At 69.5% G+C, this 54699-nt stretch carries 56 protein-coding genes and 1 tRNA gene (2 of these 57 running past the window's edge); 27 read left to right on the top strand and 30 right to left on the bottom strand.

Annotated features, from left to right (window positions below; genetic code table 11):
* Nucleotides 1-127, bottom strand: partial view of a formyltetrahydrofolate deformylase gene (purU, locus tag ABRP18_RS14685; protein ID WP_046747746.1) — the beginning only. It extends 725 nt beyond the left edge of the window; 127 of the gene's 852 nt are visible here — the first part of the coding sequence; it begins with the start codon at nucleotides 125-127; its stop codon lies off the left edge, out of view.
* Between the two features lie 116 nt (nucleotides 128-243).
* On the opposite strand from purU, the gene ABRP18_RS14680 reads away from it, so the two are divergent.
* Together ABRP18_RS14680 and ABRP18_RS14675 are read left to right on the top strand one after the other, a co-directional pair.
* Nucleotides 244-1458 (top strand): cation:proton antiporter, encoded by a 1215-nt coding sequence (locus ABRP18_RS14680; protein WP_113680414.1) that lies wholly within the window; start codon nucleotides 244-246, stop codon nucleotides 1456-1458.
* On the top strand, nucleotides 1455-1925 hold the full coding sequence (locus ABRP18_RS14675; RefSeq protein WP_046747748.1) for a hypothetical protein: 471 nt from the start codon (nucleotides 1455-1457) through the stop codon (nucleotides 1923-1925). The genes ABRP18_RS14680 and ABRP18_RS14675 overlap by 4 nt, the downstream gene beginning before the upstream one ends.
* 1 nt (nucleotide 1926) lies before the next feature.
* On the opposite strand, the gene ABRP18_RS14670 is transcribed toward ABRP18_RS14675, so the two are convergent.
* The 4 genes from ABRP18_RS14670 to ABRP18_RS14655 are packed head-to-tail and all read right to left on the bottom strand — an operon-like array spanning nucleotide 1927 to nucleotide 5341.
* The gene (locus tag ABRP18_RS14670) at nucleotides 1927-2643 is read right to left on the bottom strand and encodes a GMP synthase (RefSeq protein WP_127012625.1); all 717 of its coding nucleotides are present in this window, start codon (nucleotides 2641-2643) and stop codon (nucleotides 1927-1929) included.
* A gap of 40 nt (nucleotides 2644-2683) precedes the next feature.
* The gene (locus tag ABRP18_RS14665; RefSeq protein ID WP_349884902.1) at nucleotides 2684-3424 is read right to left on the bottom strand and encodes a substrate-binding domain-containing protein; all 741 of its coding nucleotides are present in this window, start codon (nucleotides 3422-3424) and stop codon (nucleotides 2684-2686) included.
* A gap of 10 nt (nucleotides 3425-3434) precedes the next feature.
* Entirely contained in the window at nucleotides 3435-3746 is a 312-nt protein-coding gene (locus ABRP18_RS14660) for a hypothetical protein (protein WP_349884901.1), read from the bottom strand.
* Nucleotides 3746-5341 carry a PspC domain-containing protein gene (locus ABRP18_RS14655; RefSeq protein WP_349884900.1) on the bottom strand — a complete coding sequence of 532 codons (1596 nt, stop codon included), beginning with the start codon at nucleotides 5339-5341 and terminating at the stop codon, nucleotides 3746-3748. The genes ABRP18_RS14660 and ABRP18_RS14655 overlap by 1 nt, the downstream gene beginning before the upstream one ends.
* A 114-nt stretch (nucleotides 5342-5455) precedes the next feature.
* Here ABRP18_RS14655 and ABRP18_RS14650 point away from each other — a divergent pair, with 114 nt between their 5' ends.
* Complete coding sequence (locus ABRP18_RS14650) at nucleotides 5456-6700, top strand: PspC domain-containing protein (protein WP_349884899.1); 1245 nt, start codon at nucleotides 5456-5458, stop codon at nucleotides 6698-6700.
* Nucleotides 6693-7352 (top strand): response regulator transcription factor, encoded by a 660-nt coding sequence (locus tag ABRP18_RS14645; protein ID WP_061015694.1) that lies wholly within the window; start codon nucleotides 6693-6695, stop codon nucleotides 7350-7352. The genes ABRP18_RS14650 and ABRP18_RS14645 overlap by 8 nt, the downstream gene beginning before the upstream one ends.
* A 23-nt stretch (nucleotides 7353-7375) precedes the next feature.
* Here ABRP18_RS14645 and ABRP18_RS14640 read toward each other — a convergent pair whose 3' ends face one another.
* The 4 genes from ABRP18_RS14640 to ABRP18_RS14625 form a co-directional block, all read right to left on the bottom strand.
* A complete protein-coding gene (locus tag ABRP18_RS14640; protein WP_017829277.1) occupies nucleotides 7376-7783 on the bottom strand; it encodes a DapH/DapD/GlmU-related protein in 408 nt (135 codons plus the stop codon).
* A gap of 80 nt (nucleotides 7784-7863) precedes the next feature.
* Nucleotides 7864-8637, bottom strand: coding sequence for a DNA-formamidopyrimidine glycosylase family protein (locus tag ABRP18_RS14635; protein ID WP_058632373.1), 774 nt, complete (start codon nucleotides 8635-8637; stop codon nucleotides 7864-7866).
* Complete coding sequence (locus ABRP18_RS14630) at nucleotides 8637-9470, bottom strand: EI24 domain-containing protein (RefSeq protein ID WP_349884898.1); 834 nt, start codon at nucleotides 9468-9470, stop codon at nucleotides 8637-8639. Before ABRP18_RS14630 ends, ABRP18_RS14635 begins: the two co-directional genes overlap by 1 nt.
* A gap of 23 nt (nucleotides 9471-9493) precedes the next feature.
* A complete protein-coding gene (locus ABRP18_RS14625) occupies nucleotides 9494-14074 on the bottom strand; it encodes an ATP-dependent helicase (protein ID WP_349884897.1) in 4581 nt (1526 codons plus the stop codon).
* Nucleotides 14075-14144: 70 nt separating this feature from the next.
* Between ABRP18_RS14625 and ABRP18_RS14620 the strand changes: the two genes are divergently transcribed.
* From ABRP18_RS14620 to ABRP18_RS14605, 4 genes are all read left to right on the top strand, one after another.
* Nucleotides 14145-14552: a DUF6157 family protein gene (locus ABRP18_RS14620; RefSeq protein ID WP_061015686.1), complete on the top strand. Its 408-nt coding sequence runs from the start codon at nucleotides 14145-14147 to the stop codon at nucleotides 14550-14552.
* Nucleotides 14553-14699: 147 nt separating this feature from the next.
* The gene (locus ABRP18_RS14615; RefSeq protein WP_156172627.1) at nucleotides 14700-15461 is read left to right on the top strand and encodes a DUF998 domain-containing protein; all 762 of its coding nucleotides are present in this window, start codon (nucleotides 14700-14702) and stop codon (nucleotides 15459-15461) included.
* Nucleotides 15462-15494: 33 nt separating this feature from the next.
* Nucleotides 15495-16766, top strand: coding sequence for a sensor histidine kinase (locus tag ABRP18_RS14610; RefSeq protein WP_193761357.1), 1272 nt, complete (start codon nucleotides 15495-15497; stop codon nucleotides 16764-16766).
* Nucleotides 16763-17428, top strand: a complete 666-nt coding sequence (locus ABRP18_RS14605) for a response regulator transcription factor (RefSeq protein ID WP_127012618.1) — start codon at nucleotides 16763-16765, stop codon at nucleotides 17426-17428. The genes ABRP18_RS14610 and ABRP18_RS14605 overlap by 4 nt, the downstream gene beginning before the upstream one ends.
* 47 nt (nucleotides 17429-17475) lie before the next feature.
* Here ABRP18_RS14605 and ABRP18_RS14600 read toward each other — a convergent pair whose 3' ends face one another.
* Nucleotides 17476-19095: an ABC-F family ATP-binding cassette domain-containing protein gene (locus ABRP18_RS14600; protein ID WP_193761358.1), complete on the bottom strand. Its 1620-nt coding sequence runs from the start codon at nucleotides 19093-19095 to the stop codon at nucleotides 17476-17478.
* A 288-nt stretch (nucleotides 19096-19383) separates the two neighbouring features.
* Here ABRP18_RS14600 and ABRP18_RS14595 point away from each other — a divergent pair, with 288 nt between their 5' ends.
* Nucleotides 19384-19668: a hypothetical protein gene (locus tag ABRP18_RS14595; RefSeq protein ID WP_193762036.1), complete on the top strand. Its 285-nt coding sequence runs from the start codon at nucleotides 19384-19386 to the stop codon at nucleotides 19666-19668.
* Here the strand turns inward: ABRP18_RS14595 and ABRP18_RS14590 are convergent, their stop codons facing one another.
* The gene (locus ABRP18_RS14590; protein WP_058633244.1) at nucleotides 19669-20325 is read right to left on the bottom strand and encodes an alpha/beta hydrolase; all 657 of its coding nucleotides are present in this window, start codon (nucleotides 20323-20325) and stop codon (nucleotides 19669-19671) included.
* Between the two features lie 120 nt (nucleotides 20326-20445).
* On the opposite strand from ABRP18_RS14590, the gene ABRP18_RS14585 reads away from it, so the two are divergent.
* Nucleotides 20446-21051, top strand: coding sequence for an NUDIX hydrolase family protein (locus ABRP18_RS14585; protein ID WP_046747764.1), 606 nt, complete (start codon nucleotides 20446-20448; stop codon nucleotides 21049-21051).
* A gap of 12 nt (nucleotides 21052-21063) precedes the next feature.
* Here the strand turns inward: ABRP18_RS14585 and ABRP18_RS14580 are convergent, their stop codons facing one another.
* On the bottom strand, nucleotides 21064-22137 hold the full coding sequence (locus tag ABRP18_RS14580) for a low specificity L-threonine aldolase (RefSeq protein WP_113680604.1): 1074 nt from the start codon (nucleotides 22135-22137) through the stop codon (nucleotides 21064-21066).
* A 55-nt stretch (nucleotides 22138-22192) separates the two neighbouring features.
* On the opposite strand from ABRP18_RS14580, the gene ABRP18_RS14575 reads away from it, so the two are divergent.
* Nucleotides 22193-23584, top strand: coding sequence for an MFS transporter (locus tag ABRP18_RS14575; protein WP_349884896.1), 1392 nt, complete (start codon nucleotides 22193-22195; stop codon nucleotides 23582-23584).
* Nucleotides 23585-23662: 78 nt separating this feature from the next.
* Here ABRP18_RS14575 and ABRP18_RS14570 read toward each other — a convergent pair whose 3' ends face one another.
* Both ABRP18_RS14570 and ABRP18_RS14565 read right to left on the bottom strand, forming a co-directional pair.
* Nucleotides 23663-24343, bottom strand: coding sequence for an SDR family oxidoreductase (locus tag ABRP18_RS14570; RefSeq protein WP_141368637.1), 681 nt, complete (start codon nucleotides 24341-24343; stop codon nucleotides 23663-23665).
* Between the two features lie 131 nt (nucleotides 24344-24474).
* On the bottom strand, nucleotides 24475-25914 hold the full coding sequence (locus ABRP18_RS14565) for a DUF6421 family protein (RefSeq protein WP_349884895.1): 1440 nt from the start codon (nucleotides 25912-25914) through the stop codon (nucleotides 24475-24477).
* A gap of 72 nt (nucleotides 25915-25986) precedes the next feature.
* On the opposite strand from ABRP18_RS14565, the gene ABRP18_RS14560 reads away from it, so the two are divergent.
* Nucleotides 25987-26445 (top strand): Lrp/AsnC family transcriptional regulator, encoded by a 459-nt coding sequence (locus tag ABRP18_RS14560; RefSeq protein WP_046747768.1) that lies wholly within the window; start codon nucleotides 25987-25989, stop codon nucleotides 26443-26445.
* Nucleotides 26446-26460: 15 nt separating this feature from the next.
* Here ABRP18_RS14560 and ABRP18_RS14555 read toward each other — a convergent pair whose 3' ends face one another.
* On the bottom strand, nucleotides 26461-26877 hold the full coding sequence (locus tag ABRP18_RS14555) for a helix-turn-helix transcriptional regulator (protein ID WP_349884894.1): 417 nt from the start codon (nucleotides 26875-26877) through the stop codon (nucleotides 26461-26463).
* A 12-nt stretch (nucleotides 26878-26889) separates the two neighbouring features.
* Nucleotides 26890-27486 (bottom strand): hypothetical protein, encoded by a 597-nt coding sequence (locus ABRP18_RS14550; protein ID WP_349884893.1) that lies wholly within the window; start codon nucleotides 27484-27486, stop codon nucleotides 26890-26892.
* A 45-nt stretch (nucleotides 27487-27531) separates the two neighbouring features.
* Here ABRP18_RS14550 and ABRP18_RS14545 point away from each other — a divergent pair, with 45 nt between their 5' ends.
* From ABRP18_RS14545 to ABRP18_RS14535, 3 genes are read left to right on the top strand one after another with little or no spacing between them, the layout of a single operon-like run.
* Nucleotides 27532-27894 carry a cupin domain-containing protein gene (locus tag ABRP18_RS14545; RefSeq protein ID WP_349884892.1) on the top strand — a complete coding sequence of 121 codons (363 nt, stop codon included), beginning with the start codon at nucleotides 27532-27534 and terminating at the stop codon, nucleotides 27892-27894.
* A gap of 13 nt (nucleotides 27895-27907) precedes the next feature.
* Nucleotides 27908-28198 carry a DUF4287 domain-containing protein gene (locus tag ABRP18_RS14540; protein WP_046747770.1) on the top strand — a complete coding sequence of 97 codons (291 nt, stop codon included), beginning with the start codon at nucleotides 27908-27910 and terminating at the stop codon, nucleotides 28196-28198.
* A gap of 51 nt (nucleotides 28199-28249) precedes the next feature.
* A complete protein-coding gene (locus ABRP18_RS14535) occupies nucleotides 28250-29224 on the top strand; it encodes a 1,4-dihydroxy-2-naphthoate polyprenyltransferase (RefSeq protein ID WP_349884891.1) in 975 nt (324 codons plus the stop codon).
* A 49-nt stretch (nucleotides 29225-29273) separates the two neighbouring features.
* On the opposite strand, the gene ABRP18_RS14530 is transcribed toward ABRP18_RS14535, so the two are convergent.
* Together ABRP18_RS14530 and ABRP18_RS14525 are read right to left on the bottom strand one after the other, a co-directional pair.
* Nucleotides 29274-29579, bottom strand: coding sequence for a DUF4229 domain-containing protein (locus ABRP18_RS14530; protein ID WP_349884890.1), 306 nt, complete (start codon nucleotides 29577-29579; stop codon nucleotides 29274-29276).
* A 9-nt stretch (nucleotides 29580-29588) separates the two neighbouring features.
* Nucleotides 29589-30506: a hypothetical protein gene (locus ABRP18_RS14525; RefSeq protein WP_349884889.1), complete on the bottom strand. Its 918-nt coding sequence runs from the start codon at nucleotides 30504-30506 to the stop codon at nucleotides 29589-29591.
* Nucleotides 30507-30923: 417 nt separating this feature from the next.
* Between ABRP18_RS14525 and ABRP18_RS14520 the strand changes: the two genes are divergently transcribed.
* From ABRP18_RS14520 to ABRP18_RS14500, 5 genes are all read left to right on the top strand, one after another.
* A complete protein-coding gene (locus tag ABRP18_RS14520; protein ID WP_349884888.1) occupies nucleotides 30924-31904 on the top strand; it encodes a glycosyltransferase family 2 protein in 981 nt (326 codons plus the stop codon).
* A complete protein-coding gene (locus ABRP18_RS14515; protein ID WP_349884887.1) occupies nucleotides 31901-33250 on the top strand; it encodes a polysialyltransferase family glycosyltransferase in 1350 nt (449 codons plus the stop codon). The genes ABRP18_RS14520 and ABRP18_RS14515 overlap by 4 nt, the downstream gene beginning before the upstream one ends.
* Nucleotides 33181-34452, top strand: coding sequence for a cytidylyltransferase domain-containing protein (locus tag ABRP18_RS14510; RefSeq protein WP_374168946.1), 1272 nt, complete (start codon nucleotides 33181-33183; stop codon nucleotides 34450-34452). Before ABRP18_RS14515 ends, ABRP18_RS14510 begins: the two co-directional genes overlap by 70 nt.
* 93 nt (nucleotides 34453-34545) lie before the next feature.
* Complete coding sequence (locus ABRP18_RS14505; protein WP_349884885.1) at nucleotides 34546-35418, top strand: N-acetylneuraminate synthase family protein; 873 nt, start codon at nucleotides 34546-34548, stop codon at nucleotides 35416-35418.
* Nucleotides 35415-36824, top strand: coding sequence for a DUF6716 putative glycosyltransferase (locus ABRP18_RS14500; protein ID WP_179515818.1), 1410 nt, complete (start codon nucleotides 35415-35417; stop codon nucleotides 36822-36824). The genes ABRP18_RS14505 and ABRP18_RS14500 overlap by 4 nt, the downstream gene beginning before the upstream one ends.
* A 21-nt stretch (nucleotides 36825-36845) precedes the next feature.
* Here ABRP18_RS14500 and ABRP18_RS14495 read toward each other — a convergent pair whose 3' ends face one another.
* Complete coding sequence (locus ABRP18_RS14495) at nucleotides 36846-37451, bottom strand: TetR/AcrR family transcriptional regulator (protein WP_113680600.1); 606 nt, start codon at nucleotides 37449-37451, stop codon at nucleotides 36846-36848.
* A 102-nt stretch (nucleotides 37452-37553) separates the two neighbouring features.
* Here ABRP18_RS14495 and ABRP18_RS14490 point away from each other — a divergent pair, with 102 nt between their 5' ends.
* Both ABRP18_RS14490 and ABRP18_RS14485 read left to right on the top strand, forming a co-directional pair.
* Nucleotides 37554-38264 carry an SDR family oxidoreductase gene (locus ABRP18_RS14490; RefSeq protein WP_113680601.1) on the top strand — a complete coding sequence of 237 codons (711 nt, stop codon included), beginning with the start codon at nucleotides 37554-37556 and terminating at the stop codon, nucleotides 38262-38264.
* A 33-nt stretch (nucleotides 38265-38297) separates the two neighbouring features.
* A complete protein-coding gene (locus tag ABRP18_RS14485) occupies nucleotides 38298-39293 on the top strand; it encodes an NADP-dependent oxidoreductase (RefSeq protein WP_113680602.1) in 996 nt (331 codons plus the stop codon).
* A 138-nt stretch (nucleotides 39294-39431) separates the two neighbouring features.
* Here the strand turns inward: ABRP18_RS14485 and ABRP18_RS14480 are convergent, their stop codons facing one another.
* Entirely contained in the window at nucleotides 39432-40211 is a 780-nt protein-coding gene (locus ABRP18_RS14480; RefSeq protein WP_113681121.1) for an ABC transporter permease, read from the bottom strand.
* Entirely contained in the window at nucleotides 40208-41263 is a 1056-nt protein-coding gene (locus tag ABRP18_RS14475) for an ATP-binding cassette domain-containing protein (RefSeq protein WP_349884884.1), read from the bottom strand. Before ABRP18_RS14475 ends, ABRP18_RS14480 begins: the two co-directional genes overlap by 4 nt.
* Nucleotides 41264-41325: 62 nt before the next feature.
* On the opposite strand from ABRP18_RS14475, the gene ABRP18_RS14470 reads away from it, so the two are divergent.
* Both ABRP18_RS14470 and ABRP18_RS14465 read left to right on the top strand, forming a co-directional pair.
* Nucleotides 41326-42312 carry a WYL domain-containing protein gene (locus ABRP18_RS14470; RefSeq protein WP_349884883.1) on the top strand — a complete coding sequence of 329 codons (987 nt, stop codon included), beginning with the start codon at nucleotides 41326-41328 and terminating at the stop codon, nucleotides 42310-42312.
* Nucleotides 42313-42399: 87 nt separating this feature from the next.
* Nucleotides 42400-42475: transfer RNA gene (locus tag ABRP18_RS14465), tRNA-Met, on the top strand.
* A 45-nt stretch (nucleotides 42476-42520) separates the two neighbouring features.
* On the opposite strand, the gene ABRP18_RS14460 is transcribed toward ABRP18_RS14465, so the two are convergent.
* The 8 genes from ABRP18_RS14460 to ABRP18_RS14425 form a co-directional block, all read right to left on the bottom strand.
* Nucleotides 42521-43411, bottom strand: coding sequence for a siderophore-interacting protein (locus tag ABRP18_RS14460; RefSeq protein WP_046747779.1), 891 nt, complete (start codon nucleotides 43409-43411; stop codon nucleotides 42521-42523).
* Nucleotides 43408-45261, bottom strand: coding sequence for an ABC transporter ATP-binding protein (locus ABRP18_RS14455; protein WP_349884882.1), 1854 nt, complete (start codon nucleotides 45259-45261; stop codon nucleotides 43408-43410). Before ABRP18_RS14455 ends, ABRP18_RS14460 begins: the two co-directional genes overlap by 4 nt.
* On the bottom strand, nucleotides 45254-46915 hold the full coding sequence (locus ABRP18_RS14450) for an ABC transporter ATP-binding protein (RefSeq protein ID WP_349884881.1): 1662 nt from the start codon (nucleotides 46913-46915) through the stop codon (nucleotides 45254-45256). The genes ABRP18_RS14455 and ABRP18_RS14450 overlap by 8 nt, the downstream gene beginning before the upstream one ends.
* Nucleotides 46912-47700, bottom strand: coding sequence for an ABC transporter ATP-binding protein (locus ABRP18_RS14445; protein WP_052748696.1), 789 nt, complete (start codon nucleotides 47698-47700; stop codon nucleotides 46912-46914). The genes ABRP18_RS14450 and ABRP18_RS14445 overlap by 4 nt, the downstream gene beginning before the upstream one ends.
* An 11-nt stretch (nucleotides 47701-47711) precedes the next feature.
* Complete coding sequence (locus ABRP18_RS14440; protein ID WP_349884880.1) at nucleotides 47712-48815, bottom strand: iron chelate uptake ABC transporter family permease subunit; 1104 nt, start codon at nucleotides 48813-48815, stop codon at nucleotides 47712-47714.
* Entirely contained in the window at nucleotides 48812-49885 is a 1074-nt protein-coding gene (locus ABRP18_RS14435) for an iron chelate uptake ABC transporter family permease subunit (protein WP_349884879.1), read from the bottom strand. Before ABRP18_RS14435 ends, ABRP18_RS14440 begins: the two co-directional genes overlap by 4 nt.
* Before the next feature lie 8 nt (nucleotides 49886-49893).
* On the bottom strand, nucleotides 49894-50958 hold the full coding sequence (locus ABRP18_RS14430; protein ID WP_349884878.1) for an iron-siderophore ABC transporter substrate-binding protein: 1065 nt from the start codon (nucleotides 50956-50958) through the stop codon (nucleotides 49894-49896).
* Nucleotides 50959-51145: 187 nt separating this feature from the next.
* On the bottom strand, nucleotides 51146-51988 hold the full coding sequence (locus tag ABRP18_RS14425) for an AraC family transcriptional regulator (RefSeq protein WP_349884877.1): 843 nt from the start codon (nucleotides 51986-51988) through the stop codon (nucleotides 51146-51148).
* A 133-nt stretch (nucleotides 51989-52121) separates the two neighbouring features.
* On the opposite strand from ABRP18_RS14425, the gene arfB reads away from it, so the two are divergent.
* Nucleotides 52122-52562 (top strand): alternative ribosome rescue aminoacyl-tRNA hydrolase ArfB, encoded by a 441-nt coding sequence (gene arfB / locus ABRP18_RS14420; protein ID WP_141368663.1) that lies wholly within the window; start codon nucleotides 52122-52124, stop codon nucleotides 52560-52562.
* Nucleotides 52563-52632: 70 nt separating this feature from the next.
* On the top strand, nucleotides 52633-53211 hold the full coding sequence (locus tag ABRP18_RS14415) for a hypothetical protein (protein WP_349884876.1): 579 nt from the start codon (nucleotides 52633-52635) through the stop codon (nucleotides 53209-53211).
* Between the two features lie 7 nt (nucleotides 53212-53218).
* Here ABRP18_RS14415 and ABRP18_RS14410 read toward each other — a convergent pair whose 3' ends face one another.
* Nucleotides 53219-53833, bottom strand: coding sequence for a TetR/AcrR family transcriptional regulator (locus tag ABRP18_RS14410; RefSeq protein WP_046747787.1), 615 nt, complete (start codon nucleotides 53831-53833; stop codon nucleotides 53219-53221).
* Nucleotides 53834-53904: 71 nt separating this feature from the next.
* On the opposite strand from ABRP18_RS14410, the gene tet(42) reads away from it, so the two are divergent.
* Nucleotides 53905-54699 carry the 5' portion of a tetracycline efflux MFS transporter Tet(42) gene (tet(42), locus tag ABRP18_RS14405; RefSeq protein WP_349884875.1) on the top strand. It continues 492 nt past the right edge of the window, so only the first 795 of its 1287 coding nucleotides appear in the window; its start codon is at nucleotides 53905-53907; the stop codon falls past the right edge of the window.

Below are 54699 nucleotides of genomic sequence, written 5' to 3'. Positions count from 1 at the left end.
CGGTCGAGTGCTGATCGAGCGAGATGATGTTCGCGCCGTGATGAGCGAGCACGCCGGCGACGGCGGCGACGATGCCGGGCTGGTCGTCGCAGGCGATGAGCAGGCGGGCGGTATCGGGCTGAGACATGGGGGCTCCTCGAGGGTGTGCATCGATTCTGCCGTGGATGCGCCGAGCGGGCGAATCGCGAAAGATCACCCGCTGCACTGCCTGCGCACTGCACCGCTCTCACCTACCCTGAGAGCATGAATGCGAGTGACCTCGGCCTCGTGCTGATCCCGCTGCTCGCCGTGGCGGCGCCGCTTCTCGCACGCGGCGTGCGACCGGTGGTCCGGGTGCCCATCGTGGTGTTCGAGCTCGTGCTCGGCATCCTCGTCGGTCCCGCTGTCTTCGGCTGGGTCGAACCGGGACCGCTGCTGGAGAAGCTCAGCGATTTCGGCCTCGCGCTGCTGTTCTTCGTCGCCGGAACCGAGATCGACTTCAAGATGGTGGCGGGCAAGCCGCTCGCGCGCGCCTCTCTGGGCTGGCTGCTCAGCGTGCTCCTGGGCATAGGCCTGGGCTTCTTCTTCGCGCCGGGAGAGGGGATGGTGGTGGTCGGCATCGCGCTCAGTTCCACGGCGCTGGGCACCCTGATGCCGATCCTGCGCGATGCCCGCGAGCTCGACACCCCCTTCGGCCGTGCCATCAGCGCGATCGGCGCGGTGGGCGAGTTCCTCCCGTTGATCGCGATCTCGATCTTCCTCAGCACGCGGACCACGCCGATCGCCACGGCCGTGCTGCTGACCTTCGTGGTGCTCGCCGGGCTCGCGGTGCTGCTGGCGCACCGCGTCCCGCACGGGCGGCTGCACGGCATCGTGCGGGCGACACTGCACACCTCGGATCAGTTCGGCGTGCGCTTCGTGATCCTGCTCATCGCCGCTCTCGTCGGGCTGAGCGTCATGCTCGATCTCGACATGCTGCTCGGGGCTTTCGTGGCCGGGGCGGTCTGGCGCATCATCATGGCGCGTGCACCGAAGAAGGACGCGGAAGAGGTCGAGAGCAAGATCGAGGCGATCGCCTTCGGTTTCCTCGTGCCGATCTTCTTCCTCTACACCGGGGTCACGTTCGATCTGCAGGCATTGCTGTCTTCGCCGACGGCGCTGGGGCTGGTGCCCGTCTTCCTGATCGCTCTGCTCGTGATCCGCGGATCCGCGGCGCAGCTCTCGGCGCCGGCGGGGATGAGCGTGCGCGACCGCGCGGCCCTCGGACTGCTCGCCGCGACGGGCCTGCCGATCATCGTGGCTGTCACCGCCATCGGTGTGGATCAGAAGATGCTCGACACCGGCACGGCTGCGGCGCTCGTCGGAGCCGGAATGCTGTCCGTGCTGCTGTATCCCCTGATCGGGATGACGCTCCGTGGCGACCGCGCGGAGGTCGTGGGCCCGCGACTGGCCGACAAGACACGACAGGGAGAGCTGTGACCACCGCATCCGCGCTGCTGACACAGGCCGTGCACGACCTGAAGGGCGCTCCGAAGGAAGGGCTCGGCGAACAGCGCGATTCGCGCTGGCGCGGGCGTCGCATCGTCAGGGTCGGTGAGGCGTGGCACCTGGGTGTGCTGCTGCTGACCGAGACACATGCGCTGGCGACGGCCGAGGTCCTGCGCGCGGCGGACCCGGGGCGTCGCGGCTACACGGCCGAGTCGGCCAGGGAGCGGGCGGAGCGCAGGGCCGAGGCGCTGCGCGGCGGCTTCGACGAGGGCGATGTCGTGCATGTGGGATGGAGTGTCGTCGACGTCGACGCCGTGGACGCCGGAGGTTCATCCGGTCCGCTCGCTCAGGTCGACGGCGTGCCCTCCGTGCGCTGGAGCACCGCGGGAGGATTCATGCCGTTGGAGGCATACCTGCGCGAGCGCGTACCGCTGCTCCGCGACTCGGCGTCGAGCTGATTCAGGCGAAGGTCTCGGCGAAGCGTCGCAGCAGGGCCGCACCCTCGGTGACCGAGGCTGCGAGAACCTGCTGCTGCACGGCGTCGAACTCGTCGGGGTCGAAGTAGCCGGTGGTGCGGTAGAACGTCATCCGGTCGGCGAAATCGCGAGGCGTGGGCTCTGGGTGGAACTGAGCGGCGTAGAGATGCGTGCCCACGCGGTACGCCTGCACGGGGCAGGCCTCGTTCGTGGCCAGCAGCACGGCGCCGGGCGGGGTCGCCGCCGCGCTCTCCTTATGGGCCGTGAAGACCGTCAGAGCGGAGCCGCTGGGTCCGAACACTGGATCGGCCGCGCCCGCCTGCGTGGTCTCGATGACCGTGGCGCTCGCGGGCTCCGGAGTGTCGGTCACCACCTCGCCGCCGAGCATGCGGGTGACGACACCGATGCTGAAGCAGGTGAAGAACACCGCGACCTCGGCGGCCATCGCCGCGTCGGCCAGCGTGCGGAGGTCGGCCTCGACGCGAAGCTGCTCGGCGGACTTCACCGCATCGGAGACGTTGAACGGCGAGCCGCCGACGACGATGCCGCGATATCCCCGCAGGCGTTCCATCGGCAACGCCCCGTGCAGCAGATCGAGCCGGTCGACCACGTCGACGCCCAGCGCCCGACGGAAGGAGGCATGCTCGGCATCCGCCGCCCCGGTCTCGGGTCGCACGCAGACGTAGAGAAGCGAGGCCATCAGGAGATTCTAACGAGCGCGCGTGGCCCAGCAGACGCGGTCACCGCGAGGAGTTCGCCGTGCGACCGCGGACGATGCCCACGAACGTCTCGACGTCGGCCGTGGTGCGCTCTCGCGGCCACACCAGCGCGACGGTCGAGGTCGGTCCGTGCGCGAGGACGCGGTGATCGGCGTCCTTGCGATGGTGCAGACGCGCGAGAGACATCGGGACGACGACGATGCCGACGCCGGATGCCGCCGTCGCGATCGCCTCGTCGGTGGGAAGGGGATCGAAGGTCGCCGGGACAGTCCCCGGGAACACGGGAGAACCCAGGACATCGTCGGTCAGCGCGATCACGACCTCGCCTTCGAGGTCGGCCGCGGTGAGCTGCTCCGCGGCCATCAGATGCGAATCGACCGCTGCGACGACGACCGGGACCTCGTCGTACAGGGGGATGATGTGCAGCGACTCGTCGGTGAGGGGCAGACGAAGGAGCGCCGCATCGACGCGGTCGAGTGCATGGCGCTGGGCGGCCGGGTCGATCGTCACGAGCTCGAGCGGCACACGCGGCATCCGCTGCTTCCAGGCGTCGATCCACTTGCCGGGGGTCGCGCCGGGCACAGCGCCGAGGCGGAAGGTGCGCGGCGCTTCCGGTTCGGGCTGCGGGGCATCGAAGACGACCTTGGAGGTGGGCTTCTTCGGCTTCTGCGGGGGATACCGCTCCGCGGGTGCTGCCTTGTTTCGGCGTACCGGTGTTCCGCGGCCTGTGCCCTTCGCGGGGCGTCTTCCCTGGTTCGCCATGCGGTCAAGGCTACTCGGCGGGAGTGCCCGGCACCTCCGCGGGTGCAGCAGGGCTCGTGGTGGAGAGCTTCCGCTGCGCGCGACGGACGAGTCCGGCGGCTCCGCCGACCAGCAGCAGCACGCCGACGGTCAGGAGCGCGACCGTGACGGCGGCCGTCGGGGTGAGGGCCAGCAGGGCGTCGGCGGCTGCATCGCGGCGGTCGGCGTCTGCCAGCATCCAGAGGGCTGTCGCCGAGATCGCGGCGAACAGGAGCCCCCAGATGATGGCCGCCCAGCGGGTGCGGGGCACGGCGGTGGTCTCGGTGATCGACGGAACGCTCATCACTGGTCTTCCTTCGCGGGCTCGGCGACGGTGATGGAGATGTCACCGCTGTTCTGATCGAGGGTGATCGGTTGGATGGTCGTCGGGGAGGCGGTGTCGGCCGAGATGCTCTGCACGATCACCGCCTCCTCTCCTGCGCGCTCGTCTCCGTCACGCGTGCCGAGCCATGTGCCGGAGTCGACGATCGTTCCCGAGTCGCCCTCCACGCGGGTCCAGGTCACGGATGCCGTGTCCACCGTCGCTCGGAGCTGCAGCTCGACGCCGGGATCGACATAGATGTACGTCCCCCCGGAGGACTTCTCGATCACGATCGGTCGCGGCGCGCCGTCGTGCTGATAGAGGGTGACGGAGAGGTCGCCGAACGGCTGACGGATGTGCTGCTCGCGGCTGTTGGTGATCGAGGCCCATCCGAAGGTCAGATCCTGCAGCGTGGAGAACGCCCCGGCCACGAGTCCGCCGACGAGGGTGATGACCGTCACGAAGGCCAGGAAACCGCTGCGCCGACGGAACGCCCCGGCGACGATCATCCCGAGCGCGAGCATCAGGGCTGCGGCGAGGAGGCCGAGAGCTCCGCCGAGCTGGGCTGCGCCGGTCGCCAGTCCCACGGCAGCACCGGTGATGATCGCGAGCCCCACCATCGTCGCCACGAACGCGAATCCGGCGCGCGGGTTCGACTCCCGGCGGATGCGACGGCGTTCGGCGGCTTCGGCGGCGAACACGGCGGCCTCGGCCTGGCGCTCACGGCGCAGCTGGTCGCGGGCGGCGCGCTCGACGTCCTGCTGCTGGCGCCGCCACGCCTGATCCTGTTCCTTCCACGCGGCATGCTGGGCGCGCCAGGCTTCGAGGGCTGCGGGATCCTGCGAACCGGGCGGCAGAGGGGCCGGCGGTGCCGGCGGTGCCGGGATCGCGCCGAGTGCGGGATCCGGTGACATCGGCTCTGCTGCGATGCCGGCGTCGGATTCCGCGGCGGCGGAGATAGTGGCGTCCGCCCCCTCGGCGGTACCCGAACCGGCGAGGGGGGCGGACGCGGCCGGGGCCGTCTGATCTGCGGAAGCCGTCGGCAGATCAGACGCGGAAGCGCCCGGGGTGCGGCTGGCAGCACGCACGATCAGGAAGAGCAGGCCGGCGACGAGCACGAGCCCGACGATCCAGCTGAGGAGGGAGAGGGCCGACCAGTCGCCGTAACCGAGCCCGAACAGGCGGCCAGCGAGCGGAGCGGTCGGGAACAGCCCGATGACGGCCATCGCCAGGATGCCCCACTGCACGGGCTGGTAGTCGCGACGCAGCAGGTCGCGCAGGTGCACCCGTCCATCGATGTCGGGCAGCAGCGCCCACGCGGCGGCGTACAGGAAGATCACCGGCAGTCCGAAGAGCGCGGCCACCACCAGCACCCCTCGCACGATGAGCGGGTCGATCCGCAGGCGTGCGGCGATACCGGCGGCGACGCCACCCAGCCAGCCCTCGGAGCGGGCGACGCCGAGACCGGCGACCCAGAGCAGGAAGCGGTCGGCGCCGCGCGGGGTGCCCGTGCCGGGACCGCCGACGGCCGGAGCGTCTGGATCGGCAGGGGGCGGAGGCGCAGTCGGAATCGTCATGCTTCGATCCTGGCGGTGGCGCGGGGCGCTGTGCCATGGGGGGAACCCCTGAGCGACCCCTGATTCTCGCCGGGGGAGCCCCCGGAGCATCGGCGCGGATGATTGGATGGCGACATGTCCTCTTCGGCGCACGCTCCCGCGCGACCTCCGCGCGTCGCCGCTCCACCGCGCCCGTCGTTGACCCGCGATCGCGACTGCCTGGTCGCCGGCGTCAGTGCCGGACTCGCACGCCACCTGGGCGCACGGCCGTGGATGGTGCGCGCTCTGTTCATCGCCCTCGCGCTGTGCGGCGGTGCAGGGGTGCTGCTCTACGCCTGGTGCTGGATGTTCACGCCGTGGGCGGAGAGTGAGGACGCACCGACCAGACGGATGCCCGTGGCGTGGCTGCTGCTGGCTCCCGCGGCCGTGGGGGTCCTCGTCGTGCTGGTGTGGCGTGGCGGCAGCGACTGGCTGACCGGGTCGATCCCTCCCGATGTCGCGGCGGTCGTCGTCGGCGGAACGGTGGTCTTCGCGACCGGCGCCGGGCTCTGGGCGACGCTGATCGACAGCACCGACACCGCACGGGGGCCACGGCACACGCTGAGCATCCGGATCCTCTCGATCGTCCTGCTGACCCTGCTGTTCACGATCCTGCTGTCCTGGCCGGTGGCCCGGTCGGGCGTGGCGCTGGTGCTGCTCCCGCTGGTCGGGCTGGCGGCCGTGGTGTCCTCGTCGTTGATACCCCGATGGCGCGAGCTGTCCGGTGAGCGGGTGCGCCGCATCCGCGAGGAGCAGCGCAGCCAGATGGCCGCCCACCTGCACGACTCGGTGCTGCAGACACTGGCGCTGATCCAGAACAGGGCGGGAGCTTCCAGCGAAGCTGCGCGCCTCGCCAGGGCGCAGGAGCGCGAGCTGCGTGCCTGGTTGTACGACGGCGATGCTCCGGCCGACAGTGATCTTCCGACCGACCTGCGCGACTATGCCGGAGCGTTGGAGCTCGACTACCCGGTGCGCATCGACGTGGTCTCCGCCGGCCTGTCGACAGAGCGGGCGAGCGGAGAGCTCGCCGCCGCCGCCAGGGAGGCGATCCTGAACGCGGCCCGCCACGCAGGAGGCGAGATCTCGGTGTACATCGAGGGAAGCGTGTCAGGCGTCGATGTGTTCATCCGCGATCGGGGCCCGGGATTCCAGCTCGATGAGGTGCCCAGCGATCGGTTGGGCGTGCGCGAGTCGATCATCGGACGGATGCGCCGTGCGGGTGGCAGCGGAGGGGTTCGCAGCGACGAGAGCGGCACAGAGGTGCATCTGCGCATCATGACACCGTCCAACCAGGAGCGGCCGGTACCGCGTGCGACGGCTCGGGAGGAGCACCATGGCTGAGATCATCCGTGTCGTGATCGTCGACGATCACTCGATCTTCCGCTCCGGCCTGCGCGCAGACCTCGATGCGAGCGTCGATGTGGTGGGCGAAGCGGCAGACGTGCCGTCGGCGATCTCGGTGATCGGCGAGACGCGACCGGATGTCGTGCTCCTCGACGTGCATCTCCCGGGCGGCGACGGCGAGGACGCGGCCGGAGGTGAGGCGGTGATCCGCGGGTCGTCTCCGACCGATGCCCGCTTCCTCGCGTTGAGCGTGTCCGACGCCGCGGCCGACGTGGTGCGGGTGATCCGCGCCGGCGCGCGGGGTTACATCACGAAGGGCTCATCCGGCGTCGAGGTCAGCAGCGCGGTGCGGGCCGTGGCCGAGGGTGATGCGGTCTTCTCGCCGAGGCTTGCCGGCTTCGTGCTCGACGCCTTCGGGGCGGTCGCCGGTGAGACCGCGACAGCGACCGACGAACTCGACCGGCTCTCGGCACGCGAGCAGGAGGTCATGCGCCTGATCGCTCGGGGCTACGCGTACAAAGAGGTCGCGTCGGAGCTGTTCATCTCGATCAAGACGGTCGAGACGCATGTGTCGTCGGTGCTGCGCAAGCTTCAGCTCTCCTCACGACACGAACTCACGGCATGGGCCTCCGAGCGGCGGCTGTTGTGAGAGCACCGCTCGGGTGAGGTCGCTCAGGCCGCGAGCCACAGACCTTTCTGATCCGTCGCGATGGTGAGTCCGGCCGCGACCGTCTCGTCGTCGCCGATCCTGGCACCGCGGACGATGCGCGCTCCGGCACCGATGTCGGTGCGGACGCCCACGTAGGCGTGATCGCCGATCGCCGCGCCATGGCCGACGTGCGCGTGCGCGTCCACGAACGCGCCTTCGCCGATCACGGCGTCTTCGTCGATCCAGGCACCGCGGGCGATGGTCGCGCCGGCACCGACGCGCGCCCCCGGTTCGATATAGGCACCCGCCTCGATGTGTGCCTTCGGGTGCACCTTCGCGCCATGCGCGACGAGACCCCGGCCGTTCGCGTGCTTGCGATACCGCAGCGTCGCGCCCTGGTCGTTCTCGATGTCGACGTAGTTCTTGCCCACGATTCCTCCCGTGCTCCGGAGTTCTCCGGATATATCAACAACCACGACAGGGGCGGATTCATTCCCGCGGATGGATGTGGTCAGTGCTGACAGGAGGGGCACCAGAAGGTGATGCGTTCGCGGGTCGGATCGGCGCCCTGCTCGCCCCGCCGGATCAAGGTGCCGCAGCGTCGGCACGGACGTCCGGCGCGGCCGTACACCCAGGTGCCCTGGCCGGGCCGATCGACGCCGGTGAAGGTGCGGTGACGGCGGTCCCGGTTGGCGCGGATCGTGCGCACACCGAGGTCGAGGAGAGCGGCGACATCGACCTCCGGCGTCGGTCTGGTCGGCAGGATTCCTCGGAGGAACAGGAGTTCTGCGGCGTACTCGTTGCCGAATCCCGCGACGTTGCGCTGATCGAGGAGGGCGACGTGGATGCTGCGGGCGTCGGCCTCGAGACGTCGGACTGCCTCTGCCGCATCCCAGTCGTCGGCGAGCGGATCAGGTCCGAGGTAACCGACGAGCTGATCCTCGTCACGGGTGGGGACGACCTCGATCTCGGCGATGTCGACGCCCACGGCTTCGCCCCGCGGCGTACCGACGATCGCACGCACCTTGAACGCCGGGTGCCGCCACTTCTCGCCGGGGCGATAGGTGAACCACGCGCCGTCCATACGCAGATGCGAATGCAGGGTGCTGTCGCCGATGCGCATGAGCAGATGCTTGCCGCGGGGGATCACGGCATGCACCGGCTGGCCGGTCAGGTCGAGCGTGGCGAATCGGGGCACGCGCAGGTCGAATCGGGTGACCTCCGCGCCGGCCAGAGCTTCGTCGAGTCGTCGTGCCGTGCGGAAGACGGTGTCGCCCTCGGGCATCAGGGGGCGCCGATGGGAGTGGGCGGCGGCGGGGTGCGCGGCGACGCGGTGGGCGGCGCGACGGGCGGTGTGGTGGGCAGCGTGGTGGGGGACGTGGCGAATCCGGCTCGCGCGAGCATGTCTCGCGCGAGCATCGTGCTTCCGGCCACGGCGGCCGGCATGATCGCGACGGCCCCGCCAGGGATCAGGAAGCAGAGTTGTGTCGCCACTCCGAAGCCGAGAACCCGCGCCCGGCTGCCCGAGAACAGGGCAGCGCGCTGGGCGGGGCTGAGATCGCGGGCATCGAAGGCTCGACCCGTGAGCTCTCGGGCCAGCAGTCGACCGGTCAGGACGACTCCGGCGATGGGGCCGAAGAACCCACCGACGGCAGGGATCAGACCGATGAGGAGCACGACGATCGCGATCAGGATGCCGAGCAGAACCAGGCGGAGTCCCTCGCCGAGAGTGGTCCAGAAGCTGCCACCGTCGGCTGGGGGAGCGTCGCCGAGGTCGGCCTCGACCGCATGCCAGATGCGCTGGTAGAACGGATCGCCGATGGTCAGGGTGAGGGCGCTGAAGACCACGCTGGCCAGGGCGAGCGCGGCCGCGACGATCACGAAGCTCACCGCAGACCGCAGCAGGCCGCGCCACGGTTCCAGCCACCCCTCGGCGAACGGCGTCAGCCACGTGGAGACCGACGGCAGACCGATGATCAGCGGTACGAGCGCGGCAGCGAGCAGGAGCAATGCGATGATCGCGGGGACCAGTCCGAGCAGCATGAGTCCCGGCCGGGTGCGCCACAGCCCGAAGCCGCGCAGCAGTGTGCGGATACTGGTGGCGAACTCGCGGATCATGGCTTCCAGCGTAGGCGTAGTGCTCAGACGACCTTGCGGAGCGTGTATCCGCGAGGGGTCGCCACGAAGCCGGACTCCTGCAGTGCGAGGGCGAGTTCAGTGCCGTAGACGCCCTCGCCGTTGATCTTCTCGACGGTGAGCGTGTCGAGGCGACGGGCGCGCGCGGTGGCCGCGAGGTCGGAGGCCGCGGCGCGCAGCACCTCGGCGTCGTCGCTGAACGACAGCACGGTGCGTCCGCCGCGTTCGAGGGACAGCACCAGTGCACCGTCGACGAGCACGACCAGACCGCCCGCTTTGCGCCCTGGACGATGCGAGACCCCGTCGAGCTTGGGCCAGCCGAGGGCGGCGCCGTACGGGTTCGCCGGATCGGTCGACGCGAGGGTCACGGCCTTGCGCGGCGGCGGATCCGCGAGGCCCGCATAGGTGCGCAACCGGTCGACGGTGCCGGACGCGGCGAACTGCGCAGCTCCGAGCTTCTCGATCACGTAGCCCCGGCGGCAATGCCCCGCCTCTTCGAAGCCCGCGAGCACCCGATAGGCCTGGGCGAAGCCGCCGGGAACACCCTCAGCCTGCACGGCGCCGCGCGTGACGACGCCGTAGCGGTCGAGCAGGAGCCCTGCGGTGACGGTCGCCCGGCGGGCAGGATCGGTCTCGAGCGCCGGCAGCAGCGACCAGCGGCCGCCGATCGAGGGCGGGCGGGGTGCCGCGGTCCCGGTGAAGGACACCCCGCGGTAGGTGCGGGCGCGGGGCGCACGGCGTTTGACCTTGTGCGCCTGCGAGCCGCCGGTGAGGAGCGAGCGGATGGGGGCGAAGGTGTCGTTGGTGACGTAGCCCGCCCAGGTCAGAGACCACAGCGCTTCGAGCACCGACTGCTCGTTCTCGGCCGCCGCCATGTCTTTCAGCTGTCCGGCGAAGTAGGCACCCCCGACGTCGAGCGCGATGAGGATGCGCGACTCCAGGGAGTCGGACGCGATCTCGGTGTCGCGCTCCGGGAGGGTGAAGGGCGCGATGTCGGCCGGATGCAGCGACACCCAGCCGTCCCGTCCCGGGAGGGTGCCGTGTCCGGACCAGATGACCTCCCCCGATGCCGTCAGTTCGTCGAGCATCGCCGGGGAGTAGTCGCGCACGCGGGAGGGCAGGATCAGCGACTCCCACGCACTCGCGGGGATCGGTACACCGGCGAACTGCTCGATCACGTTCAGCACGCCGTCGACGCCTTCGAGCGGACGACCGATGTGCTGCCAATCCGGGAGGAACCGTGCGTACGCCTCGGGAGAGACCGGCTCGACCGAACCGCGGATGGCCGCCAGCGAGCGCATCCGGAGCCGACGCAGCACCTCGGAGTCGCACCACTCGACCGCGTCGCCGCTGCCTGCCGCCTCGGGCAGGAAGTACCCGCTCGTGAGCCGTCCTGCCGTCTCGAGCCGCTGCAGCGTATGCCGCGCGACGGCGGCACCGAGCCCGAATCGGGAGGCGACGGCATCTGTCGTGAACGGCCCGTGCGTGCGGGCATGGCGAGCCACGAGGTCGCCGAGCGGATCTGCGACCGGTTCGAGGAACGCCACCGGGATTCCCGTGGGCAGCGCTGCGCCGAGCGCATCGCGCAGCCGACCGGCATCCTCGATCGCTGCCACCCTGGTCGCTCCGGCGATCGTGACGGGGATCGCCCGTCGCGCGGTGACGAGGTCGTCCAGCAGAGCGGCTGCCGAGGCACCTGCTGTCGATTCGGGGTCGATGCGCGCAGTGACCTCTTCGGCGTCGAGCGGGCCGAGCATCCGGAGCAGGTCCGCGACGCCCTCGAGGCCTCGTGCGCGGCGGTCGGGATCGAGACGCTGGGCCTCGCGTTCGAACTGCGCGATCACGTCGGGGTCGAGCAGTTCCCGCAGTTCGACCGTGCCCAGCAGCTCCCCGAGCAGAGCGGGGTCGACCGAGAGCGCGGCCGCCCTCCGTTCGGCGAGCGGAGAGTCTCCTTCGTACATGAACGCGCCCACGTAGCCGAACAGCAGGTCGCGGGCGTATGGCGACGGCTGGCCCGGCTCGGTCTCGACCAGGCGGATGCGTCGGTCGGCGATCGATGTCGCGAGCTTGCGCAGCGACGGCAGATCGTAGACATCCTGCAGCACCTCGCGCAGGGTCTCCAGGATCACCGGGAACGTCGGATGGCGCCTGGCGACCTCGAGCAGTTGGGCCGACCGCTGCCGCTGCTGCCACAGCGGTGTGCGCTTGTTCGGGTTCATGCGGGGCATGAGCAGCGCCCTGGCCGCGCATTCGCGGAAGCGGGAGGCGAACAGCGCGGAGCCGCCGACCTCCTGGGTGACCAGGAGTTCCAGCTCCTCGGGGTCGAACACGAACAATTCGGCCCCGGGCGGTTCCGCCTCGGCATCGGGAATGCGCACGATGATGCCGTCGTCGCTCGCGACCGCCGATCCTTCCACGCCGAGACGTTCGCGCACCCGGGCGTTGATCGCCAGAGCCCAGGGCGCGTGCACCTTCATCCCGTAGGGCGAGTGCAGGATCACCCGCCAATCGCCGACCTCGTCGCGGCCGCGCTCGACGGTGAGGGTGCGGTCGGTGGGGAGCGTGCCCGTCGCCTCGCGCTGTTCGGTCAGATGGGCCATGAGGTTCGCCCGTGCCTGCTCGTCGAGCCCCGCATCGATGAGCCGCTGTGCCGCCTTCTCGGGCGTCGCCGCCGAGACCTCGCGCGAGAAAGCCCCCAGCGCCTCGCCCAGTTCGAACGGCCGACCGATGCCGTCGCCGTGCCAGAACGGCACCTTGCCCGGCTGCCCGTAAGCGGGGATCACGTTCACGCGGTCGTGCGTGATCTCGGCGATCCGCCAGCTCGTCGTGCCGAGCGTGAACACATCGCCCACCCGCGACTCGTAGACCATCTCCTCGTCGAGCTCGCCGACCCTGGCGCCGGTCGTCTCGCCCGCGACGAACACGCCGAACAGGCCGCGGTCGGGGATCGTGCCGCCGCTGGTCACCGCGATGCGTTGTGCCCCCGGCCTTCCCGTCAGCGTGCCGGCGTCACGATCCCACACGAGGCGTGGCCGCAGTTCGGCGAACTCGTCCGAGGGGAAGCGGCCCGCCAGCAGATCGAGCGTCGCCTCGTACGCCGAACGCGGAAGCGCCTGGAACGGCGCCGATCGGCGAACGGTCTCGAACCACTCCTCGACGCCGATGGCTCCCAGCGCGCTCGCCGCGACGGTCTGCTGGGCGAGGATGTCGAGCGGGTTGCGCGGCACCTGGATCGCCTCGATCTTGCCCGCCAGCATGCGCTCGGTCACGATCGCGGTGTGCAGCACGTCGCCGCGGTGCTTCGGGAAGAGGGCCGCCCGGCTGATCTCGCCCACCTGGTGCCCGGCGCGGCCGACCCGCTGCAGACCCGAGGCCGCAGACGGCGGAGCCTCGACCTGGATCACGAGGTCGACGGCACCCATGTCGATGCCGAGCTCGAGACTGCTCGTCGCCACGACGCAGCGCAGCACTCCCGACTTGAGCTCCTCTTCGACCTGTGCCCGTTGCTCTTTCGACACCGATCCGTGGTGCGCCTTCGCGAGCACGGGATCGGCCCCCGCGGTGGCTCCGGCCTGGGCCATCATCGCGGCGGGCACGGTCGTATCGGGGAGGGGTACGCCGATCCGCTCGGAGTAGATCTCGTTCAGTCGCCCGGTGAGGCGCTCGGCCAGCCGACGGGAATTGGCGAACACGATCGTCGAGTTGTTCTGCAGGATGCGGTCGACGATCGCTTCCTCGACGTGCGGCCATACCGAACCGGTGACCTCGGAGTATTCGGCTCCGTCGGCGTCTCCCGGAACTCCGGGCGGTGGAGGCGGATTCGTCATGTCGTCCATCGGGACGACCACACCGAGCTCGAAGGTCTTGGAGGCGGGAGGTGCCACGATCTCGACCGGGGCAGAGCCGCCGAGGAACCGGGCCACCTCGTCGATCGGCCGCACCGTGGCGGAGAGGCCGATGCGCTGAGCCGGCGTCTCGACGCCGTTCGCGCGGCGCAGGGCGTCGAGCCGTTCGAGGCTGACGGCGAGGTGCGCTCCGCGCTTGGTGGCGGCGACGGCATGCACCTCGTCGATGATCACGGTGTGCACGCCACGCAGCGTCTCGCCCGCGCGGCTCGTGAGCATGAGATACAGCGACTCGGGGGTCGTGATGAGGATGTCGGGCGGATCGGACACCAGCTTTCGCCGGTCGCTCGATGTCGTGTCGCCGGAGCGCACCCCGACGGTGACCGCAGGGGCCGTCACCCCGAGCCGTCTGGCCGACTGGCCGATGCCGATCAGCGGGGAGCGGAGATTGCGCTCGACGTCGACGCCGAGCGCCTTCAGGGGGGAGATGTAGAGGATGCGCGTTCGGGGCTCGCCCTTCGCCGACGGCGTGGTCTCGCCCATGCGCTCGCGGAACACGCTGTCGATCGCCCACAGGAACGCGGACAGCGTCTTGCCCGATCCGGTCGGGGCGACCACGAGGGCGTGCTTGCCGGCGGAGATCGCGTTCCAGGCACCCGCCTGCGCGGGAGTGGGCGCGGGGAACGCCCCCCGGAACCAGTCCTGCGTGGCGGGAGTGAAGCGGTCGAGCACGTCGCTCATCCCTCCATCATCGTCGAGGCCGCAGACATCGGGGCGTGACGATGTCGGCGGGAGGGAGGATGCTGGGGGAATGGCGCACACCACGAACTACGTCGACACGTTCATCGAGGTCGCCGACGACTGCCCGATCGCGCACGCGACCGAGCCGCCGGTCGCCGAGAAGCCCTCGATCGCGGCGATGCATTACCGTCTGATCGCCGAGCAGCCCTACGCGCGCACCTCCGACGACGTGATCTTCGAGACGTATGCGCTGCGCAACGGCATCGCCGTGGACGACACTGCCGCACGGGCGTCGTTCTTCTCGAAGGGACAGCCCTGCCTGCGCTCCTCGCCGCTGGGAAAGCGCTACGGATGGGGCGTCCACCACGACGCGGAGGGTCGGGTCGCTCTGGTTCCGCGGGACTCGGCGGAGTACACGGCGCTCGCCGCAGACCCCGCGCTCGCGCACACTCGGGCGATGCGGAGTCGGCGGGCGTGACACCTGCTCACGCTCGCCGAGGAGGCGGCAGAGGCCCACGCCGGCGAAGCTGACGAGCAGGGTGTCTCGTACTGAGGTACGACGACCCCTGACAGTGGGCACTTCGGGCCGACGCGACGGGGTGGCCTGCGCTTTTACCGTCGCCCTATGCCCGTCGAGAACACCCTTCCCCACCCCGCCGCCAGCGCTCTCCGTGTCATCGCCTCGATCGTCGGAAGCGTGCTCGTCGCCGCCGCTCTGAGCATCATCTGGGTCGCCCGTCTGAGCATCGACCGGGTCCTGTACGTGAGCGGCCTCGGAGCCGACGGAGAGCCGACGGCCGGATGGTTCGAGCTCGCCCTGCTGCTCCTCGTCGTGGGTGGTCTCTCGGTCGCGTGGGCGGCACGCGGACTGCGGTCGACGGTGCCCTGGCTGAGCATCTGGACGCCGTCCTTCTCGGTGGCGATGGCGTCCGCGCTGTTCCTGGTGGCCTCCCAGGTCACATGCACGACGGGATGCCCGCTTCCCGTCGGCCCGGCCTTCACCTGGCAGGACCTCGTGCACACGACCGTCGCCGTCCTCGCCTTCGCGCTGGCCGCGTTCGCGATGCTCCAGGTGTCGTTCGTCGAGGGGAGGCGCACACTGCGGATCCTCTCCTTGGTGGCGGGTATCTCGACCGCGGTGATCGCGGCGGCCGGTGGCCTCCTCTCGCTGCTGCAGTTCCGCACCGATATCGGCAGCATCCTCGAGCTCGTCGCGACCACGATCGGCATGGGCTGGCTCGCGATCCTCGGGATGGACACCGCGTTCGCCCAGCGTGCAGGTGCGGCGCGCAGGCAGACGTGGGTCCGGGTCTCGAAGGAGAAGACCGGCGCTCTGGTGGGGGAGCGTCGCACCGCGACCGGATCGCTCCTCGTCGTCTCTCGCTGACGGAGTCCACGATGCGGTGCGTAGAGTCGACCCATGCGAGAGCCAGCACCCGTCGCCGCCGGAGAGGCCAGAGCGATGGGTCTGCCTCGGCCTCCCGGTGCGCTGGGGCGGTTCTGGAAGACGCACCCCTGGCTCTTCGACGGACTCCTCGCCGCCGGCTACCTGGTCGTGAGTGCGTTCTGGTCCCTGGTCACTCCGCTGTCCTCCGGCGCATGGTCGCCCGCGTGGCCGTACATGATCCCGCTGTTCGTGAGCGTGGTGACCTCCGCCTCCCTGATGTTGCGCTCCCATCGACCCTGGCTCACGTACCTGGTGTTCGGGGCGGGTGCGGTCGTCGCGCTCGTCACCGACACCGTCGTCGAGACGTTCGGGGTCGGCCTCGCGGTCTACGCGCTGTTCGTCTACCGGTCGAATCGCAGCGGCTGGATCGCGTTCGGCATCACCGTGGTGGGAGGGGTCCTCGTCCTCCCTGCCCTGGACTGGCTGCGCGAACCCGCTCCGGAACGTCTCTTCGTCTCGGTGCCCACGAGCGTGCTGTTCCTCGCCGTGATGCTGATCGCTGCCCTCCTCGGAGTCAACGTGGGTGACCGGCGGCGGTATATCGGAGCGATCCTCGATCGCGCCAATCAGCTCGCCCGTGAACGCGATCAGCAGGCACGGATCGCGACTCTGGCCGAGCGCGCCAGGATCACGCGCGAGATCCACGATGTCGTGGCGCACAGCGTGTCGGTGATGGTGTCGCTCGCAGACGGTGCGGATGCCCTGGCCGAGAAGGACCCGCAGCGGTCGAGGGACGCCGTGCAGGAGATCGGCGAGATCGGGCGGCAGTCGCTCGTCGAGATGCGGCAGCTGCTCGGTGCTCTGGGCGACGACACGGCGGAGAGCGAAGAAGACGGTTCGTTGCGGCCGAATCCTGGACTTGCCGAGCTCGTGCCTCTCGTCGAGACCTTCCGCACGGCGGGGCTCCCCGTGTCGGTGCGCACGGAGGGGAGTGCGCCTTCGTCGCCCGCTCTGCAGAACACGATCCACCGCATCGTGCAGGAGGCGCTCACGAACGCGCTGCGCTACGCGAAGGATCCGCGTGAGGTGCGGGTGCTGCTCGACTTCCGCGACGACGTTCTCGTGATCGAGGTCACCGACGACGGGCAGCCGGGACCACCCGCCGCCTCGGTGGGGTCCGGTCGCGGGCTCGTCGGCGTGCGTGAGCGGGCGCGGCTGGCCGGCGGAACAGTGCAGACCGGACCTCTGCCCGATGGCGGATGGCGCGTGCGGGTGGAGATCCCCGAACAGGAGGACCAGCGATGACCGAGGAACCGACCCCGATCCGGGTGCTCATCGTCGACGATCACGAGTTGATCCGGCGAGGGATGAGGATGGTGCTCGACGCCGAAGACGACATGAAGGTCGTCGGCGAGGCAGCATCAGGAGCCGAGGCTGTGCACATGGCCGCGGATCTGCGCCCCGACGTGATCCTGATGGACATCCGGATGCCGGAGATGGACGGCATCGAGGCGACCAGGCGCATCGTCAGGGGCACTCCGTCGAGCAGGGTGCTGGTGCTCACGACCTTCGACCTCGACGAGTACGCGTTCGGGAGCCTTCGTGCGGGAGCGAGTGGTTTCCTGTTGAAGAACACTCCGCCCGCGCAGCTGACGGCGGCGATCAGGGCGATCGCCGCCGGTGATGCTCTGGTCTCGCCGCGTGTCACCCGGTCGATGCTCGATCTGTTCGCCACACGCCTGCCCCGACAGGCGGAGCGTGGCGATGCGCGCCTGGACGTGCTGACCGAGCGGGAGCGCGACGTGTTCCTCGCCATCGCCAAGGGGTACAACAACACCGAGATCGGTGAGAGCCTCTTCGTGTCCGAGTCGACCGTGAAGACCCATGTCGGCAGGGTGCTGCTGAAACTCGATCTGCGTGACCGCGTGCAGGCCGTCATCCTCGCGTACGAGATCGGTCTGGTCTGACGGGGTGCGACGTCAGGGAGCTCTCTCCCCGACGTCGCACGTCCGCGTCAGGGCTCGAGCATCACCTCCTGCAGTGCGCCTTCGCCGTCGATCTCGAGTGTCAGATCGAGGTCGAGGCGACGCAGGAATGCGTCGTCGTGGCTCACGACGAGCACGGCGCCTCGGTAGGCGCGGAGGGCTTCGACGAGCTGGTCGACCGTGTCGAGGTCGAGGTTGTTCGTCGGCTCGTCGAGCACCACGAGGTGCGGTGCGGGGTCGGCGAGCAGCAGCGTCGCCAGCGCGACGCGGAACCGCTCACCGCCGGAGAGGGACGCCACAGGGCGCTCGGCCGTGGCTCCTCGGATGAGGAACCGGGCGAGCCGGTTGCGCAGCTCCTTCTCCGGCACGTGGGGTGCTGCGGCGGCGATGTTCTCGAACACCGAGCGCTGCTCGTCGAGTCCGTCGACCCGCTGCGGCAGGTAGCCGATCAGGTCGGTGTGGGCCTCGGCGTGCAGCGGATGCTCATCCGGAGCCGAGCCGCCGGCGACCAACCGCTCCAGCAGCGTGGTCTTGCCCGCCCCGTTCCGGCCGATCAGTGCGACCCGCTCCGGACCCTGGATCACCCAGGCTCGTTCGTCATCACCGACCGTCGCGATGCGGCGGCTGCGGGACACCTGCGGGTCGGGCAGTTCGATCTTCATCGATGCATCAGAGCGCACACGGCGCCCCGCTTCATCGAGGAGCGACCGCGCCGCATCCTCCTTCGCTCCGACCTCGGTGCGCAGTCGGCCCGCCGAGACCTCAGCGGCCATCTTGCGCCCGTGGGCCACGATCTTCGGGACGCGCTTCTCGATCTCCGCCTTCTTCGCGGTGCGTGCGCGGTGGGCGAGCTTCACTTCGGCTTCGATACGCTGACGTCTCTCCTTGCGGAGCACCTGGGCGGCGGTGACCTCGGCTTGCTTCGCCGCATCCTGCTCGGCGTCCAGCCACGCCCGCCACTCGGAGTACGGGCCGCCGAACACGCTCAGCGTCTGGGCGTAGAGCTCGGCGGTGTCGTCCATCAGCTCGAGCAGAGACAGGTCGTGGCTCACGACGATGAGCGTGCCCTTCCAGGCGCGCACCATCGCCGCGAGCTTCGCTCTGGCGTCGCGGTCGAGGTTGTTGGTCGGCTCGTCGAGGACCGTGATGGGCGCGCGGCGCAGACGGATGCCGGCGATCGCGACGAGCACCGCCTCCCCTCCCGAGAGCTCGCCGACCGTGCGGTCGAGGAAGTCCGGGGCCAGTCCGGCCTCGGCCAGCGACGCCTCCGCGCGCGCTTCGATGTCCCAGTCGTCCCCGACCGCATCGAAGTGGGCCGGGTCGACGTCGCCCGTGCCGATCGCCCGCACGGCATCGAGCGCTTCGGACACCCCGAGGAGGTCGCTGACGCGGCGGTCGACATCGAGTGTCAACTGCTGCGGAAGGTACGCGACCTCGCCGGATGCGGTGACGACGCCCGAGGTGGAGTCGAGCTCGCCGGCGATCAGTCGCAGCAGCGTGGACTTGCCGGCGCCGTTTCGTCCGACAAGCCCGGTGCGTCCCGAGCCGAAGGACCCGGAGATGCCGTCGAGCGCGATCGAGCCGTCGGGCCAGGTGAAGGTGAGCCGGTCGAGGACGACCGAGGCGTGAAGAGTTGTGGGGGTTGACATGAGTGTCTCCTGTCGAGTGCGAGGGTGCACTGACACCGAGCCCCTGCCGTCCCGTGACACGCGTCACGGGATAGGGCGGAGTGGGTCTGCCGTGGAGTCGGCGATCGTCGGGTCAGCGCGCGGAAAGATGAGCGCGGAGGCGACGGATCAGATCAAAGGACTTCCAGACACGGCGGACAGGACTCCCCGACGATACCCGGGCGTGTCGCGATCGCGCAACCCCGGGCGTGTCGGATTGTCCGTCGCGCGGGGGATGCCGTCGCCTCCACCGGTGCGTAGCGTGGAGGCATGGCAGATCACGATCCGAGTCCGCAGGAGTCGCGTTCGCGTATGGGCCTGGGCGTCGGGCTCGCGCTCGGAGTGGCGATCGGGGCGTCGCTGGGCGCCGCCCTGCAGAACTGGGCCCTCGGAATCGGAATCGGAGTGGCGATCGGCGTCGCCCTCTCCGTCGCCATCACCTCGGGCGGCGGATCCGGTTCCCGCGAGCGCGAGGACGAGCGCGACGGGGGCGACGAGACCGACGGGCGCCCTGGTGACGACTTCGGTGCGTCCGAGGAGGAGCCGGAGCGCTGATCAGCTCGCGGCGATCCCCTCGACCCACTTGGTGAGGAAGCGGTGCACGTCGGTCAGTTCCTCCTCCGAGATGCTGTGCGTGAGTCCGGTGTACACCCGACCGGACAGCTCGGAGTGCGTCGGCAGCCATTGGGCCGTGTGGTCGACCAGCGCGGGCGGGATGACGTCGTCGTGCGTGCCCCGACCCCAGAACACCGGTGGGCGCAGCTCGGCCAGTGCCTCGTCGTTCGGAAGGTCTCCCGGTGCGGCGTATCCGCTCAGCGCCGCCACCGCGCCGAAGCGTTCCGGAGCCAGACGGAGGGCCTGCAGCGCCACCGCCGCGCCCTGAGAGAAGCCGAGCAGCGCCACCGAGGGGGCATCGGCGGCTGCGGAGTCGAGCCAGCGCAGGAAGGCGTCGGCTGCGGCGGTGACCGCCTCCGAGCTGCGTCCGTCGAGTCCTTCGATCGGGTACCAGGAGCGCCCCGGCATGGGCCACGGAGGGGCGAGCGGAGCGGCGACGGAGGCCACGGCGATGCCCTCGGGAAGGTAGGGGATGAGTCCGAAGAGGTCGTGTTCGTCCGCCCCGTAACCGTGCAGGAGGACCAGCAGAGGCGCCCCTGCACGGTCGGTGGACGACCATCGGGTCGCGGAGTCGTCGATCGTCAGGTTCTCGCTCACACCGTCATCCTGCCAGGGGCCACCCTCATCGTCTGCTCAGCCGTCGCGCGTCGGCCGTCCACTCGAGGTGCGCGGCCGGGCGCGGTGTCGGTTCTGAGGGACGGCTGGTAGAAAGGACACATGGCGGTCCGCACACCTGATCCTGATCCGGAACCCGACGACGACGGTCTCGGCGAGTTCCCGGATTCGAATCGCCCCGCGCCCGATGCGAACCCCGGCTGGTTGAGCGAGTTCGAGCTCGAAGAGGCTCGGCGTCGGCTGCCGATGCTCTATGTGGAGGCGATCCCGGTGCGCACCGACGGCTCCGGCCAGGTGATCGAGATCGGCATCCTGCTGCGCTCCACCCCGATGGGGGAGATGACCCGCACGATCGTTTCCGGGCGCGTCCGCTTCGGCGAGACGATCCGCGACGCCCTCTTCCGCCACGTCGAGAACGACCTGGGCCCGATGGCCTTCCCGCTGCTTCCGCCCCAGCCGCTGCCATTCACCGTGGCCGAGTACTTCCCGATCCCCGGCGTGAGTGCCTTCCACGACGACAGGCAGCATGCGGTGTCGCTGGCCTTCGTCGTGCCGGTGACCGGCACGTGCGAGCCACGGCAGGATGCGCTCGAGGTCACCTGGTTCTCGCCGGAGGCCGCCGGGTCCGACGCGGTCGCCGCCGAGATGGAGAACGGTCGAGGCACTCTCATCCGCCAGGCTCTCGCGAGTCTCGGTCTGCTGCGCTGATACCTCCGGTGCTCAGGCTCCGGCTGTGGTGAGGCGCGAGAGCTCGGCGACGAAGGCGTCGACGTCGGCTTCTTCGGTGTCGAAACCGCACATCCAGCGCACCTCCTTGCGCGCCGCGTCCCAGTCGTAGAAGCGGAACGAGTCGCGCAGCCGGTCGGCGACGCCGTCCGGGAGCGTGGCGAAGACGCCGTTGGACTGCGTCGGCTGGGTGAAGTCGACGCCGCGGATGGAGCCGTCGGCGATGCCCGCCTCGATCTCCGAACGCAGACGCGCCGCCATGGCGTTCGCGTGCTTCGCGTTGCGCAGCCACAGGTCGGTCTCGAGCAGAGCGATCAGCTGCGCCGACACGAACCGCATCTTCGACGACAGCTGCATGTTGAACTTGCGCGAGTACTTCAGGCCGTCGGCGGCGTCGGGGTTCAGCACGACGATGGCCTCGCCGAGCATGGCGCCGTTCTTGGTGCCGCCGAAGGTCAGCACATCGACGCCGGCGTCGCGGGTGAACGCACGCAGCGGCAGGTCGAGGGCCGCTGCCGCGTTCGAGAGGCGCGCACCGTCGAGGTGCAGCTTCATGCCGCGCTCGTGCGCGTGGTCGGCGATCGTGCGGATCTCCTCGGCCGTGTACAGCGTGCCGAGCTCGGTGGTCTGGGTGATCGAGACGACCAGCGGCTGTGCGCGGTGCTCGTCGCCCCAGCCCCAGGCTTCGCGGTCGATCAGCTCGGGCGTGAGCTTGCCGTCGTCGGTGGGGACGGTCAGCAGCTTGAAGCCGCCGATCTTCTCCGGGGCCGCGGCCTCGTCGACGTTGATGTGGGCGGTCGAAGCGGCGATCACCGCCCCCCAACGCGGCAGCATGGACTGCAGGCCGGTGACGTTCGCGCCGGTGCCGTTGAACACCGGGAACGCCTGCACGCCCTCGCCGAAGTGCTCCTGGAAGACCTCCTGCAGGCGCGCGGTGTACGCGTCCTCGCCGTAGGCGCTCTGGTGGCCTCCGTTCGCCGCGGCGATGGCCGCGAGGACGTCGGGGTGGATACCGGAGTAGTTGTCACTGGCGAAGCCCCGGATCGCGGGGTCATGCTGGATGCTCACCGCTCAAGCCTAATCGCCCTACCGGATGTCCCCGCCCCGCTCTACCCTCGAATCCATGGAGCGCACCGTAGCGAAGCGAGCCTTCGCCAACGTCCTCGTCAACACGCTCATCGCGAACGTGACGACGAGCTTCCTGTGGTTCGCGCTGACGTTCTGGGTCTACATCGAGACGCAGTCGGTGCTGGCCACGGGCATCATCGGCGGCGCCTACATGCTGTTCGTCGCGTTCTTCGCGATGGCGTTCGGCACGATCGTCGACCGCAACCGCAAGCACACCGTCATGGTGATCTCGAGCATCATCTCCGCGGTCTCCTTCCTCGTCGCCGGGGTGCTCTACCTCTGGCAGCCCGAGGCGGCGCTGCTCGATCTGGGAGGGCCGTGGTTCTGGCTGTTCTCCGGCATCATCCTGTTCGGCGGCGTGATCGAGCAGCTGCGCAACATCGCGCTGTCCACGACCGTGACCCTGCTCATCCCCGAGGAGAAGCGCGCGAACGCGAACGGTCTGGTCGGCACGGTGCAGGGCATCGCCTTCCTGGTCACCAGTGTGTTCTCGGGATTGTCGATCGGCTTCCTCGGCATGGGATGGACCCTGGCGATCGCCATCGCCGCCATGGCGCTCACCTTCGCGCACCTGCTGTTCATCCGCATCCCTGAGGGCGCTCCGGAGCCCGACCCGAACGCCTCCAGCGCCCTCGACTTCCGGGGAAGCGTGCAGGCCATCCGACTGGCGCCCGGGCTGTTCGCCCTGATCATCTTCTCCACGTTCAACAACCTCATCGGCGGCGTCTACATGGCGCTCATGGACCCCTACGGGCTCACGCTCTTCGATGCCCAGACCTGGGGGTTCGCTTTGGCCTTCGCCTCGACCGGCTTCCTCGTCGGCGGCGGGCTGGTGGCCAAGTTCGGCCTCGGCCCCAAGCCCATGCGCACGATGCTGCTCGTGGTCATCGCGATGGGACTGCTCGGGTCTGTGTTCATGCTGCGAGAGTGGTGGCCGCTCTACGTGGTCGGCATGTGGGTGTACATGGCACTGGTGCCTCCGGTCGAGGCCGCGGAGCAGACCGTGATCCAGAAGGTCGTGCCGTTCCAGCGTCAGGGGCGTGTGTTCGGGGTGGCCGCAGCGATGGAAGCGGCGGCGGCTCCACTCACGGCCTTCCTGATCGCCCCGATCGCCGAATTCCTGATCATCCCCTACATGAGGACCGCCCAGGGGCAGCAGCAGTGGGGGTGGCTGCTCGGAGAAGGCGAGGCGCGAGGCATCGCGCTGATCTGCCTGTTCGCCGGACTGATCATGGTCGTCGCCGCCACGCTGGCCTTCTTCACGCGCTCCTATCGCAAACTCACCGAGCTCTACGCCGAGGCTCCCGAGCAGGAGATCGACGCGCCGGAACCGGAGCGGGCGGATGCTCCACCCGTGGTTCCGGGGATGCCTCCGGATTCCCGCTGACGCTGACCGCCGCGCAGGAGCGGACAGGGGGCATCGAGACGGCATCGAGGGAGCCTCGGTGTCGTGCCAGGCCGGGGATCAGCCCAGGTCCAGCACCCGGTCGTTGAGCGCGGTCGCGTCCTCGTCCCACAGCGCGACGATCCGGGCGGCCAGCGCATCGGGATCGAGTGCCTTGGCGCGGAACACCACGGACGCCGTGCGCAGGGGCTCGTCGGCTTCGCGTGCGGCCTTGGCGTAGCCCTGGGCCACCGCTCGCGCCCAGGCCTCGCTCGCAGCCTTGACCGCGGCGTAGTTCGCCCCGCCGGCGAGGGGGCGCGCGACGGCGGTGGATGAGACGATCGCGAAGCGTCCGGCGTCTGAGGCGCGCACCACATCGTCGAACGCCCGGCTCGTGGCTCGCACGGCGTCGAGCGCGGGGAGCAGCGCGGCGAAGTCCTCATCGGACTGTCCGGCCAGGCCCCCGCCTCCTCTCCACCCTCCGACCAGCGGAACCACTGCATCCACGGGGCCGAGCCGCGAGGCCAGGGTGGTCATCTCGTCGAGAGAGGTCGCATCGGCGACCTCGACCTGAGCGCCGGCATCTGCGATCTCCCGCAGGCGCTCCTCCGAGCGGCCGGTCGCGAAAACCCGTGCGTTCGCGGCGACCAGCGCCCGCGTCACGGCGAGGCCGGCCGCACTGGTGGCCCCGGCGAGCAGGACGATGCGTCCGGAAGCCGTCGATTCGGTGCGCTCGGCCTCGTGTGCCACGTGTTCAGCCATGTCGTCCACTCTCCCGGATCGGAGGGGCTTCTGCGGCCGGAACCTGCGGGAGATCCCGCACGAGAGGTTCCGGCCGCAGCGCGGTGCGCCCCAGCGTCACACTCGGAACGCGCGCGGTGCGCGCGTTGTCATCAGTCGTCCGTGCCGCGGATGCCGACGGTCGACTCGATGACCGGCTTCATCTTCTTGTCGAGGGTCTCGAAGAACATCGACAGCGGGAACTCGTCGTCCATCACGGCGTCGGTGTAGCCCTTCGGCGCGCCGGCGAGGATCTCGTCGGACAAGCCGCGGGCCCACTGAGACGCCGGGTGCGGGGTGAGCGTGCCGCGGACGAGCTCGTATGCGGCGAGCCAGTGCGCGACCTTCGGACGGTCGATCGAGTGCCAGTACAGGTCGTCGATCGCATCTCCCAGAGCCACCACGGCATCCGGCACGGCGTCCCAATCGAACGCGAGAGCGGTGTCGGTCCAGTGCAGCACGCCACGCTGGTGCAGCCACGCGAACAGGAGCTGTCCGCCGACCGCGTCGTAGTTGCGCGTGCGAGTGCCCGTGATCGAGAAGCGGAAGATGCGATCGAAGATCACCGCGTACTGCACGAGGTGCGCGTAGTCGTGCGTCTCCTGCTCGATCTCGGTGAGCTCTTCGCCGGCTTCGATGCGGGCAGCGAGAGCACGCTCGATCTTCACCGACTCGCGGAACGCCGTCATGTCGCAGCGCATCTCCTCCAGCGAGTAGAGGAAGAACGGCATCCGCTGCTTGATCATGAACGGGTCGAAGGGCAGATCGCCGCGCATGTGGGTGCGGTCGTGGATGATGTCCCACATGACGAAGGTCTTCTCGGTCATCTGCTGGTCGTCGAGCATCGCGGCCGCGCGCTCCGGCAGGTCGAGGTTGGTGATCTCGGCAGCGGCACGGGTGACACGACGGTAGCGGGCCGCCTCGCGGTCCTGGAAGATCGCGCCCCACGTGAAGGTCGGGATCTCGCGCATCGCGACGGTCTCGGGGAACAGCACGGCCGAGTTCGTGTCGTAGCCGGGGGTGAAATCGACCAGACGCAGCGAGACGAACAGCTTGTTGCCGTAGTCGCCGGCTTCGAGTGCCGCGATGAACTCCGGCCAGATCGTCTCGACGATCAGCGCCTCGACCAGGCGGTCGCTCGAGCCGTTCTGCGTGTACATCGGGAAGACGACGAGGTGGCGGATGCCGTCGACGCGGTGCTGCTGCGGCTGGAAGGCCACGAGCGAGTCGAGGAAGTCCGGCACACCGAAGTCTTCCGAGACCCAGCGCTCGAAGTCGACCATGGAGGCGGCGAGGTATTCGGCGTCGTGCGGGAAGGCGGGGGCGAGGGCGCGGATCGCTGCGGTGATCGCACCGACGAGTTCACGGGCGGCGGCGTGGTGCGCGGCATCCGGGATCGAGCCGTCTTTGATCTGCATCTCGCGGATCGCGATCGCGGCGTCCTTGAGCTGAGCCCACGCGGCGGACTGCTCGGCGATCGATGCGTCCTCGACGACCTCGGGTTCGCCGACGATGGCCTGGACAGCGGAACTGTTGGCGGAAAGAAGGGACATCGGGACCTCCGATCGGAGAGTTTGGCGGAAAGATTCCGGCATATACGGAATCCTGACGATAATCTTACAGCTATGGATGACTCTGTCGACCGCGCGATCCTGACCGCCATCTCCCGCGACGGCCGTGCCACGCTCTCGCAGCTCTCCGACGCCGTGGGGCTGTCGGTGTCGGCCGTGCAGTCGCGCCTGCGCAGGCTGGAGACGCGGGGTGTCATCTCCGGCTACCGCGCGATCCTCGACCCCGAACAGGTGGGCACACCGCTCTCGGCGTTCATCGAGATCACGCCGCTCGACCCCGCCCAGCCGGACAACGCCCCGGAACTGCTCGAGCACCTCGATGCCATCGAGGCCTGTCACTCCATCGCCGGTGACGCGAGCTACATGCTGTTCGTGCGGGTGCCGTCGCCGCGCGCACTCGAAGAGCTCGTGCGCGACGTGCGCCTGGCGGCGAACGTCAGCACCCGCACGACGGTGGTGCTGCAGACGTACTACGAGCACCGGCCGATCATCCCGGTGGGCTCCGCGGAGTAGCCCGTACGGCGGGTGTCAGAGCGCGGCACCCACCAGGGCCTCGCCCAGCGGGGTGCGCAGGTGGTGCATCCTGGCGCCGTCGCGTTCGCTGGTGACCAGGCCGGCATCTCGAAGAACCGAGAGGTGATGCGACGCCGTCGATATCGCGAGGCCCGCATCGTGCGCGACTTGCGTCGTCGTGCGGGCGGCGCCGGCCTGGAGCAGGATCGCCGCCCGCGCCGGTCCCAGCAGGGCGCCGAGAGCATCCTCGATGTCGGCGGCGTCTCGGGCCCAGCCTGCGGTGACGCCGCGGGCCGGATAGAACAGCGTGGGTTGCGCCGGAGGTTCGGTGAGCACCATGCAGCCCCACGACGACATGACCGAGGGCACCAGCACCAGTCCGCCTCCGCGGCAGTCGACCTGCTCGCTGTGGCGACGCAGGGAGACGCGCACGGCGCCCGCGCCCTAGGTCACCTGGCGGTGCAGGTCTCCGGCCATGCCTGCGATACCTGCTGTCGTGATGGTGCGGGCGCGCACAGCGATGTCGGCACGGAGCAAGCGCTCGAGCTGCGGCCACACCGGGGCGAGTGCCGCCTCCCATACGGCGGCCCACCCGTCGGCGATCATGTCACGGGCGCGCTCGGGATGGTCCTGCATCTCGCGTAGGGCCTGTCGGCGGGCGCCGGTCGAACGCTGCACCATCTTCCCGAAGTCGACGCGCATCGGATCGAGAGGTGCCGCGCGCAGTTCGTCGAGCTCGGCCTCGGGGGTCAGATCCCATCGGGGCGTGGTCGTGAGGAAGTCGGGCAGGTAGCCGTCGTCGCCGATCACGGTGGAGAGCAGTGCGAAGTCGCGGCGCGGGAGCTGTTCGCGAACGGCGCGCAGCCACCCCCATTGCAGCGGATGGGCGGCCGGACGCCGCAACACCCTCACCGCGTGCGCGAGCTCGTGCCCGGGGGAGATGCCGAACCGCACCGCCTCGACGTCGCCGGGGCTCAGGTGGAACTCGACACGATGATCCGGGTGCTCGACGCCCTCGATCGGGCTGGAGTTTCGATCCACATCGAAACTCTAGGAGCAGGCGAAGGGTCTGTCGAGACTGGAGCCATGAACAGCACACCGTCTCTCTCCGGCGTCGTCGCGGCCGACGACATCCGCATCGGCACGGGGCGCAGCCGGAGGTTCGTCGGGGTCGAATACGGCGCCGCCGTGTCCTACTTCTTCGTCGAGAACCAGCCGGGGGAGGGGCCGGGTCTGCACTGGCATCCCTATCCTGAGACCTGGGTCGTGATCGAGGGCATCGCCTCGATCACGGTGGGCGAGGAGACCTTCGTCGCCGGAGCAGGCGATACCGCGACCGGACCCGCCTATGTGCCACACCGCTTCACCAACGTCGGTGACGGGGTGCTCAAGATCATCGGCATCCACGCCTCCGCCACCATCATCCAGACGTTCCTCGACGAGGACTGACCACAGGAGCACCATGTCCTTCCAGGCATACCTCGACAACATCGAGACCAAGACCGGCCTCACCCCGCGGCAGTTCATCGAACTCGCCGCCGAGAAGGGGTTCGACCAGACGACCAAGGCGACGCCGATCGTCGCGTGGCTCAAGGAGGACTACCAACTGGGACAGGGCCACGCGATGGCCCTCGTGCACGTGATCACCAAGGGGCCGCAGATCAGCGACAAGCACGTGGGCAAGGGCGGCGCCCACGGCGACCGGTCCGACACCCTGTGGCTCGACGGCAAGGACACCAACCCGAACCCCTGATGCGCCGTCCCGCTGAGGTCCGGCATCGGGTCGGCCAGTAGGATTCCCTGCGTGGCAGCATCCTCCCAGCGCAAGAAGAAGAACCCGTCCGCGAAGCGCACGCCGGTGCACACGAGTGGCAACCCGGCGAAGCGTCCGGTGGTCGAAGCCGGGCCGGTGACGGCGGGGGACTGGATCGGCGCTGCGCGCCTGCGCACCCTGCCGCTCGCGATCGCACCCGTCGTCATCGGCACGGGCGCCGCGCGCAGCACCGGGCCCGAGTTCCACTGGGTCATCGCGCTCGCCTGCCTCGCGGTCGCGGTGCTGCTGCAGATCGGTGTGAACTTCACGAACGACTACAGCGATGGCGTCCGCGGCACCGATGCGCACAGGGTCGGACCTGCGCGCCTGACGGCCTCGGGGCGGGTGAAGCCGCGCACCGTGCTGATCATCGGCCTGGTGTTCTTCGCCCTGGCCGCTCTCGTGGGTCTGGGGATCGTGATCCGCACGGGGCAGTGGTGGATGCTGGCCGTCGGCGCCGCCTGCATCCTCGCCGCGTGGTTCTACACCGGCGGCAAGCGGCCGTACGGGTACTACGGCTTCGGCGAGGTGTTCGTCTTCGTCTTCTTCGGACTCGTCGCCACGCTCGGCACCACCTGGGTGCAGATCTTCGCCCTGCCGCAGCAGGCCTGGCTCGGCGCGATCGCGACAGGTCTGTTCGCCTGCGCCGTGCTGCTCGCCAACAATCTGCGCGACATCGACCAGGACCGCGAGGTGGGCAAGCGCACCCTCACGGTGCTGATCGGGCGCAGGGCCACCCAGGTGCTCTTCACGCTCTTCGTGCTCGCGCCGTTCGGCATCGCCGCATTCCTGGCACTGGGGTTCCCGATCGCGTGGATCTCCCTGCTGGCGCTGCTCGCCGGTCTGCCGGCCATCGCCATCGTCTGGTCGTACCGGCAGCCGAAAGAGCTGGTGACCGCTCTCGCGCTCACCTCATTGACGTCGCTGCTCTACGCCGGGGCCCTGTTCTGGGCCTTCGTGGGCTGATCCGGCCGTGGGCTGATCCGGCCGTGGGCTGATCCGGCTCGCGGGAGCCTCAGGGCTTGGCGTCGCCGTCGACGGGATCGTTCGAGTCGTCGAGCGCCTGGTCCTCGGCGTCCGCGTCGTCCTGACCGCCGGATGAACGGCTCTCGCGGCGCTCCTGCAGGCGGGCAGACGCGTCGGTGAGCGGCGTGCGGAGGAACAGCATCGAGATGCTCATGCCGATGAGCGCGGCGAAGATCGCTGCGAGCCACCAGAACTCCCGGAAGATCGGGAAGAAGAACCAGAGGATGGCGAGCGGCACGAGGAACGCCAGCAGCCGCAGCACGGTGTAGACGAGGAAAGGCGCGGGCTTCTTCACCCCTCCAGTCTACGTTCGCCGTCGGGAGCCCTCGTCGCCGATCCCGAGCCTGGCGAAGGGGATGCCACGCACCACCCGTCGCCAGGGGTGCTCTCCGAGCGACCAGAGCAGTCCGGCCTCGAGGTCGAGAGCCAGGTCCTCGCACCCGACGGGGAGAGGGACGGCGTCCGGAGCGAGAGCCCCGCGTCGGCCGCTCCAGAGTGTGCCGGGGTGCATGCGGTCGGACTGCGACACGAAGTGATGCCGGCCCCAGCGGACGGCGCCCTGCATCCGTGCGATGCCGGGGGTGAAGCGGTCCACCTCGGTGAACTCGCCGGCGAGGTCGACGGGGATCGCGAACTCGCCGATCCTTCCGCTCTCGTCCGGGCGATGCTCGCCGATGAGCACCCGTGCGAGCGGGGAGCCGTCGTCGTCGAACACCCGCCCGAGGTACGAGCAGCGCAGGGCGATGGGATGCACCCTGGTTCGCACGGCGACGAGAGCGGTGCTGCGTCCGCCGCGGCGGTTCGACCCGGCGAGCCGCTGGGCGAGAGCGCCGCGCACGGTACGGATGTCCGACAGATCGAACTCCCAGATGCCCTGGCCCGTCGCGGCGGCGAACAGTCGATCCCCGAACCACGCGAGTCCCCCGGCGTGGATCCGCGCCGGGTGCAGTTCGCCGTCGTCGTCGGCGGTCGTGAGCAGGACGTCGAGGTGACGCGAGCGCTCGAGGTCGACGAGCGTCACGCGGGAGGCGAGATGCTCTCCTGACAGCTCCTGGCGGAACCAGCTCACGGCAAGGGTGCGTCGGCCGCGCCATTCGCCGACGTCGACGCCCTGCGGATACCAGCGCCGGGTCCAGGTCCTCGCGCTGAGCCAGCGCAGGTCGACGGTGTCGCGCCGCCGCTGTCGCACGGGGCGCCAGGTCGATCCGAAGGGCCACAGCATCTCCCCATCGTCGTCGATACGGCCGGTGGGGGCGAACCGGACCACGGTTGTCGCGCGACGGAGTGCAGCCGCGGTTCTGACATGTATTATGTTACTGTCCGGTCGCGCTCTCCTCTCATCAGGGGTGGCGCGACGACCATGAGCGTCTCGCGGCCATCTGATGGGGGTCAGTCGGCCGCGTGGCACGCGGTGTCGCATCTGCGATACCGCGTCCCGAACGTGTCTCGTTCGGCAGTGCGATGCACTGGGAGGTGTGGTTCCGTTCGGGTACGGGACCACACCTCAGTGCCTTTCTCCCGAGTGCCTTTCTCCCGAGTGCCTCCTGAGTGCACGGACACCCGTCGTTCACCTCCGCGTCGCCGCCCGGCAAGGACCGCCTGCGACCATTCCCGCACACCGTCCCCGTTCTGGAGTCCTGTGCGCACGCCCCTCGTCACCGTCATCCTGCCCGCGAAGGACGCCGGCGCGTACATCGGGACGACGCTCGAGACGCTCACTCGGCAGTTCGATGATCTCGGAGCCGTGAAGCTGGTCGCGATCGACGACGGCTCGCGCGACGACACGGGTGCTCTCATGCGGCGGTACGCGGAGCGGTTCCCCCGCGCCGAGGTGCTGCGCAACGAGTCCGCGCGCGGGTTGGCGACGGCCCGCAACCAGGGACTGCCGCACGTCGAGGGGGAGGCCTTCTGCTTCCTCGACGGCGATGACTGGATGCAGCCGCGTCGGCTCGAGGTGCTCGCGTCGCGGCTGCGAGAGCTCGATTGCGACTTCGTACGCACCGACCACGTCACGGTGAGGGGTGGGACGCGCGCCCTCGTCCGGGCGCCGTATCCGTGGCGCGACCGGGTCGTTCCTCCGCGAGACGCCATCCTGCCGGAGCACGAATCGACGATGGTCGACTACCCGTACGCCTGGGCGGGGCTCTTCCACCGCCGGCTCATCGACCGTGGCCTGGCGGCGTTCACCGAAGGGCTGTTCACCGCAGAGGACCGACCGTGGATCTGGCGACTGCATCTGCAGGCCGAGTCGTTCGCGGTGGTCGATGCGCCTGCGCTGCTCTACCGGCGGGGCGTGGCCACATCGCTCACCCAGACCCGAGATCGGAGACAGCTCGACTTCGCCAGGGCGATGGACGAGGTCATCTCGCTCGTCGAACGGGATCGCGAGGCGGAGCGGTTTCTCCCCAAGGCCGTCTGGACGGTGCTCGCCCTCAGCTCCCACCACCTCGTGCGCGCCCGCCGCATGAGCCCTCAGCTGCGCGGCGCAGTGCGCGCGGGGATCCTCCGCACGCTCCGTCGACTCCCGGCCGATGAGTTGGCCGTCGTGCTGAGCCACCTCGATGGACCGCGCCGCCGGGTCCTCGCACGCGTCCTCCGTCAGGCGGGTCGTGCCGGATGACGCAGGTCTTCGCGCTGCACAGCGCCTATGGACTCGCGACCGCGGTGGCCGCGATGGATGCCGGACTGATCGACGACGAGGTCCGTGGCGAGCGCATCCTTGTGCCCTTCATCTCCTCGACGGTGCCCGAGACCGTCACCGGGATCGCGGATGATGCGGCGCTCGGGTCGCTGCGGGCGCGGTTCGACCGCACGGAGCCGCTGGATGAGATGCTCATGCCGCGGCATCCGCGATCCTGGGAGCCGAAGGCCGCTGATCTCCCGATGCTCGAGCGCCTGTTCGCGCGCGCGTGGGGTGTGGACCCTCGCGATCTGGAACTGTTCGTGCAGAGCCCTCAGGTGGCACCCGCCAGGACGTTGATGGCACTGTTCCCCCGGGCGCGGATCACGATCATCGGGGACGGGCTGATGACCTATGCGCCCATGCGGGTGCGGGTGCCCTATCCCGTCGCCGCACGCATCGAGCGGGTCGTCCATGCCGATGTCGTGCCGGGCGTCAGGCCGCTCGTGGGATCGCCGGGTGCGCGGATCGTGCCGGTGCCGCCGGCGTCGTTCGCCGCGGTCCTGCGGGAGACGGACACAGGGGAGTCTTCCCTCCCTGAGGCTTCCCCGTCGACGGTGCTCGTGCTCGGCCAGTACCTGTCGGCGCTCGGTCTGGTCTCGGTGGCCGAGGAGATCGACCTGCAGAAGCGTCTGATCGACCGTGCGGCGCAGTGGCGACCACGGCGCATCGTGTTCAAGCCGCATCCGGGCGCGCCGCCTCTCGTGACGGCGGCCGTCGGGGCGCGAGCGAGCGAGCAGGGCATCGACTTCGTCGAGTATCGCGGTCCGCTCGCGGCGGAGCTGCTCGCCGAACGGATCGATGCCCTGGCCGTCGTCGCCGGGTTCTCCACTGCGCTGCCGACCGTGCACACGCTCTTCGGGCGCGCGATCGGGTCGGCCGGCAATGACGCGGTGCTCGCGGCACTGAAGCCGTTCGAGAACAGCAACCGGATTCCCGTGACTCTGGTGGACGCCATGACGCGCGAGGGCTCGCCCTACGCCGACCCCGCCCGGCTCCAGCTGCTGATCGACGCGGTCGGTTATGCCATGCAGCCGAAGATCGCCGGACATCTGCGTGGGCGGGCCGAGGAGCTGCTGCACGATCTCGACCCGGCCGAGCGCGATCGGTACTTCTCGCCACGAAGGCTCGCCGAGCTACGGCTACCCGGCGCGCCGGTCGAGAACGCCGTGCGTCGTGCACTGCGACCCGCCGGAGGGGTGGGCAGGATCGAGGAGTGGCGACTGCACGCCCTCGGTGCGCGGCGGCGTGCGGGGCGCGTCTGGCGGGCGGCGCGCGGACGATGACGGCGATGGCGATGGCGATGGCGACGAGGAGGACAGGGACGATGGACGAGCAGAGGCTCCTCACGGTGGCGATCATCCCGGCACGCGGCGGATCGAAGCAGGTGCCGCGCAAGAATCTGCAGCGCGTCGGCGGCGTGCCGCTGGTCGAGCGCGCCGTGCGCGCGGCCGCCCGTGCCGCGGGCATCGACCTGGTCGTGGTCTCGACCGACGATGACGAGATCGCCGCGCTGGCGACTGCCGCGGGTGCCAGAGTGGTCCGCCGCCCCGCGGAGCTCGCGGGAGACACCGCGACCTCGGAGAGCGCGATTCTGCATGCCCTCGACGCGCTCGAAGCGAGCGGCGACAGCGTCGATGTCGTGGCGTTCCTGCAGGCGACGTCGCCGTTCATCCCCAGTGATGCGCTCGCCGCCGCCGTGGAGGAGGTTCGCGCCGACCGTGCCGACAGTGTCTTCGCGGCGCATGAGACGTACGGGTTCCTGTGGCGGGAGGACGAACACGGTGAGGCTGCGGCGATCAACCACGAGGCCGCACACCGCCCGCGAAGGCAGGATCGCGAGCCCCACCACCTCGAGACCGGGGCGTTCTACGTGTTCCGGGCTTCCGGCTTCCGGGCGAGCAGACATCGCTTCTTCGGCAGGATCCGCATCGCCCCCGTGCCGGAGTGGACCGCGATCGAGATCGACGATGCAGAGCAGCTCCGTGTCGCCCGTGCGCTCGCCGCTCTGCACGACGTGCCTGAGCCCATCCGGGTGCGCGCGGTGGTCACCGACTTCGACGGCGTGCACACGGACGACACCGCCATCATCGATGCCGACGGCGGGGAGCGCGTGCGGGTCAGTCGGGAAGACGGCATGGGTGTCGCGCTCCTGCGTCGGGCCGGTGTGCCGCTGCTGATCCTGTCGACCGAGGTCAACCCGGTGGTGCGTGCTCGTGCAGACAAGCTCAGGGTGCCCGTGCTGCACGGCATCGACGACAAGGAGAGCGCACTGCGCGCCTGGTCGCGCGAGAACGGGGTGCCGCTCGCCGACATCGCGTATCTCGGCAACGACGTCAACGACCTGCCGGCCTTGCGGATCGTGGGGTGGCCGGTCGCGGTCGCGAACGCGCACCCGCTGGTGATCGAAGAGGCTCGTGTCGTCCTGCGCCGCCGGGGCGGAGAGGGCGCCGTGCGCGAGCTGATCGAACGGGTGTTGTCGAGCTGACCTATGCCGGTAACCCGGCGGTCTCCCGGTGTTCATCCTCGGCCCGTAGTCAGGAGGGAGGGGTTGCACCAACGCTCGAACACCGGAGGAATCATGACTGTCAGCATCGGCTCGCGAGTGATCGGCGGCGGTCGTCCGGCCTACGTCATCGCGGAGATCGGCCTCAATCACAACGGCGACGTCGACATCGCGAAGAAGCTCATCGACGTCGCGGCTCGGGCCGGCGCCGACGCGGTGAAGTTCCAGAAGCGGACTCCGGAGATCTCGACTCCTGAGCACATGCGCGACGTCCCCCGCGAGACGCCCTGGGGTGTGATGAGCTACCTCGACTACCGCCGGCGGGTCGAGTTCGGTCGTGAGGAGTACATCGAGATCGGCGACTACGCGACCATGCGCGGTCTGGACTGGTTCGCCTCTCCCTGGGACGTGCCCAGCGTCGAGTTCCTGGAGGATCTCAACGTCGTGGCGCACAAGGTCGCGTCGGCCAGTCTCACCGACACCGAGCTGCTGATCGCGCTGCGGGGGACCGGCAAGCCCGTGATCCTCTCCACCGGCATGTCGACTATCGAGCAGATCGACCGTGCGCTGGAGACCCTCGGCACCGACCGCGTGGTGCTCATGCACGCGACCTCGACCTACCCGCTGGAGCCCGAGGAGGCGAACCTGCGGGTCATCGCCACGCTGCGCGACCGCTACCCCGGCGTGCCCGTCGGCTACTCGGGCCACGAGCGCGGGCTGCAGATCTCGCTCGCTGCAGTGGCCATAGGAGCCGTCGCGGTCGAGCGGCACATCACGCTCGACCGCACGATGTGGGGGTCCGACCACGCGGCATCGCTCGAGCCGACGGGGCTGGAGCACCTCGTGCGCGACATCCGGGTGATCGAGCGCGCGACCGGCGACGGGGTCAAGCGGGTGTTCGACAGCGAGCGGGCGCCGATGGCGAAGCTGCGCCGCGTTCCGGCATGACGGTAACCAGCGGCATCCGCGTCGTCGCCATCGCGGACGCCGACTCGTTCGTGAAGTGGGCCGCCTCCCTTCTCGGTTCCGTGCCCGGTGTGCGCCCTCACCTGCTGCTCGTGCGCACACCGCTCACGGCCAGCGCCGAGCAGCAGCGCACGGCTCTCGCCGGCACGACGCTCGGGCCGGATGACGTCACCCGCATCGGGTTCGCGCAGACGGAGGGCTGGCTGGCCGAACAGCGCCCGGACGTGGTCCTGCTCGCGGGGCGTGGACCGTTCGTGCGGCTGATGGGGCGCGTGATCGACACGTTGGAGCATCGGCCGGTCACGGTCTCGGGGCTGCCCGGTATGGCGATCCCCGCCCAGCGCGGGGCGCTCGACTATCGCCGCCACACCGACCTGCTGGTGGTGCACTCCCACCGCGAGGTGCGGGCCTTCGAGGAGCTCGGGCGCCGGATCGGGGTGCGGACGCCGGTGGCGCTCGCGACCCTTCCGTTCGCCCGGCGGAGGCAGCGGATGCTGCGCTCGGAACGACTCGCCGTCGATGCGGTGGCGGCGTGGGGCAGCGGTTTCGGGGCGCTGAGCGGCGGTATCGCGGTCGCCGAACGCCCCCCGCGGACCGCTCCGGTCAAGCCGCCGGCCACGGACATCGTCTTCGCCGCGCAGGCCCTCGTCCCCCTCGCGAAAGACCAGCGCGCCGAGATCGCGGCCATGCTCGTGCGCGCGGCCGAGGCCGAGCCGGGCCGCCGGGTGGTGGTGAAGCTGCGGTCGCGGCCGGGGGAATCCGAGACGCACCTCGAGCGCGAGCCGTACGCGGGGTTGCTGCCATCGCGCCTTCCGGAGAACCTCGTCTTCTCCTACGACTCGATGAGCACGGCGCTCGATACGGCCGCGGGCCTCGTCACGGTGAGCTCCACCGCCGCGATCGAGGCCACGGCTCTCGGTGTGCCCGTGATCGCCCTGGATGCGTTCGGTGTGAGCAAGAGTCTGCTGAACACGGTGTTCGTGGGAAGTGGGCTGCTCGGCGGTCGCAGCGAGGTCGTGGCGGGGCGCTTCCGGCACCCGCACCCCGACTGGCTGCGCGACAACTACTTCCATCCCGACGGCGAGTCGACGTGGTGGGAGCGGGTCGAGCAGCTCGTGGCGCTGCGACGCTCCGGGGCCCTGCCCTCACGGCGGGTGCCTGCGGCCCGAGGCGGTTCCCTGCACGAGGCCTGGCACCGGGCGAGCGTGCTCGGGGTCGAAGATCGCACGGTGCGGGGCTCGGTGGCGCTCGCGGTGGGCGCCCCGGCGACGCGAGCGCTCGGTGTGCTTCGACGGCGCAGGACACCCGCGGATGGCGGGACCTGGTCGGACGCCTCGACCGACTACACGCTCGAGCCGAACCCGTTCGACGACTCCCTCCGGCGCTGAGTCTTCGGGGCGTTCGCTCGGTCAGCCTCCGAGGAGGTTGCCGAGCTGGGCACCGACCTCCTCGACGAGCTCGTCGACGCTCAGTTCAACGTTCGTGCTCGGCGTGAGGGTGAGGAACATGATCGAGGAGACGATCCGGGCGAGGGCGGTGGCCCGTTCGACGCCTGTCTTCTCATCGCGCTGAAGAATCCGGGCCACGGCGGTCTCTGTCTCCCCGACGATGCGGAGTGCTTCGGCGTGGTGCGGATCCGACGTGTCGGCGAACAGCATCTCGCGAAGATAGGTGCGTCCGTTCTCGACCTGGACGCGATTGCACTCGATGATCGGTCGCAGGAGAGCGAGGATCGCCTCGGCGATATCGGGAGTCGCCTCGGCGGCCGCCACGCCCTTCTCGAGGGCGACCGCGTAGTGCGCGTTCTGCACGAGGAGCAGCAGCTCGCCCTTGGTCTTCGCATAGAGGAACAGTGTGCCGGTGCCGACGTCGGCCCGCTCGGCGATCTGCTGGGTGGTGACGTCGTCGATGCCGTGCTCGGCGAACAGCTCGGCCGCTGCCGCCGTGATCCGCTCGAGCTTCTGCTGCTTGTTGCGCTCGCGACGCCCGAGGACGTTCGATGCGGAGGTGGTCATGCTCTTCTTTCAGGAATAGAAACTGACTACGCTCAGTTATGAGTTAAGTCGCTAACGTGCACACTCAGATATCGCCTATTGTCGCAAAGAAGAGAGCATTCCATGCCTTCACTCCACGGAGCCGTCGTCCTCGTCACCGGAGCGAACGGAGGCATCGGCACGCAGTTCGTCCATCAGGCGCTCGCCCGCGGAGCCGCCAAGGTGTATGCCAGCGCCCGCGTGCCACGCAGCTGGGATGACGAGCGCGTCGTCCCGCTCGCGCTCGACGTGACGGATGCCGAGTCCATCCGTCACGCGGTCGAGGCCGCGCCGGATGTGACGGTGCTCATCAACAACGCCGGTGCCTCGGCACCCACCGCGGGAATCCTCACACACTCCGACGACGACATCCGCCGGAACGTGGAAACCAACTTCCTCGGCCCACTCTTCCTTGCGCGCGCCTACGCCCCGCTGCTCACCGGGCGGCCCGGTGCCGCGATCATCGATATCCACTCCGCTCTCTCCTGGTTCGCGGTGGCCGGTATCTACAGCGCGACGAAGGCGGCGCTGTGGTCGGCGACGAACTCGCTCCGCCTGGAACTCGCTCCGGCTGGAGTGCACGTCGTGGGCGTGCACGTCGGCTATGTCGACACCTCGATGGCCGAGCACGTCTCGGACCCGAAGACCGATCCCGCCGACCTCGTGGCCACCGTGTTCGACGCGACGGAACGCGGGGAGTACGAGGTGCTTGCCGATCAGACCTCGGTGCAGCTCAAGGCGGCGCTCAGTGCTCCGCTGGAAGCCGTCTACCCCCAGCTGCAGGCGAGCGCCTGAGTCGCCGCGAGATCGTCGGAGGAGTCGAACATCATGCGCGCATTCGTCGTCCCGAAGTACAAGCGGCCACTCGAAGAGCGGGATGTCGTCGAACCGGTCGTGGGTGACCGAGACGTCCTGGTTCGTGTGGAGGCTGCCGGTCTCAACCAGCTCGACGAGAAGATCCGGCGGGGCGAGTTCGCACAGATCCTGCCCTATGAGCTGCCGCTCGTGCTCGGCAACGACCTGGCGGGGACGGTGATCCGTGTCGGCGCACTCGTCGACGGATTCCGACCCGGCGACCGTGTGTACGCGACCGCAGACGGGGCACGTATCGGGACGTTCGCCGAGCGGATCGCCGTCGCCGAGAAGGATCTCGCCCTCATGCCGGCCGGGCTCACGATGGCGGAGGCCGGGTCCCTCCCGTTGGTGGCTCTCACGGCCTGGCAGGCCCTGGTCGAGCGCGGCAAAGTCCGGGCAGGACAGAAAGTGCTCATCCACGCGGGTGCCGGCGGTGTCGGATCCATCGCCGTCCAGCTCGCCGCCCACCTCGGAGCCACGGTCGCCACGACGGCCAGTGCGGTGAACGCCGACTTCGTCCGTGAGCTCGGCGCCGACATCGTGGTCGACTACCGTCGGCAGGACTTCGCCGAGGAGCTGTCCGGCTACGACTTCGTGTTGGACAGCCTCGGCGGCGAGAATCTCGAGAAGTCGCTGCGGGTGCTGAAGCCGGGCGGACTGGTCGTCGGCATCTCGGGACCGCCCGACCCCGCATTCGCCCGCGCGCGGGGGCTGAACGCCTTCGTGCGACTGGCCGTGGCAGGGCTGAGCCGGAAGATCCGTCGCCAGGCGAAGAAGCTCGGGGTCCGCTACGAGTTCCTCTTCATGCGGGCGGATGGCGATCAGCTCCGCGAGATCTCGGCTCTCGTCGACAGTGGGGTGATCCGGCCCGTCGTCGCGAAGACGTACCCGTTCGAGCGTGTGCCGGAAGCACTCGCCGATCTTGCCGCCGGGGGGAGCCGCGGCAAGCTCGTGATGACGAACAGCTGAGTCACGGGGCGGGTGCCGGAAGCCAGACGCATCGCGCCGTGCGCGGCGCGTCGAGGGCGGCGCGTCGAGGGCGGACACGCCGACGGTGCGCTGCCGCGTCTGGGTTTTCGCACGCAGCGACGCACCGCCGGGCCCCGCTCAGCTGCTGCGACGGATCGCGCGCACTCCGACGATCAGCCCGACCACCGCGACCGCGAGCGCCGATACCCAGCCCCACAGCACGGTCGCGTCTCCCAGGTCTCCGGCGAACAGTGCCCGCTCGGCCTGCACCACCCAGTTCACCGGGTTGACCGAGGCGACGACCCGCATCCAGTCGGGGGCAGCGTCCAACGGCAGCAGCATGCCGGAGAGGATCAGCAGCGGGAAGATCAGCGACTGCTGCACACCCCAGAACAGCCACTCCCGGTCTTTCGTCGCCAGAGCGAGCGAGTAGGACAGCGAGCCGAGGCCCACCCCGAAAACGGCCAGCAGCGCCAGGCCGACGAGGAGGCCCGGGATGTCGGCCGCGAAGCCGAACGGCCAGGCGATCAGCACGATCACCAAGGCCTGCACGACGATCGGCGCGATCTCCTTGAGGGCGCGTCCGACCAGCAGGGAAGAACGGGCGAGCGGGGCGACGAGGGTGCGCTCGTGCGAGCCGGTCATCATCTCGTACTGCAGGTTAGACCCGGTAGACCCGGTGCCGAACAGCACGATCATCACGAGTACCCCCGGCACGAACCAGGCCAGCGTCTCTCCGGCAGGCTGTCCCGAGTCGCCGATCAGCAGGGGCGCGAACAGCCCGAGGAAGATGAGCGGTTGCAGCAGGCTGAAGATCAGCGTGAACGGATCGCGGAGCACGGGCTTGAGCTCGCGCGTCAGCACATTCCGCGTGTCGCGCGCGAGATTCGGGCGCACGAGCGTGTCGTTGGTGATCATGAGAGGACTCCTGTCGTGCTGTTCTCTGAAGCTGTGCGGGTGTCGGCGGGGGCGGAGGATTCGGGTGCTTCGCCCGCGGCATCCGCTCCTTCGCCTGCTTCGCGTAGCGTGCGCCCGGTGAGGGCGAGGAACACGTCGTCGAGCGTGGGTGGCACGCCGGTGGCCCTACGCGCGACGATCCCGGCGGCGTCGAGTTCGCGCACGATCACCGGCAGCAACCGGTCGCCGTCCTGCACCGCGACCGAGATCGAGGCATCGTCGACGGCGACCTCGGCGGAGGTGAGACGGGCGACCACGGCGCGGGCGCTCACCGCTTCGGCAGCATCCGCGAAGCCGAAGGTCAGCACGTCGCCGGCGAGGGTCGCCTTGAGGGAGGCGGCGTTGTCGTCGGCGATGATGCGTCCCTTGTCCATGACCATCACCCGCTCGGCGTAACGATCGGCTTCTTCCAGGTAGTGCGTGGTGAGGAAGACCGTGGTGCCGTGCTGGGTGCGGAGGTCGAGGATGTGCTCCCAGAGGTTCGCTCTGCTCTGCGGGTCGAGTCCGGTCGAAGGCTCATCGAGGAAGATGAGTGGCGGCGCGTGCATGAGCCCGAGCGCGATGTCGAGTCGGCGCTTCTGCCCGCCGCTCAACTGCTGCACACTGCGGGTCGCGAAGGACGCGAGATCGAGCGACTCGATGAGTTCGTCCGCCCGGCGCACACTGTCCCGCCGCGACAACCCGTAGAACGCGCCCTGGCTCAGCAGCTCGTCGCGCACCCGCTGCGAGAAGCTTCCGCTGGTGAGCTGTCCGACGTAGCCGATGCGGGCACGGACCCCTGCCGCGTCGGTGCGAATGTCGTGCCCGACGACCTTCGCTCGCCCCGAGGTGGGCGGGATCAGGGTCGTGAGCATCCGTAGCGTCGTCGACTTGCCCGCGCCGTTCGGCCCGAGGAAGGCGACGAGCTCTCCGCGCGCGGCGGTGAAGGAGACGTCGGTCACGGCATGCACCGGCGTCTTCTTGACGGTGAAGACCTTGGTCAGGCCTTCGGTCTCGATGAGGGATTCGTTCATGGGGAGAGAGTAGAAACCGATGCGGACAGATCCTGTCCGCATCATCTGGCAATCTGAGGCGCATGACCGACACCACCTCCCGTGCCCTCGCCCTGCTGAACCTGCTGCAGACGCACCGGCACTGGCCGGGAACCGAGCTCGCCACCCGGCTCGGAGTGACCGAACGCACCGTGCGCCGCGACGTCGACCGGCTGCGCGAGCTCGGCTATCGAGTGGAGTCGACCCCCGGTGTGGCCGGTGGCTATCGACTGGAGGCCGGAAATGCCGTGCCACCGTTGCTGCTCAACGACGACGAGGCCGTGACGATGGCGATCGGGCTGCGCGTGGCCGCGACCCAGCAGCTCGTCGGCGGACCGGAGGTCACACTCACAGCGCTGGCGAAGCTCGAGCAGGTGCTGCCCTCGGCGCTGCGGCAGCGGGTGAACGCGCTCGCCGCGTCGGTGCAGGCGCCGCGCATCGGAGAGGGACCGGTGGTCTCGCCGGAGGTGCTCGGGGAGATCGCCCTCGCCACCCGCGACACCGAGCGATTGCGTTTGAGGTACGTCGACGGCGAGGGGCAGGAGAGCGTGCGCCGGGTCGAGCCGCACGCCCTGGCCCCGGCCGGTCGCAAGTGGTTCCTGCTGTGCTGGGACCTCGACCGCAACGACTGGCGCACCTTCCGCGTCGACCGCATCGCCGCGGTCGAGCACACGCGGGTGCTGTTCACGCGCCGGGAGATCACCGAGGAGGAGATCGAAGAGCGTGTGCTGATCGCCTCGTCGTGGTCGCCGCAGAAGGTCGAGGCGGCTGCGGTGATGGAGCTGCCGCTCGCCGAGATGCAGGAGCACTTCGGGCCGTGGTGGCAGGGCGCGACGCCTGTGGGCGAGGACCGCACACGCTGGCCCGTCGGCGGCTCGGACTGGCGCGAGGCCATGTACGGACTGCTCTGGATCCCCGAGGGCGTCGAGTACGCCGTAGCGTTGTCTGATCCGCATCGGAGTGAGCTGCGCGAGGCCGTCGGGCGCCTGCTGCGTGCCCTCGACGCCCCCGAGCCGGATGACGCCGAGTGACGCAGCGACGTCATCCACAGACTCATAGGGTTATCCCAGGCAACGGTCCTGGCGGGTCAGATAACGGCCGGGTAACGTCATTCCCATCGCGGCGATCCGGGCGGTCCCGGGCCTCAGCTCATACCTGATGGCGTTGCGGGTTCGACTCCCGCCGTCGCGTCCACTCCAGAAGGTTCGGCGCAGCCTCCCGCCCGCTGAGATGCCGTCGTCACAACCCGAGCTGGTCTAGCCGCTCCTCGAAGCGCACCTGCACGTCCTCGGGCTCATCGTCCTCGGCATCGGCCCAGATCGCGTCCAACTCCTTCTGCACCGACTCGGGCAACGCGGCGAACTTCTCCTCCCAGGCGGCGACCGGCGTCCAGTAGCCGACGACCTTGAAGCGGGTCGCGGGCAGGCCGAGCTCTTTGCGCAGGTACTTGCGTACGTCTCGCAGCGCCACGGTCTCGCCGGCCACCCACACGTAGCCCTCATCGAGGGGGAGCCGGTCGTCGACGATGCCCCGCACGAGCGGGCCGAGTGCGCTGGGCCCGTGACCGTTGCCGCCCACCACCCAGGTGACCTCGACATCCGCCCCCGCCTCCAGACCTATGCGGTCCGACTCGCTCGGCACTTCGAGCACGACCCGCGTGCGCACGCCCCGAGGTGCTTCGGCGATGATGCGCGCGACCGCCGGAAGCCCGGTGAGGTCGGCGACGAGCACCTGCCACGTGATGCCCTCCGGCGGCGAGTACAGACCGGTCGGGGAGTTCAGCCCGAGCACGTGACCCGGCTGCGCGCGGGCGGCCCAGGGACCGGCGACACCCGCCTCGTGGATCACGAAGTCGATGTCGAGCTCACCGGCGTCCGGGCGCACTCCGCTGATCGTGTAGGTGCGCATCGGTGCCTCTGGCGCTCCCTCCGGTGTCTCCCACCAGTCGCCCGCGGGCACCGGCAGCGAGACATCCATCGGGTCGTCGCCGTGTGGGAAGAAGACCCGCACGTACTCGTCGCCGATGCCGGTGCTGAGGAACTCGGCGACGCCCTCGCCGCCGAGCGTGACGCGGACCAGGGTCGGCGTGAGGGTGGTGGTGCTGCTGACGATGCCGCGGTGGATGCTCACGGAGTCTCCGTCTCTGTGGTGGGGGTGGTCTCTTCGGCGGGGGTGGTGTCTGTGGTGGGGGAGGGATCGGTCGGGTTCGGTGTCGCGACTGAGGCGCGAGTCTGCGCCAGCCAGGAGTCGCGATAGAGCCCGTCGGTGGCGAGGAGCTCCTCATGCGTGCCGCGCTGCGTAGCCCTGCCATCGGCGAACACGACGATCTGCTCGGCGGTGACGGCCTGCTGCAGCCGGTGCGCGATGAGCAGAGCGGTGCGTCCTTCGCGCAGCACGGCGATCGCCTCTTCCACGGCTTCTCGATGGTGGAGCCCGACGTCGGCGGTGGCCTCGTCGAGGATCACGATGTCCGGGTCGGCGAGGAAGGCCCGTGCGACGGCGAGCTGCTGGATGCGTCCCTCGTCCAAGGGCACGACAGCCTCCTCGGAAGGCTCCACGTTCTCGCGGACCATGGCATCGACGGCCCACTGCGCTCCGACAGCCTGCAGCGCCGCGATCATCTCGTCGTCGCTCGCCTCCGGAGCGATGAGCCTCAGATTGTCGGCGATCGTGCCCCGGAAGTGATGCAGCTCCTGCGACAGGTAGTACGGGGCCGACGTGCGGGAGGCGAGGTGCACGCTGCCAGAGGTCGGTGGGTGGTGGCCGGCGACCACGCGCGCGAGTGTGCTCTTGCCCGACCCCGAAGTGCCCACCAGCGCCGCCGTGGTGCCCGGCTCGACCCGCAGGTTCACGTCGTGGATCCCCCGGCCGGTGGTCGGATAGCGGAACGTCACGTCGCGCACCTCGATCCCCGCTGATGACGCTGATTCCTCCGATGCCCGTGCTGCCGCGTCCGCTCGCCGATCCGAGGCGATAGTCGACGGCGCGAGGTCGATCACGCCGACGAGTCGCGCCAGGCCGATGGTCGCGCGTTGGATGTCGTCGAGTCCGAAGATCAACTGCCCCACGGGACCGAACAGACGGTGGAAAAGCAGCGCTGCGGTGGTGACGGCGCCCACCGTGACCGCGCCGGCCGACTGCAGCAGGAACCCGGTGCCGAGGATCGCGGCGAGGCCGACGAGCTCGCCACCGTTGATCCAGCGGAACAGCCGGTTGGTCACTCGCACGCCCTCGATCTGCTTCCGGATCGAGGCCTCTGCGCGCTCTCGCACCCGCTCCAGCGCCGGCTCCTGCTCGTTGAACGCGGTGAGTGTCTCGATACCCTCGACCGCATCGAGTACGGCCTGACTGCGCGCGGCTTCGCGCACCCGCACTTCGCGGAACACGACGCGCGACCTGCGGAGGAACGCCCGGGTGCCGAGCACGTAGAACGGTGCGGAGGCGAGTCCGGCGAGGGCGAGCCGGGGATCGAGCGCGGTCAGTGCGACCACCGACACGGCGATCGCGAATGCGGCGGACAGCAGGGTCGGGGCCACGTTCCCTCCGGCCTCGGCCACCGCATCGACATCGCCGGTCACGCGGGAGAGCAGGTCGGCGCTCTCGCCGTCGTCGACCGTGCTCACCGGAAGACTCATCGCCGAGGCGAACACGTCCTCGCGCAGTGCCGCGAGCATGTCCTGCACCAGGCCGGTGAGCACCCGCACGGCCCACAGCATCACCACGGCCGCACCGATGGCGCCCAGTCCCGCTCCGACGACCCAGCCGGCGATGCTCGCGAAGCCTGCGTCTGACGAGACGGCATCGACGATGCGGCCCAGGCAGGCGGGCATCACGATTCCGAGGGCGGAGGCCGCGAGGAAGAGCGCGGCGACGGCTGCCGTGCGGCCGGGATGCCGGCGCAGAAGCGCACCGATGACGGCCCGTACCCGAGCGCCGGAGGCGATCGGCAGCAGAGGGGAGGTCGAGACCGGGTCACCCATACTGCACCTCCGATCCGCCGGAGGGAACGTCGACGACTCGGTCGCAGGCGCCGAGCAGAATCGGCGAGGTGGTGATCACGATCACGGTCCCGGTGTGTTCTGCCAGGGCGCGGGCGATGTGCGCCTCGGTGAGGGCGTCGACGGCGGAGGTCGGTTCGTCGAGCACGAGCACGTCGGCCTGTGCGTGCAGGGCGCGGGCGATGCCGATGCGCTGCCGTTGTCCGCCCGAGAGACGTCTCCCGGCTTCCCCGACCTGCGCTTCCCAGCCGCCGACCTGCACCACTGTGTCGTGGAGGGCTGCCATCTCGATGAAGGGCGGGTGCGTGGGCTCGTCCCGCCCGTGCCCACGCACGGCCTCGCGGAGAGAGCCGCTCACGATCGTCTGCCCATGCGGAGGGGCGACGACCCGATGCCGGTATTCCACCGGGTCGAGGTCGGCCAGGTCTCGGAGTTCTCCGTCGACCGCGAGGTGGGCACGGCCTCGGTCGACACGGGTCCGCAGGCCGAGCATCCGGGAGAGGGCCCTGGCCGTGTCGCTGTCGGCAGGGCGGACACCGAGGAGCTCCCGCTCGCGCACCTCGACGCGCGGCGAACCCGAGTCCGTGTGGAAAGCCAGCACCACCTGTCCCGCCGGACCTGCCGATGCGGCCGATGCGGGCGGCGGATCCAGCAGATCGTCGGCGTCGATCATCTCGGCGAGGCGCTTGGCGGAGGCGAGTTTGTGGATCCAGTTCGAGGGGAACGACCCCGCATACGCGAGGTAGCCGCTGATGAACTGGGCGAGGCCGAGCACGGTCACCAGTTCACCGATGCTGATGCGGCCCTCGGCGGCGAACCAGGCCGACATGCCCGCCAACGCGGTCGTCGCGATCGCGGCCAATGTGCCGCTCACCGCTTCGTAGGAGGCGAGGGATCGGCCGGCTGCCGTCGCCGCGCGTCGGGAGGTGTCGCTCGCGGCGACGTAACGCCGCACGGCCTCATCCCGGGCACCGATACCCACGAGCACGCGGAATCCGCTCATGAAGTCGGCGGCCACGGCGCCGGCCTCGGTCGCCGCGTGCTGCTCAGCGAACCCGCGACGCTCGAGCGGACGGGAGACGACCTGCATCACGAACATCATCGCGATGGTCGAGCCGAACACGACGAGTGTCGCGACGGGCGAGATCACCAGCATCGCGAGTCCGGCTCCGATGATCGCGGCGATCGTGGAGCATTGCTGCGCCACTGACCAGGCGACGCCGGCGACGCGATAGGTGTCGGATGTGACGAAGGTGAGCGCCTCGCCGGGGGTCACCGTGCGACGGGAGAGCCGGGGTCGCAGCATCCGCGACAGCGCGAGGTGACGGAGCGCCTGCTCGCCGTACCCGTAGACCGAGACCATGAGCCGGGAGGCCGACTGATAGCTCACGGTCAGCACGAGGAACGTTCCGACGAGCACGCCGAGCCAGAGGGCGAGCGCGGCGGGGTCTGCGGGAAGTACGGCGCGGTCTATCGTCGCTCCGATGATGACGGGGATCGTCGCCTCGGCGAGCGCGTGCACGATGAGCAGCGCCGTCGCTCCGGTGAGGGCGATCCCGCGACCCCCCGATCTCAGCGCGATCCCGAACAGCTTCCGCGGAGTGGATGTCGTGGGGGATGTCTTGGGGGACGTCACGGTGTCCGCCGTCCGAGCGGCAGCACGAGCGGGGTGCCTGAGACGGGGTCGGTGATCACCTTGCAGGGCAGGTCGTACACGGCGTGCACGAGCTCGGCGGTGATGATCTCGCGCGGGTCTCCCTGCGCCACGATGGCCCCGTCGCGCATCGCCACGAGGTGCGTGGCGTAGCGGGCGGCGTGGTTGAGGTCGTGCAGCACGGCGACGAGCGTCGTGCCCTCGCGGTGCAGGTCGGCGAACAGCTCCATCAGGTCGATCTGGTGCGCGATGTCGAGGAAGGTCGTCGGTTCGTCGAGCAGCAGGTGCTTGGTCTGCTGGGCGAGGGCCATCGCCACCCAGACGCGCTGCCGCTGCCCGCCGGAGAGCTCGTCCACCAGGCGCCGTGAGAGATCCGTGACCCCGGTGGCGGCCATGGCCTCGGACACCGCACGCTCGTCGGCGCTGCTCCACGTGCGCATGGCGCTCTGATGCGGGAAGCGTCCGCGACCGACGAGATCGGCGACCGTGATGCCGTCTGGCGCGATGGACGACTGGGGGAGAAGGCCCAGCTTGCGAGCGGCTTCCTTCGGCTTGAGCGAGCGCAGCTCGTCGCCGTCGAGCAGGACGGCCCCGGTGCTCGGGCGCAGCAGCCGGGCGAATCCGCGCAGCAGGGTGGACTTGCCGCACGCGTTCGGTCCGATGATGATCGTGAACGAGTCGTCCGGTACCTCGAGGGTCAGCTCGGAGATGATGGGGGTGTCTCCGTAGCCCAGCGTGATGTCGCGAGCCAGCAGCGAAGCGGTCATGGGTGTTCCTTTCAGGTGCGGCGCGCGTACTGGGCGGCCAGCAGCCAGGCGAGATAGATGCCGCCGACCGAGACCGTCACGACGCCGACCGGCACGGCGACGAGTTGGGCGACGGCATCCGACACCACGACGAGCGCGGCCCCGGTCAGCATCACGGGCACGGTGCCCATCGGGGTGTTCGAGCGGGTGAGGCGCTGCGAGATCTGCGGGGCGGCGAGAGCGATGAACGATATGGGTCCGGCGGCGGCGGTGACGAGCGCGACCAGGGCAACGCCGAACACCATCGCCGCGAGGCGGGTGCGTCCGGGACTGATGCCGAGGGCGGTCGCTGCGTCGTCGCCCATCTCGAGCACCGGGAGCGTGCGGGCGAGCGGGAGGGACAGCAGCATGACGATCGCGAACACGAGAGTCGCCGGGATCAGCTGGTCGAACCCGAGCGAGGCGATCGAACCTGCCCCCCAGGTCGCTGCCATCATCGCCTTCTCGACACTGACCGAGATCAGGATCCACGAGGTGAGGGAGCCGAGTCCTGCCGAGACGCCGATGCCGACGATGATGAGCCGGAACGACGACATCGTGTTCTTGTTCGCCAGCACGTAGACGAGAAGTGCGGTGAACAGGCCGCCGATGAGTGCGCCGACCGCCTTGAACATGTAGGTGTTCAGTTCGAGCACGACCATCACGAGCGTCACACCGAACTGGGCCCCGATGCCGAAGCCGATGATGTCCGGGGAGCCGAGCGGGTTGCGCGTGAGGGACTGGAAGATGCCACCGGCGAGGGCCAGGGCAGCGCCGCACAGCACGGCGAACAGCACCCGGGGCAGGCGCCATTCGACGACCACCTGGCGGATGTCGGGGTCGGAGGAGGGATCGAAGATCGCCCGGATGACGGCCGCGAAGTCGACCTCGTAGGCGCCGAGCGTCATGGAGAAGAGGCCGGCTCCGACGATCACGACGAGGAGGATGAGGCACACGACCACGGAGCGCACCGGGATGAGGGTCGCGACGCGCGCGGTCTCGATCCGGAACAGGCGCCGACCGTGGTCGACGGGCGCGACGTCGGTCGGCCGCGCTGGCGTCCCCGACGCGGTGACCGGCTTCTGATCGATGCTCACAGCCCGCTCACCCGCTTGCGGCGCACGAGCACGATCAGGATCGGGGCTCCGAGGAGGGCGGTGACGATCCCGACGCGCATCTCCCCGTTCGGGAGCACGATGCGGCCCAGGACATCGGCGAGGAGCAGGAAGGCGGGGCCGATGATCATCGAGTACGCGAGCACCCATCGTTGATCGGGTCCGGTGAACCAGCGCACGATGTGGGGGATCATGAGTCCGACGAACGCGATGGGTCCGGCGGCGGCGACGCTGGTTCCCGCCAGCAGGGTGACGGCGATGATGACGAGGATGCGGGTCACCCGCACGCGCGCGCCGAGTGCCTGCGCCAGGTCGTCCCCGAGTGCCAGGGCGTTCAGGGAGCGCGCGCACAACAGACCGATCAGCAGCCCGGCGACGATCAGCGGCACGGCCCAGGTGAGCTGGTCGATCGTGCGTCCACCGATCGAGCCGACACCCCAGAACCGCATGACCTGAAGCGTGCTGGTGTCGCGCAGCACGATGGCGGTGGTGAACCCGGTGAAGGCGGCGCCCAGGGCCACCCCGGCGAGGGTGAGCTTCATCGGGGTCGCGCCCGAGGCGCCGAAGGAACCGAGGATGTACACGAGTAGGGTGAGCACGAAGGCGCCGCCGAGGGCGAAGGGCACGTAGGCGCCGGGGGTGGTGAACCCGAGCACGCCGACGGCGAACGTGACGGCGAACGACGCACCGGCATTGACCCCGAGGATGCCGGGGTCGGCGAGAGGGTTGCGGGTGAATGCCTGGATCAGTCCGCCGCACACGGCGAGAGCCGCGCCCACGACGATGCCGAGCAGGGTGCGGGGCACGCGCAGCTCCATGACCATCAGGTGCAGCGGGTTCTCGTCGTCGTAGGTGAAGAGCGACTGCAGGACGGTGACGGGGTCGATCGCGCGGGCGCCGACGGCGAGCGAGGCGATGGCGGCGATCGCCAGCACGCCCGCGGCGATGACGAGTCCCAGAACGAGCGTCCCGTTGCGGTGCGGGGAGCCGCCTTCGCGACTCCCCGCACCCGTGTTCGAGACGTCCGTGACGTCGTCTGTCGTCAGGGACATCCCGTGCGTCACTTGCCGGTGATGGTCGGCTCGCCCTGCAGTGCGCCCGCGAGGTCGTCGACGTACTTCGGCAGGATGTACTTCAGCGAGAGCACGGTGGGTGCGCTGATGGCGGAGGCCTCGGCGTCGTCGGCGTAGATCACGTACGAACCGTTCGCGATCGGGTTCCAGCGGGAGACGACCTTGTTCTCGACGGTGTACTTCCCCTCGTCGGCGCTGCCGCCCCACGCGGCGAACAGGTCGGCCTGGACGTCGTAGAGCTTCTCGAGGCTGACGCCGGTGTACCAGTTGTCGCCCTCGGCGGTCTTGAGGAAGCTGTCCATCGCCGAGGTGGACGTGAATCCGAGGGCCTCGGTGATGCGCACCCGCGGGTCGTACTCGAGGTAGACGCCGAGGTCGGTGCCGCCCTCGTTCAGGGTCAGACCCCAGACGAAGGTCTTGTCCTGGAACTCGGGATGCTCGCCGGCGAGAGTGGTGATCTGCTCCTCGGTCTCGGCGATCAGCTCGTCGGCCTTGTCCTCTTCCGACAGGGCCTTGCCGACCGTGCGGGTCATGTCCTCCCACGTGCCGGGGTTCCACGGACCTTCGATGTAGGGGACGGTCGGGGCGATCTCGGTCAGGCGCTCGTACTCGATGTCGGAGATGCCCGAGTACAGGCTCAGGATCAGGTCGGGCTTGAGCTCCTTGATGGCCTCGTAGTTGGGGCCGTCTTCGAGGAAGGGGATGATCTCGGGCGTCTCGCCGTACTCTTCGGTGACGTAGTCCTCGAACCAGGGCTGGTAGCCGCTCTCGCCCGCGCCCCACACCTCTTCCATGCCCACGGGGTTGGTGCCGAGGGCGGCGACGATGTCGGCCGTCATCCAGCCGAGGGTGACGATGCGCTGCGGCTTCTCGGGGATCACGGTCTTACCGTGGCCGTGCTCGATCACCACGCCGTCGGTTGCGGTGGGCGCCGAATCGGCAGCTTCACCGTGCGCGGTCGAGCACCCGGCCAGCGTGAGGGCGGCGGCGACGGCCGCGGCGACGAGGGCGGAGCCTCGGCGGATCTTCGGGCGCGCAGAAGCGTGCGACATGGTTCTCCTTCGGGAAGGGGGGAGGGTGTTGCCGCATCGACGCGGCGAGAAGTTAGGTAAGCATGCCCTAACAGAACGATGCTAGAACGCGGATGCGGCGCTCAGTGTTGCGGGAGCGACGACTTGTATCGCGGAACCGACAAACGCCGGTCGGATCGACCGTCGGGCGACCGGGAATGCCGTGCCGTCAGCGCCAGTACAGCTGGTGGGCGGCGTCGGAATGCACCCGTGCCACGTGCTGTCGCGGGGTCAGGCCGAAGCGGTCCTTGAATGCGGCGGAGAAGGCGCTCGTCGTGGCGTAGCCGCAGCGGTGCGCGGCGGCGCCGATGGGGGTGCCGTCCACGACCAGTCGGGCTCCGAGAGTCATCCGCACTCCGGTGCGCCAGCGCCCGAAGCTCATGCCGACGTCGTTCTGGAAGATGCGCAGCACCGTGCGCTCGTGGAGGCCGTGGGCGAGGAACAGCTCGATCGCACTGCGGGGGTCGCCGGGGTCGGCGAGCACGGTCTGCACGAGAGCTGCCACGCGTTCGTCGGCGGGCATCGGCACCTCGCCCCACTCGCTCGCGGCCTCCGGAAGCGGCTGTTGGAGCATCTCGATCAGGACGGACTGGATGCGCACGCGCAGGTCGGTGGGCATGTCGTTGATGCCGAGGTGCAGCAGCATCTCCTGCACGGCGCGCGGCACGAGCACCCGGGTGATGCCGTCGATCGGGGTGATCAGCGCGGAGTCGGGGATGTAGGTGTAGCAGCCCGTCGAGTCCGCCTCGTGATGAGCGGTGTGCGGGGTGTTGGCCGGGATCCATACGCCCTGACCGGGAGCGAGTCGCCACCGCGCATCCTGCAGGTGCACCCACACCGTGCCGCGATAGCACCAGGCCAGCATCGGGTCGGCGTGGCTGTGCGGGGGAGAGAGCGGACGGGTTCCCGTGTCTTCGGCGGTGACCACACCAGTGCCCATCAGGTACGGCTCGTTCACGGTCGACGGATACCAGGGGCTCGCCGCCCAGTCGTCCTGCCGGTATGAGTTCATTCGTGCTCCGCGTGACGGGCTGCGCCGCGGGCTCGAAATCCGGCCTGCCGTCCTCGCCATGCTAACGGGGTCCGGTGCGGTGCGGTGCGGTGCGGTGCGGTGCGAGTGCGACGCGAGGCCCGATGATGGAGGTATGCCCTCCGCTCATCGCCCCGGTCTGCGGGTCTCGTCGGGTCTCACGATCCCCGAGGCCGAGCTGTCGTGGCGCTTCTCGCGGTCGTCCGGTCCGGGCGGTCAGGGCGTGAACACGGCCGATTCCCGTGTGGAGCTGGTGTGGGATGCGGCGCGTTCGCCGGTGCTCTCACCGCATCAACGCGAGCGACTGCTCGACCGGTTGAGCGGTCGTCTGGTCGACGGCGTGCTGACGATCGCCGCCTCAGAACACCGCGCACAGCTGCGGAACAGGGATGCGGCGCGCGATCGACTCGTCGCTCTCGTGGAGGAGGCGCTGCGTCCGCCCGCTCCGCCGCGTCGAGCGACGAAGCCGAGTCGGGGATCGAAGGAGCGCCGGCTGAAGGCGAAGCAGCGGCGCACGGATGTCAAGAGCCTGCGTCGGCGCCCGCGCGACGACTGAACCGACAGTGAACGAGGGCGATGCCCGATCGTGATCCTCGGGCGCACCTGAAGTCCCTATGCTCGACGCCATGGTCGACCAGGTCGGGTGGGTTCCGGAGTCCCAGTACCGTCGCGCCGTGGGTCTCCTCCGTGGCTGGGTGACGGGGCTGGCGATCCTGGGCGTCGTCGGGGTGCTGATCCTCGGTGCGTTGATGTTCCGCTGGGTGTTCCAGGTCTCGCCCTTCCCCGTGGTCGTGTCGTCGCCGGCGGCGTGTCATCTTGGCGGCGATCCGCAGGACCCCAGGTTGTACGTGGCGGTCGACGTGCAGAGGATAGTTGACGGGGCGCTCGTGGACGCATCATCGTTGGGCCCTTCGGGATGGACTGTCGAGGCCGCAGGGGTCGCCGCGTCGATGCCCGAGTTCGCTGCCCTGGATGACGCGGCGTTGACGCGCATCATCGAGCGGGCGGCGGCGGATTCCTCGATGCTCAGCGCGAAGAGGCCCACCGGCGTTCTGCTCGTGGTGCTCGACACCGAGGGTGAGAGCAGCGGGAGCCTCGCCGGACTCCGCACCAAGTGGGTGTTGGGGGAGCCCGTCCACCAGCAGGATGTGCCTCTGGGAATCGAGTTCACGCCCTCCGGTTGCACGGTGACGACCGTTCGATGAGGGCTCTCTAGCTGGCGGATCCGCTGAGGCCGGCTTCGACCGGCGCCCAGCCGTTCTCGAGGATCACGAATCCCGCTTCGAGCGTCCCGAAGGGGTCGTCGTTCTCGTTCACGAGCAGCTGCATCTGCAGGATGAACCGCGAGTAGACCCGGATCTCCGGGGTGGGTGTATCGAGTCCCAGTTCGTCGGCGATCGCGTCGGAGAGGGCGTCTTCGTGTCGGAGCCACATCTTCGCCGCGTAGTCGCGCAGCGCCGGTGTCTCGTTCAGGAAGCGCATGAAGGTGCGAGTGATCTCGTCTCCGTGCTCGTCGACGTTCGCGCGGAGCTCTGAGGCGTAGAAGTCATGGATCGCGCGGTTGATCGTGCTCCCCGACGGGCGCTCGCGGACGGCGGCGACCAGGCGATCGCGCTGCTCGTCGTCTTCGTCGAACACCAGCGCCTCCTTTTGAGGGAAGTGCGCGAACACGGTCGTGGGGGAGACATCTGCGGCATCGGCGACCTCGCGGATGCTCACCTCATCGAAGCCGCGTTCCAGGAACATGGCCGTCGCGACGTCGGAGATCGCCTTGCGGGTCGCGGCCTTCTTCCGTTCGCGGCGACCGAGAGGTGCGGGATTGGTCATGTTCGAGAGTCTATCGTGAACCCACTATAAAACTGGCTTGACACCAAAACTGGTATGACTACACTTTCGGTATGACTTCACCCACCTCTCTCACGCGACGGGACCAGAACCGCGCGTGGATCATGCTCATCGTGCTCACGATGCTCACCGTCATCGGAATGACGGTCGTCCTCCCGGTCCTGCCCTTCGTCGTGCTCCAGTACGTCTCGCACGAGAGCGACCTGGCCATCTGGGTCGGCGTGCTCGAAGCGATCAACGGCCTCTGCGCCTTCCTGGTCGCGCCCTTCCTCGGACGTCTCTCAGACCGCTTCGGACGTCGACCCGTGATCATCGTCGCGGCATTCGGTGCCGCCTTCTCGATGGCGCTGTTCGGATTCGGCGGAGCGCTCTGGGTGCTCGTGCTCGCCCGCGTCATCCAGGGCCTCACCGCGGGCGATCTACCCGCCCTCTTCGCCTACCTGGCCGACATCACCCCGCCGGACCAGCGGGCCAAGCGCTTCGGCCTCCTCGGTGCGCTCTCGGGGATCGGCACCATGATCGGTCCGGCCATCGGAGGACTGCTCGCCGCGATCAGCATCCAGCTCCCGGTGTTCCTCACCGCCGCCGTAGCCCTCACGATCGCGATCCTCAGCATCTTCCTCCTCCCGGAGAGCCTGAAGCCGGGCAACAGGATCGCCGCGATCAAGCTGCGCGACGTGCAGCCCTTCGCTGTCTTCAAGGAGGCGTTCGGACGCAAGGAGCTGCGCGGACTGATGATCGGCTTCGGCCTGCTCGCGCTGCCGTTCGGGTTCTTCGTGAACAACTTCAGCGTGCTCGCCCTGGATTCCATCCAGTGGGGGCCGACCCAGATCGGACTCCTGACCGCG

Origin of the sequence: Microbacterium sp. WHRI 7836 (assembly GCF_040223885.2) — a bacterium.
In the GTDB taxonomy this organism is placed as follows: Bacteria; Actinomycetota; Actinomycetes; order Actinomycetales; family Microbacteriaceae; genus Microbacterium; species Microbacterium oxydans.
This window is presented reverse-complemented; position numbering and strand designations above follow the sequence as displayed.

Excerpts from the sequence above, each read along its gene's own strand:
- ABRP18_RS14425 (WP_349884877.1), bottom strand. The coding sequence starts at position 51,988 with ATGAACTCATACCGGCAGGACGACTGGGCGGCGAGCCCCTGGTATCCG.
- ABRP18_RS14500 (WP_179515818.1), top strand. The coding sequence starts at position 35,415 with ATGACGGTAACCAGCGGCATCCGCGTCGTCGCCATCGCGGACGCCGAC.
- ABRP18_RS14565 (WP_349884895.1), bottom strand. The coding sequence starts at position 25,914 with ATGTCCCTTCTTTCCGCCAACAGTTCCGCTGTCCAGGCCATCGTCGGC.
- ABRP18_RS14680 (WP_113680414.1), top strand. The coding sequence starts at position 244 with ATGAATGCGAGTGACCTCGGCCTCGTGCTGATCCCGCTGCTCGCCGTG.
- ABRP18_RS14485 (WP_113680602.1), top strand. The coding sequence starts at position 38,298 with ATGCGCGCATTCGTCGTCCCGAAGTACAAGCGGCCACTCGAAGAGCGG.
- ABRP18_RS14540 (WP_046747770.1), top strand. The coding sequence starts at position 27,908 with ATGTCCTTCCAGGCATACCTCGACAACATCGAGACCAAGACCGGCCTC.
- ABRP18_RS14645 (WP_061015694.1), top strand. The coding sequence starts at position 6,693 with ATGGCTGAGATCATCCGTGTCGTGATCGTCGACGATCACTCGATCTTC.
- ABRP18_RS14430 (WP_349884878.1), bottom strand. The coding sequence starts at position 50,958 with ATGTCGCACGCTTCTGCGCGCCCGAAGATCCGCCGAGGCTCCGCCCTC.
- ABRP18_RS14490 (WP_113680601.1), top strand. The coding sequence starts at position 37,554 with ATGCCTTCACTCCACGGAGCCGTCGTCCTCGTCACCGGAGCGAACGGA.
- ABRP18_RS14545 (WP_349884892.1), top strand. The coding sequence starts at position 27,532 with ATGAACAGCACACCGTCTCTCTCCGGCGTCGTCGCGGCCGACGACATC.
- ABRP18_RS14610 (WP_193761357.1), top strand. The coding sequence starts at position 15,495 with ATGCGAGAGCCAGCACCCGTCGCCGCCGGAGAGGCCAGAGCGATGGGT.
- ABRP18_RS14415 (WP_349884876.1), top strand. The coding sequence starts at position 52,633 with ATGGTCGACCAGGTCGGGTGGGTTCCGGAGTCCCAGTACCGTCGCGCC.
- ABRP18_RS14660 (WP_349884901.1), bottom strand. The coding sequence starts at position 3,746 with ATGAGCGTTCCGTCGATCACCGAGACCACCGCCGTGCCCCGCACCCGC.
- ABRP18_RS14650 (WP_349884899.1), top strand. The coding sequence starts at position 5,456 with ATGTCCTCTTCGGCGCACGCTCCCGCGCGACCTCCGCGCGTCGCCGCT.
- ABRP18_RS14525 (WP_349884889.1), bottom strand. The coding sequence starts at position 30,506 with ATGCTGTGGCCCTTCGGATCGACCTGGCGCCCCGTGCGACAGCGGCGG.
- ABRP18_RS14480 (WP_113681121.1), bottom strand. The coding sequence starts at position 40,211 with ATGATCACCAACGACACGCTCGTGCGCCCGAATCTCGCGCGCGACACG.
- ABRP18_RS14515 (WP_349884887.1), top strand. The coding sequence starts at position 31,901 with ATGACGCAGGTCTTCGCGCTGCACAGCGCCTATGGACTCGCGACCGCG.
- ABRP18_RS14475 (WP_349884884.1), bottom strand. The coding sequence starts at position 41,263 with ATGAACGAATCCCTCATCGAGACCGAAGGCCTGACCAAGGTCTTCACC.
- ABRP18_RS14470 (WP_349884883.1), top strand. The coding sequence starts at position 41,326 with ATGACCGACACCACCTCCCGTGCCCTCGCCCTGCTGAACCTGCTGCAG.
- ABRP18_RS14585 (WP_046747764.1), top strand. The coding sequence starts at position 20,446 with ATGGCGGTCCGCACACCTGATCCTGATCCGGAACCCGACGACGACGGT.
- ABRP18_RS14445 (WP_052748696.1), bottom strand. The coding sequence starts at position 47,700 with ATGACCGCTTCGCTGCTGGCTCGCGACATCACGCTGGGCTACGGAGAC.
- ABRP18_RS14635 (WP_058632373.1), bottom strand. The coding sequence starts at position 8,637 with ATGCCCGAGGGCGACACCGTCTTCCGCACGGCACGACGACTCGACGAA.
- ABRP18_RS14665 (WP_349884902.1), bottom strand. The coding sequence starts at position 3,424 with ATGGCGAACCAGGGAAGACGCCCCGCGAAGGGCACAGGCCGCGGAACA.
- ABRP18_RS14670 (WP_127012625.1), bottom strand. The coding sequence starts at position 2,643 with ATGGCCTCGCTTCTCTACGTCTGCGTGCGACCCGAGACCGGGGCGGCG.
- ABRP18_RS14575 (WP_349884896.1), top strand. The coding sequence starts at position 22,193 with ATGGAGCGCACCGTAGCGAAGCGAGCCTTCGCCAACGTCCTCGTCAAC.
- ABRP18_RS14600 (WP_193761358.1), bottom strand. The coding sequence starts at position 19,095 with ATGTCAACCCCCACAACTCTTCACGCCTCGGTCGTCCTCGACCGGCTC.
- ABRP18_RS14410 (WP_046747787.1), bottom strand. The coding sequence starts at position 53,833 with ATGACCAATCCCGCACCTCTCGGTCGCCGCGAACGGAAGAAGGCCGCG.
- ABRP18_RS14615 (WP_156172627.1), top strand. The coding sequence starts at position 14,700 with ATGCCCGTCGAGAACACCCTTCCCCACCCCGCCGCCAGCGCTCTCCGT.
- ABRP18_RS14435 (WP_349884879.1), bottom strand. The coding sequence starts at position 49,885 with ATGTCCCTGACGACAGACGACGTCACGGACGTCTCGAACACGGGTGCG.
- ABRP18_RS14495 (WP_113680600.1), bottom strand. The coding sequence starts at position 37,451 with ATGACCACCTCCGCATCGAACGTCCTCGGGCGTCGCGAGCGCAACAAG.
- ABRP18_RS14605 (WP_127012618.1), top strand. The coding sequence starts at position 16,763 with ATGACCGAGGAACCGACCCCGATCCGGGTGCTCATCGTCGACGATCAC.
- ABRP18_RS14455 (WP_349884882.1), bottom strand. The coding sequence starts at position 45,261 with ATGGGTGACCCGGTCTCGACCTCCCCTCTGCTGCCGATCGCCTCCGGC.
- arfB (WP_141368663.1), top strand. The coding sequence starts at position 52,122 with ATGCCCTCCGCTCATCGCCCCGGTCTGCGGGTCTCGTCGGGTCTCACG.
- ABRP18_RS14595 (WP_193762036.1), top strand. The coding sequence starts at position 19,384 with ATGGCAGATCACGATCCGAGTCCGCAGGAGTCGCGTTCGCGTATGGGC.
- ABRP18_RS14505 (WP_349884885.1), top strand. The coding sequence starts at position 34,546 with ATGACTGTCAGCATCGGCTCGCGAGTGATCGGCGGCGGTCGTCCGGCC.
- ABRP18_RS14655 (WP_349884900.1), bottom strand. The coding sequence starts at position 5,341 with ATGACGATTCCGACTGCGCCTCCGCCCCCTGCCGATCCAGACGCTCCG.
- ABRP18_RS14560 (WP_046747768.1), top strand. The coding sequence starts at position 25,987 with ATGGATGACTCTGTCGACCGCGCGATCCTGACCGCCATCTCCCGCGAC.
- ABRP18_RS14625 (WP_349884897.1), bottom strand. The coding sequence starts at position 14,074 with ATGAGCGACGTGCTCGACCGCTTCACTCCCGCCACGCAGGACTGGTTC.
- ABRP18_RS14630 (WP_349884898.1), bottom strand. The coding sequence starts at position 9,470 with ATGATCCGCGAGTTCGCCACCAGTATCCGCACACTGCTGCGCGGCTTC.
- ABRP18_RS14620 (WP_061015686.1), top strand. The coding sequence starts at position 14,145 with ATGGCGCACACCACGAACTACGTCGACACGTTCATCGAGGTCGCCGAC.
- ABRP18_RS14570 (WP_141368637.1), bottom strand. The coding sequence starts at position 24,343 with ATGGCTGAACACGTGGCACACGAGGCCGAGCGCACCGAATCGACGGCT.